Below are 57,671 nucleotides of genomic sequence, written 5' to 3' on the forward strand. Positions count from 1 at the left end.
CGGACCATTCGATGAGGGCGGCCGCCTCGCCCGGCGCTACACCGGGCCGCTGTCCACCTCGGCGCCCCAGATCGAGCCGTACCCCGGTCTGCGCCTGACCGCGCGGGCGCCGTTATGACGTACGTCTCCGGCACGCCCGCCCGGTCCCTCTACGGCGGCCACGTCGCCCGCTAGGCCGAGCTGGCCCTGGACCTGACGCCGGCGGGCAAGCACCTGCTCATCGGCGCGGCCGCCGAGGGCGCCCGCCTGGCGCTGACCGGGCACGGCCCCCGCCAACGTTTCGGCCCGGCCCTCTACGTGGACTTCGCCGCCACCGAGGAGGACTGGCGGGAGTACTTGACATCCTCCCCCTCGTAAACGAGGGGGATTCCCACGGTCACCCGTGAGGGTTCCTGCTTCACTGCCGGTCGCCCGCCAGGAAGGACTTCCCTTGAGGTCTTACACCAGCTCCACAGGCGTTTCAGCTCTCCGCCAGCCCGGCGGCGAGGGTGTTTCTGATCATTCGGCAGGTGGCTTAGTTGTCGCCACCGTCGAACACAATACCGAACCGTGCGGTGTCGTGCGGCGTTTCGACGGCGGTCCGCCTGGCGGCGGATCGCCTGCTCCTGCCCTGCTCCGCAGAGTCCGATTCCTCCCCCGCCTGGAGGCGGGGGTTCCCTCGGAGGTATCCGATGACCGGCTGGATGGCCGTAGACTCGTGACAGCCCATTCGCCCAGGCTGTTGATTTGAGGAGCCGCCTGGGTTATTGGTAATCTGTTCAACTGCGTGTGTGGCGCGCCCTCTCTCGAGCCCGCGCGCCCCATCCATCACTCAGACTTTCACCGAGGCTTCTTCGTGGCGAACATCAAGTCCCAGATCAAGCGCAACAAGCAGAACGAGAAGGCTCGTCTGCGCAACAAGGCGGTCAAGTCCTCTCTGAAGACGGCCGTCCGCAAGTTCCGCGAGGCCGCCGAGCAGGGCGACGCGGCACAGGCCGCCGCGCTGCAGCAGGCCGCCGCCCGCCAGCTCGACAAGGCTGTCAGCAAGGGCGTCATCCACAAGAACCAGGCCGCCAACCGCAAGTCGGCCATCGCCAAGCAGGCCGCCGCGCTGGCCGCCAAGTAAGGCCAAGGCCCGGCGGCACGCCGGGCCTGTCATTGCGGACGCCGCTCCCCTAGGGGGCGGCGTTCTCGTTTTCTCCACGGTTTCGTCACGGTTTCGATATCACACCGCCGTATCGGGTGAGTCACCGTTCCAAAGATCACCTTGATTGCGTCCGGCCCCTCCCCGAAGGTGCACTCAACGGACAAGAGGGGGATCGGATGCGGGGGCCGCTGGTCGTCAAGCGGGCGTTCAGCGAGCCGCTGCTCCTGCTGGCCGCGTTCGGGGCGATCCTGCTGGCCACCACCACGCTGGTGGCGCTGACGATGTACGCCTCCTCCATCGCCGACGCGGGCGTCCGCCGGACGATGGAGACCGCCTCGTTCCGCCAGACCGCCGCCGTCATCAGCGCGCCCGTCACCGCCGAGACCTTCCCCAGGTACGACCGCGCGGTCCGCGACGAGCTCACCCGCGCCTACGGCGCCGCCCCGGCGATCGGCACCAGCTTCCGCTCCGACTCCTACGTGATGCCGGGCCAGGAGGGCGAGCCGCAGCCCGAGCTGCTCAGGTTCGGCAGCTACGACGGGCTCGACCGGCACGCCAGGCTCGTCTCGGGGAGCTGGCCGCGGCCCGGCGGCCCGGCCGTCGAGGCGGCGCTGTCGCTGCCCGCCGCCTCCGCCGCCGGCCTGGAGGTGGGCCGCGAGTTCACCACGAAGGGCCGGCTCGACCCGCGCCCGGTCACCGTGCGCGTGGTGGGCGTCTTCCAGCTCACCGACCCCGCGGGCGAGCGCTGGGCGAACGAGCCGCTGCTCACGCGGGGCGTCGAGCGCGGCGACTTCACCACGTACGGTCCGCTGATGATCCCCCGCGGGACCTTCCTGGCCCGCTTCGCCACCAGCGTCAACGCCACCTGGACGGCCGAGCCCGACCTCGGCGCGCTCACGCCCGAGCGGCTGCGCCCGCTGGCGGCGGCGCTCGGCCAGGTGGGCGAGCGGCTCAAGGAGGGCGGCTGCCCGAGCTGCGTGGCGTCGGGGCGGCTGCCCGAGATCCTCACCCAGCTCGACACGGCGTCCCTGGTGGCGCGCTCGACGATGCTGATCCCGGTGCTGCAGCTGCTGTTGCTGGCCGCGTACGCGCTGATGCTCACCGCCCGGCTGCTGGCCGAGCACCGGCGCATGGAGGTGGCGCTGCTGCGCTCGCGCGGGGCGGGCACCGGCCGGCTGGCCGCGCTGGCCGGGGGCGAGGCGCTGCTGGTGGCGCTGCCCTGCGCGATCGTCGCGCCGTTCCTCGGCCCGCCGCTGCTGGCGCTGGTCGGCGAGCTGCCGTGGATCAGGTCCACGGGCGTGCGGCTCGCGCCGTCTCCCGATCTCGGCACGTTCCTGGTCTCCTCGGCGGTGGCGCTGGCCGCGGCCGTGCTGCTGGCGCTGCCGGCGCTGGCGGGGGCGCGGCGCACGTACGTGGAGGAGCAGTCGGCGCGCGGGCGCGGCGGCGGGCGCGGGCTGGTCGAGCGGGCGGGCGCGGACCTCGCGCTGCTGGCGGTGGCCGGGCTCGCGATCTGGCAGCTGCGCCGCTACGGCGCGCCGGTCACCACGACGGCCGGCGGCGGGCTCGGCATCGACCCGCTGATCATCTCCGGGCCCGCGCTGGCCCTGCTCACCGGCGGCATGCTGGGCCTGCGGCTGGTGCCGCGGGTGTCGAGGCTGGCGGCGCGGCTCACCGCCCGGCGGCGGACGCTGGCCCCCGCGCTGGGGGCCTGGCAGGTGAGCCGGCGGCCGCTCACGTACGCGGGGCCGGCGCTGCTGCTGACCATGGCGATCGCCATCGGCGTGGTCTCCCTGGCCACGGCGGCGACCTGGCGCGCTTCGCAGCTCGACCAGGCCCGGCACCAGGCGGGGGCGGACCTGCGGCTGTCCGGGCCGCCCGACGGGCCGGAGCTGGGCGCGCTCGGCCGCGGCACGGCGTTCACCGCGCTGCCCGGCGTCACCGCCCACTCCCCCGCCTTCCGGGGACAGAGCGAGGTCAGCGGCGAGAGCGCGCTGCTGCTCGGCCTGGACGCGGCCCGGCTCGGCGAGCTGTTCCACCTGCGGGCCGACCTGTCGGAGCAGAGCGTCGCGCAGTTGTCCCGCGCCCTCGCGGGGAGTCGGGCGGGCGGGCTGGCGCTGCCCGGCGAGCCGGCCACGCTGACCGTACGGGCCGAGGCGGACGCCGCGCTGCCGGCCAGGCTGGTGCTCTCCGACGCGCTCGGCGTGTGGCGGGACCTGCCGCTCGGCCCGCTGCGTACCGGTGACAACCAGGTGGAGCTCGACCTGAAGGAGCTGGCCGGGCGGTCAGGGAAGATCAGCTATCCGCTGACGCTGCGCGGCCTGATCGCGGGCGCGTCCCGTGCGGAGGCCACGGTGAAGGTGACCGGGATCAGCGCCGACGGGCGCGAGGTGCCCGCCGCCGCGCTGTCGGTGACGGCGGCCGACCGGCCGGCCGCCGCGGTGTACGGGCCCGGCGCCGCCCCCGGGCCGTTGCCGGTGGTGCTCACCGCGAACCTCGCCGCCGCGCTCAAGCTGGACGCCGGGCAGACCGGACCGGTCAGCATCGACCGGCGGGTGCTCCAGGTGACCGTGGTGGGCGTGGTGGACAGCATGCCGACGGCCGTGGCCGGGCAGCAGGCGCTGCTGGTGGACTGGGGGACGTTGCAGGCGTACGAGCTGGGAGCGGCGCAGCCGCCGAGGCCGGCCACCGAGTGGTGGCTGGCCGCCGCCGACCCCGCCCCCGCCCGCGCCGCGCTGCGCGAGCAGCCCGGCTGGGACGTCAGCGTCGTCGACGAGCGCGAGCTCGCGGCGAGGCTGCGCGACGACCCGCTGGCGAGCGGGCTCCAGGGGGCGCTGATGCTGGGCTTCGGTGCGGCGCTGGTGTTCGCCGGGCTCGGCTTCCTGGTGAACGCGGCCGTCGCGGCGCGTGAGCGGCGGGCCGAGTTCGCGGTGCTGCGGGCGCTCGGCACGAGCGCGCGGCAGATGTTCGGGCTGCTGGCGGTCGAGCAGGCGTTCGTCGTCGGGCTGTCGCTGGTGGCCGGTACGGGGCTCGCCGTGGCCGTCGGAGCGCTGGTGGTGCCGCACATCGTGCTGACCGGGCAGGCGTCGGCCGTCACGCCAGGCGTGCTGCTGGAGATCCCGTGGGGCGCCACGGGCCTGATGCTGGCGCTGGTGGCGGCGGTGCTGTTCGCCATCGTCGCCGGGCTGGCGCGGCGCCTGCGGCGCGGGCAGATCCTGGAGGACCGGTGAGGATCCCGCTGCTGGCCCGGGCGCACGCGGGCGCGCTGATCGTGCTCTTCGTGCTGACCGCGCTCGCCTGCCTGCTGGTCTCGGGGCTGCCCCGGGCCACGCAGGCGGCCTTCGACCGGGCGCTGCAACGCGCGCTGACCGACGCGCCCGCGGTGCGTACGGACCTGACCGTCGCGGGCGAGTCCCGCTCCCCCCGCGACGACCTGCACGAGCCCGCCGCCTTCGCCGAGCGCGAGCGGCGCCTGCGGGCGCTGCTGCCCGCCACGCTGCGCCCGCTGGTCGCCCCCGACGGGCACATGAGCGCCAAGACCACCCTCACGCCCGTCACCGGGACCGGCGGGAACACCTACATCAACCTGGGCTGGCTGTCCGACGCCGACCGGCGGGTGGACTGGGTGGCGGGCCGCGCGCCCGGCGCGCCCTCCACCACGCGCTTCCAGGGGCAGCAGATCCCGTTGTTCGAGGTGGGGGTCGTCGAGGAGGCCCTCGGCCAGATGAACCTCCGCCTCGGCGACACGCGGACGCTCGGCGAGAGCGACTTCGCGGCCGTGCGCATCGTCGGCGTCTTCCGCGCCAAGGACCCCGCCGACCGCTACTGGACCCACAACAACGACATCCTGCACGTCACCAAGCTGCAGCCGCCCGGCAAGCTGGACTTCGAGCTCCACACCACGACCCTCATCCCGGACGCCGGCCTCGCCGCGCTGAGCGGCGAGTCCCGCAACCTGACCTACCGCTGGGTGCTGCCGCTGAACGGGCGGGCCGCGAGCGCGCTCGCCGTGCCCGGCGTCGAGGCGGGGGTCGCCGAGCTCGAACGGGTGCTGACCCTCCAGGCCACGACGTCCGCCCCCTACCGGCTGGAGACCGGGCTGCCCAAGGTGCTCGGCGACTTCACGGCGGCGCTGGCCACCGCGCAGACCGTCATGTACCTGCTGCTCGCCGGGCTGCTCGCGGTCGCGCTCGGCGTGATCGGGCTCGGCGTACGGCTGCTCACCGACCGCCTGGACCGGGCGCTCGCGCTCGCCCGCGCCCGTGGCGGCTCGCTGCGGCAGGTGGCCGGGACGGGCGCGGCGCTCACCGCGGCGGCGGTCGTCCCCGCCGCGCTGGCCGGGTACGCCCTCGCCTTCCTCGTCCCCGGCCCCGTGCTGCCGCTCGCGCATCTCGGACCGGCGTTCGTGCTGGTGGCGGGCGTCGGGTTCGGGGCGGCGCGGGTGGCGCTCGCGCACCGGACGCCGCTGCACGAGCGGCGCGACGACGTGGCCGCGGCCCGGCCGACGGCGCGGCGGATCACGGTGGAGGCGCTGGTCGTGGTGCTCGCGCTGACGGGGGCCTACCTGCTGCGGGCGCGCGGGCTGTCGGCGCAGGCGGGGCTGGATCCGTTCCTGCTGCTGGTGCCGATCGCGCTGACGCTGGCGGCGGCGCTGGTCACGGTGCGGTGCTACCCGTACCCGCTGCGGCTGCTCGTCCGGCTCGCCGCGCGCGGGCGGACGGCGGTGCCGTTCCTGGGGCTGACCAGGGCGGCGCGGGCCCGCGCGGCCGGCGGGCTGCCGGTGCTGATCCTGCTGCCCGCGCTGTCCGTGTCGGTGTTCGCGGCGGTGATCTCGGACGGCATCACCGGTACGCAGCGGCTGGCGTCCTGGCAGCAGGTGGGCGCGCCCATCAAGATCACCTCGACGATCGAGATCCCGGCCGCGACGATCGACAGGATCCGCGCGACGCCGGGCGTCGAACAGGTGGTGACCGCCCAGACCGCGCGGGTGCAGCTCGGCTACACCAGCGAACGCGCCGAGGCCATCGCCGTGGACGTCGCCCAGTGGCGGCGGCTGCTCGCCGGGGCGCCCATCGACCTGCCCGAGCTGCCCGGCGGCCCGTCCGCGCTGGTCTCGCCCGAGCTGCGGGAGCGCGGGACGCTCGACGTCGGCTGGCAGTCGCGGATCAAGGCCACGGTGGCCGGCGCCGTCGACGCGGTGCCCGGCTTCTACCGCACCGGGAAGTTCCTCGTCCTGCCCCTGGACACGTTGACCCGGCCGGCCGTCAACACGCTGCTGATCAAGGGCGACGTCGCGCCGGGCGAGCTGGCGCGGCTGGTCCCGTCGGCCGCCGTCGAGTCCCAGGAGGGGGCGCTGGCCGCCATCCAGGGCGATCCGCTCACCGGCGCGGTCCTGACGACGCTGGTCGTGGTGACCGCGGCGCTGGCGCTCTACGCGCTGGTGGCGGTGATCCTGTCTCTGGTCGTGGGGGCCGCCGACCGGGCCAGGGCGGTGGCGTTCCTGCGTACGCTCGGGCTGTCGGACCGGCAGGCGCAGCGGCTCACCATGCTGGAGGTGCTGCCGATGGTGCTGGTGACGGCGCTCGTCGGGTTCGGGCTGGGGCTGGCGCTGCCGGCCGCGCTCGGCCCCGGCGTCGACCTGTCCGCGTACGCCGGAGACCTGCCCGTCGGCGGCTACTCCCCCGATCTGCTCACGCCGGGCGCTCTGGCGGCCGGGCTGGCCCTGGTCGCGGTGCTCGGCGCGTACGCGCACACCGCGCTCGACCGGCGGCGCGGCCTCGGCGCCGCGCTGCGCGCGGGAGACCTCTCATGAACGCGTTCCTGCCGGAGGACTCACGATGAATCCCACCCTGTCCGAGCTGGAGGCCAAGGCCACGCGCGGGAAGGCGGCCTTCGGCGGCGACGCGCACATCGTCTGCGACAACCTCGTCCGCATCTACAAGACCGAAGGCGTCGAGGTCGTCGCGTTGCAGGGACTCGACCTGGTGATCGACGAAGGCGAGCTGGTCGCCATCGTCGGCGCGTCGGGATCGGGCAAGTCGACGCTGCTCAACGTGCTGTCCGGGCTCGACGTGCCGACCGCCGGGGTGGCCAGGGTGGCGGGCATGGACCTGCTGTCCATGACGCCCAAGGACCGGCTGCGTTACCGGCGGTCGGTGGTCGGGTTCATCTGGCAGCAGACGGCCCGCAACCTGCTGCCCTACCTGAACGCCAAGGAGAACGTCGAGCTGCCGATGAAGCTCGCCGGCGTGCCGCGCAAGGATCGCGGCCGGGCGATGGAGCTGCTGGAGCTGCTCGGCGTGGCCTCCTGCGCCGGGCGGAAGATCCCCGAGATGTCGGGCGGCGAGCAGCAGCGGGTGGCCATCGCCGTCGCCCTGGCCAACTCCCCGCAGCTCATCCTCGCCGACGAGCCCACGGGCGAGCTCGACAGCGAGACCTCGGGGCAGGTCTTCGACGCGCTGCGCACCGCGAACCGGCAGCTCGGCGTGACCGTCGTCATCGTCACCCACGATCCCATGGTGGCCGGGCAGGTGGACCGGACGATCGGCATCCGCGACGGGCGTACCAGCAGCGAGACGCTGCGCCGCGAGGGCGCCGAGGGCGAGATCGTCGCCGAGGAGTACGCCGTGCTCGACCGCGTGGGGCGGCTGCAGCTCCCCCGCGACTTCATGAACGCCCTGAACATGGAGCGCCGGGTGCGCCTCGAGCTGGAGAGCGACCACATCGGCGTGTGGCCCGCACGGGAGGAGCCCTCTGATGAGCGATGAACCGTTGGTCGTGGTGGAGGGGCTGCGCAAGGTCTACCGCAGCGGCCCCAAGGAGGTCGTGGCGCTGCGGGAGGTGTCGTTCGTCGTGCGTCCCGGGGAGCTGGTCGCCGTACGCGGCCGCTCCGGCTCCGGCAAGACCACCCTGCTCAACCAGATCGGCGGCCTGGACCGGCCGGACGCGGGCCGGGTGCTGATCTCCGGCCAGGACGTCACGGCGATGTCCGAGGACGCGCTGCTGGAGCTGCGCAGGGACGTGGTCGGCTTCGTGTTCCAGTCGTTCGGGCTGATCCCTGTGCTGTCGGCGGCCGAGAACGTCGGGGTGCCGATGCGGCTGGCCCGGATGCCGGTCGAGGAGCGCGAGGCCCGCGTCCGGATGCTGCTCGCCCTGGTGGGCCTGGAGCAGCACGCCAACCAGCGGCCGTTCGAGCTGTCCGGCGGCCAGCGGCAGCGGGTGGCGATCGCCAGGTCCCTGGCGAACCGGCCCCGCCTCCTCGTGGCCGACGAGCCGACGGGGCAGCTCGACTCGCAGACGGGGCGGCAGATCATGGAGCTGCTGCGGGCGCTCGTGCGCAGCGAGGGCGTCACGGCGCTGGTCGCCACCCACGATCCCAGCCTGATCACGCTCGCGGACCGGGTCCTGGAGATCAGCGACGGCGTCGTCCACGAGGCCGACCTGGCCGCGCCAGCCGGCTGATCGAGGCTTACGTCCGAAAGTTCACGGCTCGTCTACTCTTTACATAGGGTTCTGGTGGTTTGTCGGTTTACGCTCGCCGACATGCATGCAAAGTCCCGGGTCCCGGTGATCCTCTTAGCGGCCGGCGCCCTCGCCGCCACGTTCGCCGCCCTGCCCGCAACCTCCGCGTCCGCGGCTCCCGCGAACGTGGTCATCAGCCAGGTCTACGGCGGAGGCGGCAACTCCGGCGCCCCCTTCACCAACGACTACGTGGAGCTGTTCAACCGCAGCGCCGCCCCCGTGCCGCTGGACGGCTGGTCGGTGCAGTACACCAGCGCCACCGGCACCGGGAACTTCGCCGCCAACACGGCCGCGCTCTCCGGCACCCTCGCCCCCGGCCAGTACCACCTGGTGCAGCTCGCGGCGGGCACCACCCCGAGCGGCGCGCTCCCCCAGCCCGACAGCACCGGCTCGATCAACATGAGCGGCAGCGCGGGCAAGGTCGCACTGGTCCGCTCCGCCTCCGGCCTGGCCTGCAACGGCTCCACCGCGCCCTGCTCCGACGAGCAGCTCGCGCTGCTCGCCGACCTGGTCGGGTACGGCAGCGCGAACTTCTCCGAAGGCGCCCCGGCTCCCGCACTCACCAACGCGACCGCCGCCTTCCGCAGGAGCGGCGGCTGCGCCGACACCGACGACAACGGCGCCGACTTCGAATCCGCGGCCCCCGCGCCGCGCAACTCCGCCACCGCCCCGGCCCCCTGCGGCGCCGACCCGTCCCCCTCCCCCACAGTGACTCCCACGGCTACGCCCACGGTGACGCCGACCTCCACTCCTTCCGAGACCTGCGACACCCCGGCCACGCACCCGATCTCCCAGGTGCAGGGCAACGGCGAGACCAGTCCGCTCGCCGGGCAGAACGTACGGGTGGAAGGCGTCGTCACCGGCTCCTTCCAGGGCTCCGGCGGGCTCGGCGGCTTCTACCTGCAGTCCCTCACCCCGGACGCCGACCCGGCGACCTCCGAGGGCCTGTTCGCCTTCTCGTCCTCGCCGGTCAAGCCCGGCGACCGGGTGCTCGTCTCCGGCAAGGCCGTCGAGTTCAACGGCCTCACCGAGCTCTCGCCGGTCACGTCGGTGAACGTCTGCGGCACCGGCACGGTCAAGCCCGTCAAGGTGAAGCTGCCGCTCCCCAAGGACGTCACCTTCGAACGGTACGAGAACATGCTCATGACCTTCCCCGACGACCTCGCCGCCTCCGAGGTCTACAACCTCGGCCGGTTCGGTGAGATCACCCTCGCCGAGGACGAGCGGCTGTGGCAGCCGACCGACCGCAAGGGCGTGGACGCCGCGAAGGACGCGCGGCGTACGATCCTGCTGGACGACGGCTCCAACGCGCAGAACCCGGCGACGCTGCCGTACCACACCGAGGGCGCGGCGAGCGTACGGCTCGGCGACGAGGTCGAGGACCTGACCGGCGTCCTCAGCTACGGCTTCGACCGCTACCGCGTGCAGCCGACCAAGCCCGTCGTCTTCACCGCCGAGAACCCGCGCCCCGCCCGCCCCGAGAAGGTCGGCGGCGACGTACGGGTGGCGAGCCTCAACACCCTCAACTGGTTCACCACGCTCGGCTCCCGTGGCGCGACCAACGCCGCCGAGCGGGACCGCCAGCTCGCCAAGCTGGTCGCCACCATCACCACGCTCGACCCGGACGTGGCCGGCCTGATGGAGGTCGAGCGCAACGGCGACGTGGCGCTGAACGCCCTGGTCGACGCCCTCAACGCCAAGGCCGGCGCGGGCACCTACAAGGGCATCACCCACCCGAACCCGGGCACCGACCTCATCCAGACCGCACTGATCTACAAGCCGGGCAAGGTGACCCCGATCGGCGCGGCCCGGTCCTCGGCCGACCCGATCTTCAACCGCCCGCCGCTCGCGCAGACCTTCGGGCCCGCCCACGGCAAGGGCAAGACCTTCACCGTGCTGGTGAACCACTTCAAGTCCAAGGGCTGCACCGACGGCGACGAGACCGCGAGCGGCGCCGATGCTGACCAGGGCGACGGGCAGAGCTGCTACAACGCCAAGCGCGTCAAGCAGGCCCAGGCGGTACTGGCCCTGATCGACGACCTGCGGCTGCCGAACGCGCTCGTCCTCGGCGACCTCAACGCCTACGGCGAGGAGGACCCGATCCACGTCCTCGAGGACGCCGGGCTCACCAGCCTGAGCAAGAAGCACGTCAAGAAGGACGACCGCTACAGCTACGTCTTCGAGGGCCTGTCCGGCGAGCTCGACCACGTGCTCGCCGACAAGGGGGCACGCAAGCTCGTGACCGGCGCCACGATCTGGCACATCAACGCCGACGAGGGCCGGTTCATGGACTACAACACCGAGTTCAACCCGCCCTACCTGTACGCCCCCGACCCGTTCCGCTCCTCCGACCACGACCCGCTCCTGGTGGGCCTACGCCTCTGACCTGAGGCCTGTCCACCTGCCGCCCCTTTGCGCCGACTACCCTCTCCGGCGCAAAGGGGCTCCCCGCCCTGGACACGCAAACAACTCCCCACCAGCCCGGCCCACACTCCAGCAGCATCAGCCACAGCCGACGAGGCCACAGAACCTACAGCAGCGCCAGCGACGGCAACGGCAACGGCAACGGCAACGGCAACGGCGGAAGAAGCAGCGACAACGACGGCAGCAGCACCGAAGGTCACCTACGGTCGCGGCTCGCTGCAATCACCCGCCGGTCCGCCGCCATCCCCAGCCACCTGCCGGTACGGCCCCATCCGCTCACCCGCCGGCGCGCCGCCATCCCCAGCCACCTGCCGGCACAGCTCCATCCGCTCACCTACCGGCGCGGGCCCATCCAGCCACCTGCCGGTACGGCCCCATCCGCTCACCCGCCGGTCCGCCGCCATCCCCAGCCACCTGCCGGCACAGCTCCATCCGCTCACCTACCGGCGCGGGCCCATCCAGCCACCTGCCGGTACGGCCCCATCCGCTCACCCGCCGGTCCGCCGCCATCCCCAGCCACCTGCCGGCACAGCTCCATCCGCTCACCTACCGGCGCGGGCCCATCCAGCCACCTGCCGGTGGGGCTCCACGCGCTCACCTACCGGTGCGGCTCGCCACGATGACCTGCACTGTGTGCTCCAGCGCGTACGCCGGATCCGCTCCCCCGCCCTTGACCTGCTCATCCGCGTCGGCCACCGCCTGGATGGCCCTCGACAACCCGTCCGGCCCCCACCCGTTGAGCTGCCGCTTCACCCGGTCCACCTTCCAGGGCGGCATGCCGAGCTGACCGGCGAGCTGCGCCCCACGCGCGTTGCGCGGCGCCCCGGCGACCTTGGCCAGCGAACGCAACCCGTTGGCCAGCGCGCTCACCAGCAGCACTGGCGCCACTCCCGTGCCGAGCGCCCACCGAAGCTGCTCCAGCGCCTCCGCCAGCCGCCCCTCGATGGCCGAGTCGGCCACGTTGAACCCGCTGACCTCCGCCCGCCCCTTGTGGTAGCGGGCCACGGAAGCCGTACCGATCGTCTTGTCATCGGTGTCGAACGCCAGCTGGCTGCACGCGGCCGCCAGCTCCCGCAGGTCATTGCCCACCGCGTCGAGCAGCGCCTGCGCCGCGTCCGGCGCGATCCCTCGCCCCACCCGCTTGAACTCCCCCTTGATGAAGTCCAGGCGCTCGCCCGCCTTGGTGACCTTGCTGATTGTGATCACCGCGGCCTTGGCCTTCTTCACCCCGTCGACCAGCGCCTTCCCCTTGACCCCGCCGGGGTGCGCCAGCACGAGCACAGTGTCGTCGGACGGCTGCTTGGCGTACGTCACGATCTCCGTGATCACGTCCTTGGGCAGATCCTGCGCGTTCCGGATCACCACCACCGACCGATCCCCGAACAACGACGGCGAGGTCAGCTGGGTCAGCTCCCCCGTCGTCACCTTGCCGCCGACGAGGTCGTGCACCTCGGCACTCGGATCGACGGCCCGCGCCGCCGCGACCACGCCACTCACCGCCCGCTCGGCCAGCAGTTCCTCATCGCCGAGGACCAGGGTCACAGGTGCTGGATCGGTTGCCGCCATGCCAGGCAGCATGCCATGCACCGCCGACAACCCGGTACTCGAACCCCACACCCCACGCCCCTCACTTGGCCGTCGAAGCGAGCCGTCCGGGCGAGGCGGCCGGCACAAGAACCGCTGAGAGATCCGCCGCGGACGTGCCACCCATGCCGACAGCCCTCTGCCAGACTCGCGATCACGGCTTGCGTCTTCTGCAATCTCATCCGCGAGGACTCGGCGATCACCAGCTAGTTGAGGCCACTTGTTCCTCGAAGGCGTGTGCGTCGGAAGGCGAGCCGTCTCCTCAAGGCGCGGCTGTGCCCCAGCTCATCCCCAGGCAGCCTTTCTCCCTGATGCTCGTGGTCCCCGTGGCCGCCGTGGTCCCCGTGGCCGCCGTGATCCCCGTAGCCGCCGTGGCCGCCGTGGCCGCCGTGGCCGCCGTGGCCGCCGTGGTCCCCTTGGTCGCCGCGGTCGCCGCGGCGTGGGCCGTACGCCTTCGGTGCCCTGGGATCACCCCGCGCCACGATCGCCAGGCCGCCGTCGCGCTCCACCACGGCCAGGTCGCCTGATCGGTCAGTCCGGTAGGGCGTGGCACCGATGCGTTGCAACAAAGCGAGCGTGGACGGGGCAGGGTGGCCGTAGTCGTTGTCGGCTCCCACACTGATCAGCGCCGCCCGTGCTCCCAGCGAGGCGAGGAAGGCCGGTGACTGACGGTTCGACCCATGGTGGGGCGTCTTGAGGATGTCGGCGCGTACGGGATGCCGGCGTAATAGCTCGTCCTGGGCCTCGGTCTCCAGGTCGCCGCCGAAGAGCATCGACCCCGCCCGCCAACGGACCCACAGCACCACGCTCGCGTTGTTGATCGTGCTTCCCTCCCCCTGCCCGTGCGCAGGGCCGCCGCCGGCCTCGGGCGCGATGACGCTCACCTCCGACGGCCCGAACCGCCAACCGGTCCCCGGCGCCACCGCCCATTCGGGGATGCGGCGGCGTGCCAGGTCGGCCGAGATGCGGGTGCTCGCCTGCGGATTCGTAGGACGGGAGCTGATGACCACCGCCCCGACTCGCCGGTTCCTCAACACCCCAGGTAGGCCGTTGACGTGGTCGGCGTGCGGGTGAGTGAGCACAAGCAGCGGTACGTCCTTGATGCCGGCTCTTCGCAGGCATTTGTCCATGAGGACCGGGTCCGGTCCGGTGTCCACCACTACGCCCTGCCCGGCTCCGGCCGCGATCACCATGCCGTCGCCCTGGCCCACGTCGCACATGATCACGAGCCATCGGTCCGGCGGCCATGACCCCACGAGCGGGCGGACGACCAGCACCGCCACCAGCGCCGTTCCCGCGAGGGTCAACGCCAGCACGCGCCAAGCCCGACGGCGAAGCACGATCATCACCACGGCCACGGTGACAGCCAGCAGGCCGAGTCCCGCGAGCCCGCTCGGCCACGGGACCGTGGCGAACGGCAGATCGACGGCCCAACCGGCGACCGTGATGATCCAGCCGACGGCGTACCCGGCGGGGATGACCAGCAGCGCGGCGGCGTCCGGCCAGAGCGGCGCGACGAGCGCCGCCCCGAACCCCAGCAACGTCGCCGGCGCCACCGCCGGGGCGACGAGCAGGTTCGCGAGCAATGCCACAGGTGTCACCTGACCCGACATCAGCACGAGGACAGGCGTCACGGCCACCTGCGCCGCCGCAGGCACGGCCACCGCCTCCGCCAGCCAGCGCGGCAGCAGGAGACGGCCGCCTCCCGGTCGCGCATCCTGGTGCTCGGCGGCGTCTTCCTTGTTCGCGGTCGTCCGTGACCAGCGGTCGCGCCAGCGTGGGGCGATGAGCAGGATGCCGGCGGTGGCCGCCACCGACAGGGCGAAGCCGTAGGAGCGGGCCAGCTCGGGAGCGAACAACGTCAACAGCAGAACGGTCGCCGAGAGCGCCGCGAACCCGTCCTTAGCACGGCCCGTGGCCAGGGCTACGCAGGCGGCCAACCCCATGAGGAGCGCTCGCAGGACGCTCGGCGACGGACGTGCCACCACGGCGAAGCAGAGCATGGCAAGGGCGGCGAAGCCGGCTCTCGTGGTGAGGGAGAGCCTGAGCAGGCGGGACAGCGCGAGCGTAGCGCCCGCGACGATGGCGAGGTTGGCGCCGCTCACCGCGTTCAAGTGGTTCAGGCCGGTCTCCTTGAGGTCGGCCGACACCTGGGGGTCCATGCGGGAGACGTCGCCCACCACGAGGCCGGGCAGGAGGCCGCGCTGGTCCGGAGGCAACGCGTCGGCGGCGGTACGCAGGCCCGCTCGCAGACTGCCGGCCACGGTTTGGAGGGGTGACGGGGCCGTCAGTACGCGTGGTGGTCCGCGTACGAGGAGGATCGCCGCCTCCAGGTCGCCAGGGGTGGGTCTGGCGAGGCGGCCGGTGACCTCAACCTGCTGGCTCGGCAGCAGGGCACCCCATGTGCGGCCGCTGGCGAAGACGGTGATGGGGACGTTGACTGACTGGTGGCCGGTGGTCGTGGTGGCGTGCGACTGGATGGTCTTCAGGGTGGCCGGGACGACGTACCTGTCCTGGATGAACTGTTGTGGGCCTTGGTAGTGGTGCTGGGGTCTGCGTCTCGGATCGTCGGTGATCGCGATCTGGGCGGTGATGGTCGCGTTCCTGGCCGCCAGATCGGCTACTGGTCCGGTGGTGAGGGCGTGTACTCGGAGTGCGACAGAGGCTGAGGACGCGGCTGCGGCGATCAGTGAGGCTAGGACGATGTTGCGCCATCTGTGCTGCTCGGTAGTGGCATCTATCCCCGCTTGGCCTGCTTGCGGTTGTCGGGACGTGGAGGGGCGTGTGGCGTCCTGATTCCCCCAGCGGGGGCGGCGGCGGGTGTGCCAGGCGGTTGTTCCGGCGGCCACGGCTGCGATGGCAGCGACGAGCATGCCCACGGTGGCGGAGCAGCTCAGGAGAACCAAGGCGCTGGCCCAGGCGGCCAGGGCAGGCAGCATGAGGGGCCAGGAAGGCTTGTGCTCGCTGTCCGGTGCGTGCTCGCCGTTGGAGGCGTTCGGTGAGTCCTGTTGTGACGTGGGCTTGTGTACTGATGCTGCTGCCGTGCTGATGGCGGTTGTGTGGGGATCGGACTCGGTTCGTCGGGGCGCGGTTGGCTGCGCACCTGGTGGCTGTGAGCTTGGCGGAGGGCCTTTGCGCCTGGTCATGTCAGATGCGGACCTTCGGCTTGATCTCCGCGTACTTGCGTGGGCCTATGCCGGAGACCTCGCGTAGTTGCTCGACGCTGGTGAAGCCGCCGTGGGAGTCGCGGAACTCGGCGATGCGGGCGGCGAGGACTTCGCCGACGCCTGGGAGTTGTTCGAGCTGGTCGGGGGTCGCGGTGTTCAGGTCGAGGACGGCGTCCGCCGGGCTCGCCCCGGGGACGGCAGCGGATGTTCCTGGGGCTCCTACGACGATCTGCTCGCCGTCGATCAGGCGTCTGGCGAGGTTGAGGGAGCCCGTCGCGCTGGTACGGGAGGGGCCGCCGGCGGCTGTCACTGCGTCTGCCACTCGGGTGCCTGCGGGAAGGAGATAGACGCCTGGTTTGCGGACCTTGCCGGTGACGTGGACGGTCAATCTGATCGTGGCGGCGGCGGTGGGTGTCACGAGGGCGGTCGGGGTGGGGGGCGGCAGCGGTTGCGGGGTTGGCTGTGATTGCCAGACGAAGTAGACGGCGGCCGCTACCGCGACTGCTCCGATGGCGAGCAGCACGCGGAGGCCCGGCCTGCCGGGATCGAGGGTTGGGGCCCGGGAGGTCAGGGCGGCGCGAAATGCCTGGAAGGAGGGAGAGATGAGGGCGGCGGCGGTGTCGGGATGGCGCGGCGGTGGTTCGAAGGGCTGGTGGCCGCTGTCCGGCGAAGGGAAGGCGTGCTGGTCGAAGTCGTCGGTGACAGGTGGGGATCCGGCGGCTTCTGAGGTGAGGTCGTGGTCCTGGGGACTCGTGAGTTCAGGGCCGGAGTGGAAGGAGCCGGCATCGCGGATGGCGAGGAAGTCGTCGAGGTCGTGGGTGGGGCGGAAAGTGCCGGGGTTCGGGGTGGCGGCGTAGGGAGTGCTGTCAAGAGTGGCGGTGCCGTCGCGGGAACGGCGGAAGGGGGGAGATGGGTCGGTGGGGTGGAGGGGTGCACTGTCCTGGTGGCGGTGAGTGCCGGGTATGCGGTTCTTGGCGAGCTCCTGGCCTCGGGTGGTGAGGGTTGTGAGCTTGTGCGGGGCGTGGCTGGGCGTGCGACGGTAGGGCAAGAGACGGCGGGGGCGGCGTGGAGGGTTGATGAGCGACCGTAGCCGGGATTCGGCTATGGCCCGCTCTGTGGTCGGATCGGGAGTTCGCACGGCAGAGACAGTAGGGCGGTTGCGGACGAGGCGAAGGGCCGAACGGGGTTCTGGGGATAGCGGTGACGATGGGCGTAGAGCCTGTGGATAGCGGCGCTGCACAGGCGGTTACGAGGGCTGACGGGGTCCGAACGATCCAGAGGGGTGTAGAGGTACCGAGGACGCAGTGCGATTGGGACGGAGGCTCAGAGGGCGCGAGGGCGCAGGAGAGGTGGCAGCTCAGGCTCGACTAGGGCTAAGGAGGGGTGACGGCTCAGGAGGGGTGACGGCTCAGGAGGGGTGGCGGCTCAGGAGGGGTGGCGGCTCAGGAGGCGCGCTCGGGCCCAAGAAGTGCGGCCGCTCAGGAAGCGCCAGGGCCCCAGGCGGTGCGCCGGTTCAAAGGCGCCAAGGCCCAGGAAGTGGGGCCGCTCACGAGGCGCTCGGGCCCAGGAAGTGCGGCCGCTCATGAGGAGGCGCTAGGGCCCAGGAAGTGTGGCGGCTCAAGAGGTGTGGGGGGTGATGGTGAGGCCGAGCATGCCAGGGCCAACGTGTACGCCGATGACCGGACCGACCTCGACCACCTGAAGGTCGGCGAGGGCGGGGAGGCGTTTACGGAGGCGTTCCGCCAGGGCTTCGGCTCGGGGGCGGGCGGCCAGGTGCTGGACTGCCAGTTCCACGGGACCGTCGCCGGCCGCTTGCACCGCCAGATCCTCCAGGCGGGCGATGGCGCGCGTGGCGGTGCGGACCTTCTCCAGAAGGGAGATCTGGCCGTCCACGATGTGGAGCAGAGGCTTGATCATGAGGGCCGAGCCGAGGAGGCGGGCGGCGGCGCCGATGCGGCCGCTGCGGCGCAGGTTGTCCAGGGTGTCGACGTAGAAGTACGTCCGCGTGGACGTGGCGCAGCGGCGGGCGGCCGATGTCACCGTCTCCAATGACGCGCCTGCGGCGGCGGCGCGGGCGGCGGCCAGGACCGGGTAGCCGAGGCCCATCCCTATGGACCGGCTGTCGATCACCTCGACCGGGATGGCCGCGTCGCGGGCAGCCGCTCGTGCGGAGTCCACGGTGCCCGACATTTCGGCTGATAAGTGGATTGAGGCCACTGCAGTGACGCCTGATTCCGCGAGCGCCGCATAGCAGGCGGCGAAGCGGGCGGGCGAGGGACGGGAGGTGGAGGCCGAGCCCGAACCAGAGCCGGAGCCCAAAGCTGTGGGGCCGAAGGAGGCCGGAGGGGCCTGGTTCGGGTGGGGGATGGGGTCCTCGTGGGGCGTGGGGTCGTCGTGGGGGGTGGGGTCGTCGTGGGGGGTGCCGCTGACGATCATGGTGATCGGGACCACCGTCACCCCGTCCACCTCGTCAACCAGGCAGGCAGTCGAGTCGGTCACGACGGCGATTCGGGGCAAAGACGGCATACCCCGAGACTAACTACTGAACGGGCGTCCCACCCCGCCACACCCGGCGCGGCTTGAGGCCGAAGGACCAGGCGAAGGCGCCCTCGTGGTCGGCGTCCCACTGGACGATGTCGGCGAGACGGCCGGGCGCGAGGACGCCGCGGTCGGGCGCCCCGAGCACGGTCGCGCCGCCCAGCGTGGCGGCCCGCAGCGCGTCGTTGACGCTCATCCCGAACGCCGACACCGCCATCGCGATGACCAGCGACATCGAGGTGATGCCGCAGTAGCCGGGGTTGTGGTCGCTGCCGAGCGCGATCTGCACGCCGTGCTTGATCATCTGGCGGACCGGCGGGAGGTGGCCGCGCTGGAGGGCGGTGGCCGGGCAGACCACGGCGGGCACGCCGTAGCGGGACATGATGGCGATGTCCTCGTCGGACATGTGGTGCAGCCCGTCGGCGGAGGCGCAGCCGAGCTCGGCGGCGAGCTGGACGGCGCCGCGGCGGGCGAAGAGGCCGGCGTGGATGCGCGGCAGCAGGCCGACGTTGCGGCCGGAGGCGAGGACCCAGCGGGATTCCTCGGTGGTGAAGTGGCCCTCGTCGCAGTAGACGTCGACGCTGTCGGCGCCGGCCGCGGCCGCGTCGGCGCACCAGGCGCCCACGGCCTCGACGTATTCGCGCTGACGGCCGAAGTATTCCGGAGGCACGACGTGCGCCGCGAGGAACGTGACGTGCACGCGCGGCATCATCGGCTCCTTCTCCAGCTCACGCAGGAGCCGCACGTCGGCGAGCTCGCCGTCGCGCGTGAGGTGGTAGCCGGTCTTGGCCTCGACGGTGGTGGTGCCGCTGAGCAGCCAGCTGCGCAGCCGCTCGCGTACGCCGTTGCACAGGGTCCACGGGTCGGTGCCGCGGGTCACGGTGACGGTCGAGCCGACGCCGCCGCCCGCCGCGGTGATCGAGGCGGCGCTGGAGCCGCCGGTGCGGATGGCCAGCTCGGCGTAGCGGTTGCCGGCGTAGACGGGGTGCGTGTGGGCGTCGATGAGGCCGGGCGTGACCAGCGCGCCGCCGAGGTTCTCCACGTGGTCGACGTCGACGATGTCGTCGACGACCCCGGGCACGCTCTGCGGCAGGTCGGGCGCCCGCCCGACCCACGCGATGCGGTCGTTGTGCACGAGGATGGCCGCGTTGCTGAGGACCTCGTTGCCGGTCCAGAGGCGGCCGATGTTGGTCAGGAGCCGAACGGTCACCGCATCACCGCCCTGCGCGAGCCCCCGCGCGAGCGCATGGCCCAGCGCACGGCCTGTGCCGCGCCCACTGAGTCCGCTCCGGGTCCGGACGACATGGGGGGTCTCCTGCTCTCATCCGCGTCTGTTGTGCGGTGACCGTATCGCCAGAGTCATGATCCGGCGATTTCAGTTCAGTTACGTTATTTCACATATCGGGCCGGTGTACAGGGTTATTCGGAAGAAAGACCAGTCATCCCCACCGTCACCCAGCCCCACCTCGTTCACGCGGCCCCCGCTGATGACTTTGACACCTAAGTCATCATCCGAAACCCGGAAGCCGAACCTCAGCCAAGACAGCCAGACCTACGTCAGGTCTGGCCAATCGTAGCAATACCAGGGCTTCAGGGACCACTGCCGCTTTTGGGCAAGTCTGCACGCTTTGCGGCAAGACCTCCCCAGCCCTGCCGTGACGTGCCCGACAATCGGACCGCCCCACCGTACCGCAGTACGGCGGGGCGCCCCGGGTGAATCGTGAAAGTGCTTCTACGAAACGCGCTCCACCGGCTTGCCCACCCGCTCCAGCTCCTGGAACAGGCTGGGCAGCACGCGGGCGTGCAGGACCGTGCCGTCCTCGACGTGGTCCACGGAGAGCACCTCGCCCTCCTTGTGGGCCCGCGAGACCAGGTCGCCCCGCTCGTACGGCACCAGCAGGTGCACCTCGTGGTCGAGCCGCGGCAGCTCCCGCTCGATGAGCTCCATGAGCTCGGGGATGCCCTTGCCGGTGCGCGCCGAGACCACGATGCTGCGCCGCTCGCGCCGCGTGATGCGGTCGAGGACCTCCTGGTCGGCCGCGTCGGCCTTGTTGACCACGACGATCTCGGGGATGCCCGAGACGCCGTCGAGGTCGGCCAGCACCTCGCGCACGGCGGCGAGCTGGCCTTCGGGGTCGGGGTGCGAGCCGTCGACCACGTGCAGGATCAGGTCGGCGTCGGCGACCTCCTCCAGCGTGGAGCGGAACGCCTCGACGAGCTGGTGCGGCAGGTGGCGGACGAAGCCGACGGTGTCGGCGATCGTGAACAGCCTGCCTTCGGGCGTGCGCGCGCGGCGCACGGTCGGGTCGAGGGTGGCGAACAGCGCGTCCTCCACCAGCACACCCGCGCCGGTGACGCGGTTGAGCAGCGAGGACTTGCCGGCGTTGGTGTAGCCGGCGATGGCCACGGCCGGGACCTCGCGCTGCTGGCGCGCTTGACGCTTGGTGTCGCGCGCGGTGGACATGCCGCCGATCTGCCGGCGGAGCTTGGCCATCCGCTCGCGGATGCGGCGGCGGTCCAGCTCGATCTTGGTCTCACCGGGGCCGCGGCCGCCGATGCCGACGCCGCCCGCCGCCCGTCCGCCGACCTGGCGGGACAGGTTGCCACCCCAGCCGCGCAGCCGCGGCAGCAGGTATTGGAGCTGCGCCAGCTCGACCTGGGCCTTGCCCTCGCGGCTCTTGGCGTGCTGGGCGAAGATGTCGAGGATCAGCGCCGTGCGGTCGATGACCTTGACCTTGACGGTGTCTTCGAGCTGGCGGAGCTGGCCGGGGGTCAGCTCACCGTCGCAGATCACGGTGTCGGCGCCGGTCGACTCCACGATGTCGCGCAGCTCAAGGGCCTTGCCCGAGCCGATGTAGGTCGCGGGGTCGGGCTTCTGGCGCCGCTGGATGAGGCCGTCGAGCACCTGGGAGCCGGCCGTCTCCGCGAGAAGCTTGAGCTCCAGCAAGGAGTTGTCTGCGTCCTCGGCGGTGCCGGAGGTCCAGACGCCGACGAGAACGACCCGTTCAAGCCGCAGCTGCCGGTACTCGACCTCGGAGACGTCCTGGAGCTCGGTGGAGAGGCCCGCCACGCGCCGCAGCGCCTGACGCTCCTCAAGATCGAATTCCCCGGTGTCGAAGCCTGTGGTCTCGAACTCGTCGAGTGCGGTGTTTTTGTGCATTCGTGTCATCTCTATGAGGGAAACGTCTGGACACCTCGATGTCTTCCCCGATGGTGGCACGACATCCCCCGCGTAAGCACCTGGTTATCGCGCTGACACGCTGATGTTGCCCGACCCGGTGCTGACGGAGATCTTGTTCGGGGAGGAGCGGTCGTTCTTCACCGAGACCTCCACGTCGCCCGAGCCCACGTCGGTCGACACGTCGTAGGCGCCGTCGGGGACGAACAGGGAGACGTCCCCCGAACCGGCCTTGAGCCGGGCGCTGGTGGGGGCGGTGGCGTACTTGAGCTCGACGTTGCCGGAGCCGGAGTCGGCCACGACGTTCTTGCCGCTCAGGTCGGCGGCGTCCACGTCGCCGGAGGCCACGTGGACGCGTACGTCCCCGCTGAGGGCGCGCAGCGTGATGTCACCCGACCCGGTCTCCAGGTCGACGGCGAGCCCCTTGGGGACCTCGATCCTGTAGTCGACGCCGCAGGTGCCCAGGCTGGACGGGCAGGAGTAGAAGAGGGCAAGCGTGCCGCCCTCGACCTTGTGCTCGGGCGTGGGCCTTGAGTCGCCGCTCCAGCGCAGGGTCTCGGTGACGCGGACGGCCGTGCCGCCGGTCTCGGTGATCACGGCATCGCCGGAGGCGCCGTCGAGCCGCAGCTCGGTCACCCGGTCGGTCACCTCGTAGGACTTGGTGTCCTTGTTGGTGGGGCCGGCGATGGCGTCCAGTCCGCAGCCCGTCAGCAGCGCGGCCCCGGCCAGCAGGCCACCCGCGATCGCGATCGTTCTCATGGATCGATCTTCCCCCCGGCGAGCCGCCCGCGCCCATCGGGGATGTCCCCTAAGACGACCCGGGGGACCCCCGGTCTTTGACCCGGAAGGCCGGGCAGAGTAGCGTCACTTCCACAATCCAGAATCCATTTTCCACAGAGCGGAAAAGAGGCCCGTATGGAGATCACCGGCCCGAGGCTCGACCGGTTCGACGAGATCCTCACCCCGCAGGCGCTCGACTTCGTGGCGGCGCTCCACCGGGAGTTCGACTCCAGGCGGCTGGAGCTGCTGGAGGCCCGGCAGGCGCGGCAGGCGGAGCTGTCGGCGGGCGGCACCCTCGACTTCCTGCCGGAGACGAAGGAGATCAGGGAGGGCGACTGGCAGGTCGCGTCCCCGGCGCCCGGCCTGGAGGACCGGCGCGTCGAGATCACCGGACCGGTCGACAAGAAGATGACCATCAACGCGCTCAACTCCGGCGCGAAGGTGTGGCTGGCCGACTTCGAGGACGCCAACTCGCCGCTCTGGGAGAACTGCGTGGCCGGCCAGCTCAACCTGCGCGACGCGCTCGACCGCGCGATCGACTTCGAGACCGGCGGCAAGTCCTACGCGCTGCGCCCGGACGACGAGCTGGCCACGATCGTGGTCCGGCCGCGCGGCTGGCACCTGGGCGAGAAGCACGCGAACGTCGACGGGCGGCCGGTGTCGGCCTCGCTGTTCGACTTCGGCCTCTACTTCTTCCACTGCGCGCAGCGGCAGCTCGACAAGGGCAAGGGCCCGTACTTCTATCTGCCGAAGATGGAGTCGCACCTGGAGGCGCGGCTCTGGAACGACGTCTTCACCCGTGCGCAGGAGCTGCTCGGCATCCCGCACGGCACCATCAGGGCCACCGTGCTCATCGAGACCTACCCGGCCGCGTTCGAGATGGAGGAGATCCTCTACGAGCTGCGCGAGCACTCGGCGGGGCTCAACGCGGGCCGCTGGGACTACCTGTTCAGCGTGATCAAGAAGTTCCGCACCCGTGGGCGGGAGTTCCTGCTGCCGGAGCGGAACGCGGTGACGATGACGGCGCCGTTCATGCGCGCGTACACCGAGCTGCTGGTGCGCACCTGCCACAAGCGCGGCGCGCACGCGATCGGCGGGATGGCGGCGTTCATCCCCTCGCGCCGCGACCCCGAGGTCAACGCGGTGGCGCTGGAGAAGGTGCGGGCCGACAAGACGCGCGAGTCGGGCGACGGGTTCGACGGCTCGTGGGTGGCGCACCCGGACCTGGTGCCGATCTGCAGGGAGGTCTTCGACGGGGTGCTCGGCGAGCGGCCCAACCAGCTCGACCGGCTGCGTGAGGACGTCGCCGTCTCGGCCGCCGACCTGCTGTCGGTCTCCGAGACGCCGGGCGACATCACCGAGGCCGGGCTGCGCAGCAACGTGGACGTGGCGCTGCGCTACCTGGCCGCGTGGATGGGCGGCTCCGGCGCGGTGGCCATCCACAACCTCATGGAGGACGCCGCCACGGCCGAGATCTCGCGCTCGCAGATCTGGCAGTGGATCCACAACGACATCACGCTGGCCGACACGGGCGAGCGGGTGACGAAGGAGCTGGTCGAGCGGATCATCGCGGAGGAGCTGGAGCAGGCGGCCAAGGAGCCGGGGTACGACGAGAAGCTGTTCGGCCAGGCCACGGCGCTGTTCAAGGAAGTGGCGCTCGACGACGACTTCGCCGAGTTCCTGACCCTCCCCGCCTACGCCCGGATGCCGTAGAAAAGGCGTGATGGAGACACTGACGACGGCGTTGCTCTCGGTGCTGCCCCGCGATTCGGTCATCACCGATCCGGTGCGCCTGCGCACCTACGAGTGCGACGGCCTCACCTACCACCGGGCGACCCCGGGCGTGGTCGTGCTGCCGGCCACGGCCGAGCAGGTCGCCCGGGTGGTACGCCTCTGCAACGACTTCGGCGTGCCCTTCGTGGCCAGGGGCGCGGGCACCGGCCTGTCCGGCGGCGCGCTCCCCCGCGAGGACGGCGTGCTCATCGTGACCTCGAAGATGCGCGCCGTCCTGGAGATCGACCTGCCGGGCCGGCGGGCCGTGGTGGAGCCGGGCGTGACGAACCTCGCCATCACCGAGGCCGTGCGCGAACAGGGCTACTACTACGCGCCCGACCCCTCCAGCCAGCAGGTCTGCTCGATCGGCGGCAACGTGGCGGAGAACTCGGGCGGCGCCCACTGCCTCAAGTACGGCTTCACCGTCAACCACGTCGAGGCGTGCGAGATCGTCACCCCTGACGGCGACCTGGTCACGCTGGACCGGATGGACCCCGGCTACGACCTGCTGGGCGCGTTCATCGGCTCGGAGGGCACGCTCGGCATCGCCACCAAGATCACCGTACGGCTCAGCCGGGCGCCGGAGGCCGTCACCACGGTGCTGGCCGCGTACGAGAGCATCGAGCAGGGCGGCCAGGCGGTCTCGGAGATCATCGGGGCGGGCATCGTGCCGGCCGCGATCGAGATGATGGACGCGCTCGCCATCGAGGCGGCCGAGGCCGCCGTGGCCTGCTCCTACCCCGAGGGCGCCGGGGCGGTGCTGATCGTGGAGCTGGACGGGCCGGCGGCGGAGGTGGAGCGGCAGTTCGCGCGGCTCAGTGAGATCTGCGCGGGCGCGTTCGAGCTGCGCGTGGCGGCGGACGCGGCCGAGCGGGCGGCGATCTGGAAGGGCCGCAAGTCGGCGTTCGCGGCGGTGGGCCGCATCAGCCCGGCCTACATCGTCCAGGACGGCGTGGTGCCGCGCACGGCGCTGCCCGGCGTGCTGGCCGCCATCGACCGGATCTCGGCCGAGCACGACATCAGGGTGGCGAACGTCTTCCACGCGGGAGACGGCAACCTGCATCCGCTGGTGCTGTTCGACGACGCCGAGCCGGGCGCGGGCGAGCGGGCCGAGGTGGTGTCGGGCGCGATCCTCGACCTGTGCGTCGAGCACGGCGGCTCGATCACCGGGGAGCACGGCGTCGGCGTGGACAAGGCGCGCTACATGCCGCGGATGTTCAGCGCGACCGATCTCGACACCATGCAGCTCGTCCGGTGCGCGTTCGACCCGGAGGGCCTGGCCAATCCGGGCAAGGTGTTCCCCACGCCGCGCCTGTGCGGCGAGGTGCCGGGCGTGCGCAAGGGCGTCCATCCGCTGGTCGAGTCGGGGAAGGCGGAGCAGTTTTGATCGAGGGTGTGACGGTCGGGCAGGCGGGCCCCGGGGACGCCGTCGGCGGCGTGCTCCCCCGGTGGGTCGCGCTGCCCGAGAACGTCGAGGAGGTCGCGGCGGTGCTGCGGGCCTGCGCCGAACGGGACCTCGCGGTGGTGCCCGCGGGCGGCGGCACGAAGCTGCACTGGGGGGCGCCCCCGGAGCGCTGCGACGTGCGGCTCGACCTGAGCCGTCTCGACAAGGTCCTGGAGCACGCGGCGGGCGACCTGGTGGTCCGCGCGCAGGCGGGGGTGACGATGGGCGCCCTGGCCGCCGCGCTCGCGGACGAGGGCCAGGAGCTGGCGGTCGACGCGCCCGAGGACGCGACGGTGGGCGGCACGCTGGCCACCGGGGCCGCCGGCCCGCGCGCCTTCCGCTACGGCACCCCGCGCGACCTGCTCATCGGCGTCACGGTGGTGCTGGCGGACGGCACGATCGCCCGCTCGGGCGGCAAGGTCGTCAAGAACGTCGCGGGCTACGACCTCGGCAAGCTCTTCACCGGCTCCTACGGCACGCTCGGCGTCATCGCCGAGGCCACGTTCCGGCTGCACCCGCTGCCCGCCGCGCGGCGCTGGGTGTGTGCCGAGGTCGAGGCGGCGGACCTGCCGGGGATCGCGGCGGCGCTGGCCGCCTCGCAGGCCGAGCCGAGCGCCGCCGAGGTGGAGCGGCCGGAGCCGGACGCGCGCCCGGTGCTCGCGGTGCTGGCCGAGGGTGCGGCGGCGGAGAGCCGGGCGGCGGCGCTGCGCGAGCTGGTGGGCGGCGGCGAGATCTCCGACGCGCCGCCCCCGTGGTGGGGGCTGGTCCCCCGGGACGAGACGCTGGTCGAGGCGCGGTTCCCCGCCACGGGCCTGGCGGCCGTGCTGGAGGCGGCCGAGCGGGCCGGGCTGGCGCTGCGCGGGTCGGTGCTGTCCGGGCGGGTGCTGCTGGTGCCGGCTGAACCTGTGGAAGCCGAGGTCCTGGCCGGGTTGCGGCGACGGGTGGAGGCCGGGGGCGGGCGGGTGAACGTGCTGGCCGCGCCGCGCGCCGGGCTCGACCGGTGGGGGCAGGTGAGCGCGCTGCCGCTGATGCGGCGCGTCAAGGAACGGTTCGATCCCGGGCGCAGGATGTCTCCCGGCCGGTTCGTGGGAGGCATCTGAGCATGGACCCCAAACTGATCAACGACTGCGTGCACTGCGGGTTCTGCCTGCCGACATGCCCGACGTACGTGCTGTGGGGCGAGGAGATGGACTCGCCGCGCGGGCGCATCCACCTGATGAAGCAGCACGTCGAGGGCACGCCGGTGACGCCCGAGATGGCCGGGCACTTCGACGCCTGCCTCGGCTGTATGGCCTGCGTGACCGCCTGCCCGTCGGGCGTGCGCTACGACCGGCTGATCGAGCTGACCCGGGTGGAGGTGGAGCGGCGGCACGAGCGCGACCCCCAGGAGCGGGCGGTGCGGGGCATCGTGTTCAGCCTCTTCCCCTATCCGCGCCGGCTGCGGCTGACGCGGCCGGTGACGCCGCTCGCCCGGCGCATGGCCGGCTACGTCGGCAGGGCCAACCCGAGCCTCGGCGCGATGGCCGCGCTCGCGCCCCGCGTCGAGCGGCGCGAGCGGCTGCCGCGCGTGGTGCGGGCCAGGGGCGAGCGCCGGGCCGTGGTCGGCATGCTGCTCGGCTGCGTGCAGCGCGAGTTCTTCCCGCAGGTCAACGCGGCCACGGCGCGGGTGCTGTCGATGGAGGGCTGCGACGTGGTGATCCCGCCCCGTCAGGGCTGCTGCGGCGCGCTCAGCGTGCACGCCGGGCGCGAGGAGCAGGCCAGGCGGCTGGCCCGGCGCACGGTCCGGGCCTTCGAGCGGGCCGGGGTGAGCACGGTCGTGGTCAACTCGGCGGGCTGCGGCTCCTCGATGAAGGAGTACGGCGAGCTGCTGGGCGAGGAGCCCCGGTTCGAGGTGCGCGACCTGTCGGAGTTCCTGGCCGAGCTGGGGCCGGTCGCCGAGCGGCATCCGCTGCCGCTCACCGTCGCCTACCACGACGCCTGCCACCTGGCCCACGCCCAGGGCGTGCGCTCGCAGCCACGCGAGCTGCTGGCCGGCATCCCCGGGCTGGAGGTGCGCGAGATCCCCGAGTCGGCCATCTGCTGCGGCTCGGCCGGCACGTACAACATCTTCCGCCCCGAGGCCGCCCGCGAGCTCGGCGACCGCAAGGCTAAGGCGGTCGGCTCGACCGGCGCGGAGCTGCTGGTGTCGGCCAACCCGGGGTGCACGATGCAGATCGCGGCCGCGATGCGGCGGGCGGGCGACGACATCCGGGTGGCGCACACGGCCGAGGTCCTCGACGCCTCCCTGCGCGGGGTGAGCCTGTGAGCGTCCAGTCGGTGGAGCGGGCGCTCGACGTGCTGGAGGCGCTGGCCGAGCACGGGGGCGAGGCGGGGCTGTCGGAGATCGCGGCACGCACGGGGCTGCCGTACGGCACGATCCACCGGCTGCTGCAGACGCTGGTCGCCCGCGGCTACGTGCGCCAGGAGGCCGACCGGCGCTACGCGCTCGGGGGCGGGCTGGTGCGGCTCGGCGGAGTCGCGGAGGGCATGGTCGGGGTGCGGGCGCAGCCGTACCTCGAGAAGATGGTGGAGCTGTCCGGCGAGACGGCGAACCTGGCCGTGCTCGAAGGCGACTTCATCGTCTACGTGGCACAGGCGTCCTCGCCGCGCCGGCTGCGGATGTTCGCCGAGGTGGGGCGGCGGGTGCTGCCGCACAGCACGGCGGTGGGCAAGGTGCTGCTGGCGGGGCGGCCCCCGCAGGAGGCGGTCGCGGTGTTCGAGCGCACCGGCATGCCCCGCCGCACCCCCAACACCATCACCGAGATCGACGCCATGCTCGCCGAGCTGGCGGCGGTGCACGAGCGCGGCTACGCCATGGACCTCGGCGAGGAGGAGCTGGGCGTGCACTGCATGGCGGTGCCGGTACGCGACGGCGAGCGGGTGGTGGCGGCCATGTCGGTGTCGGGGCCGGCCGAGCGGATCGACGCGCTGGACCGGACGGAGCTGGCCGAGGGGCTGGGGAAGATCGCTCTCGACTTCGGCAGGGAGTTCGGCCCGCACTCCTAGTAACCTGTTGCGCCATGAGCAACAGCACGACGGTCCAGTCGGTCGACCGGGCCATCGCGATCCTGGAGATCCTCGCCCGCGAGGGCGCCACCCGGGTGACCGACCTCGCGGCGGAGCTCGACGTGCACAAGTCCACCGCGTTCCGGCTGCTCGCGGCGCTGGAGCAGGGCGGGCTGGTGGAGCAGAGCGGCGACCGGGGCCGTTACCGGCTCGGGTTCGGGGTGATCAGGCTGGCCGGCGCGGCCAGCGCGCAGCTCGACCTGGCCCGCGAGAGCCGGCCCGTGTGCCTGCGCCTCGCCGCCGCGGTCGGCGAGACCGTCAACGTCGCGGTGGCGCAGGACGGCGCCACGGTCAACATCAGCCAGGTGCGCGGCCCGGCCGCGATCAGCGGCCACAACTGGGTGGGCCAGCGCACCCCCTCCCACGCCACCTCCAGCGGCAAGGTGCTGCTCGCCTTCGGCGCGCTACGGCTGCCCGGCGGCGAGCTGGAGCGCTACACCCCGCGTACGATCACCGCGCCGGACGCGCTCGGGCTCGCGGAGATCAGGGAGCGCGGCTGGGCGGTCACCGTGGAGGAGCTGGAGGTCGGGCTCAACGCCGTGGCCGCGCCGGTGCGCGGCGGCGACGGGACCGTGGTGGCCGCGGTCAGCGCGTCAGGGCCGTCCTACCGGCTGACGCCCGAGCGGCTGCCCGAGGTGGGCGAGCTGCTGGCCCGGGGCGCCCAGGAGATAAGCGAGCGCATCGGCTATTACGGTTGAGTCATGTGCAGGAGCATCAAGACCCTCCGTCCTCCTTACGTCGAGAGCGTCAGCGAGGACGACGTGCGCGCCGCGGCGCTGCAGTACGTCAGGAAGATCTCCGGATTCCGCGCGCCGGCCGCGCACAACGCCGAGGCGTTCGACCGTGCGGTCGAGGCCGTCACCAGGGCGTCCGAGGAGCTGCTCGGCGCGCTCGAGGTGCGCGGGAGCCGCTGACGGCTCCCGCGCGGACGTCAGCAGGGCGTCTCGACGAAGACCGGGACGCCGCGGGTGCCCCACATGGAGCGGTTGCCGGCGCAGTCCTCGTAGAGCTCCCCGACGACGGTCGTGTACGTGCCGTCGGAGTAGAACGTGGTCACGCAGGTGTGGTCGATCCTGCATGCGCGGGCCTGGGCCGGGGACGCGGTGGCGGCCGTGACGGCGGCGGCGGGCGTGGCGGCGGCGCGTACGGTGGCGGTGGCGAGCGCGGCGGCCACGTCCTCCTCGGACAGGACGTGCCCCGAGGCGCCGGTGACCCCGGTGCCGACGAGCCCGAGCACGGCCAGGGAGGTCCCGGTCGCGACGACGGCGGTGGCGGCCCATGCCAGCAGGTATCTCTTCATCCCCGCCAGCTTCCCCCACGTCGGGCTAAGACCGGGTTAAAGGGAGGCTAAGGCGTCCCAAGCCAGGGTCAGTGAGCGGCTACGTTCGTGCTATGGCCGACATTCTGCTCATCGAGGACGACGTGGCGATCCGCACGGCGCTCAGCCGGGGGCTGCGGGAGCTGGGGCACGCGGTGTCCTCCTCGCCGACCGCCCTCGACGGGCTCAAACTGGCCGTGCAGGACCGGCCCGACCTCATCGTGCTCGACCTGGGACTGCCCGACCTGGACGGGGTGGAGCTGCTGCGGATGCTCCGGGCGGTCAGCCGGGTGCCGGTCATCGTGGCGACCGCCCGCGACGGGGACGCCGAGATGGTGCCCGTGCTGGACGCGGGGGCCGACGACTACGTGGTCAAGCCGTACAGCGCGGCGCAGCTCGACGCCCGGGTGCGGGCGGCTGCGGCGGGCGGGCGGGTCGGCGCCCGAGCCGCTGGCGGTCGGGGAGCTGCGGGTGGATCCGCGGGCGCGTACCGCGACGCTGGACGGCACGCAGCTCGACCTGACGCCGCGCGAGTTCGACGTGCTGCACTACCTGGCGGCGCGGCCCGGCGAGGTGGTGACCAAGCGGGAGCTGCTGACCGAGGTGTGGCAGCTCCCGTACGGGGGCGCCGACAAGACCGTGGACGTGCACCTGTCCTGGCTGCGCAGGAAGCTCGGCGAGACCGCGGCCGAGCCCCGCTACCTGCACACCGTGCGCGGGGTCGGCGTCAAGCTGGTCGAGCCGGCATGAGGCGCTGGCTGGCGCTGCTGGTGGCGGCCACCACGTCGCTGGTGCTGATCGCGCTGCTGGTGCCGATGGCGGTGCTCATCAGGTCCGTGGCCGAGAACGGCGCCATGGACCGGGCGCTCACCACGGCCGGGTCCGTGGCGGTCGCCGTCGGCACGCCGGACCTGCCGCTCGCGGTGGAGCAGGTGGCGCGGCCGGTGACGGTGTTCCTGCCGGACGGCACCACCCTCGGCGCGCGGGCCGAGCGCTCGGCCGCGGTGCGGCTGGCCGCCACCGGGCGCAGCGTGACCGCCGAGGCCGACGACGGCAGGGAGGTGCTGGTCTCCGCCCAGTCGCCCGAGGGCACGGCGGTGATCAGGGTGTTCGTGCCGGAGTCCGAGCTCATGCGGGGCGTACGCGAGGCGTGGGCCGCGCTGCTCGCGCTGGGGCTGGGGCTGGTGGTGCTCGGGATCGTCCTGGCCGACCGGCTGGCGCAGGCCGTGACCCGGCCGGTGGACGGCCTCGCCCGCGTCTCGCACCGGCTGGCCGGCGGCGACCTCGCCGCGCGGGCCGAGCCGGGCGGGCCGCCCGAGGTGCGCTCGGTGGCGCTGGCGCTCAACCACCTGGCAGGACGGATCGACGAGCTGCTGGTCGCCGAACGGGAGTCGGTCGCGGACCTGTCGCACCGGCTGCGTACGCCGCTGACCGGCCTCCGGCTCGACGTCGAGTCGCTGCGCGACCCCGAGGAGGCGGCCCGGCTGCAGGCCCGGGTGGACGCGCTGGAACGGGCGGTGAGCGCGCTCATCGCGGAGGCGCGCAACCGCACGGCCGACCGGGAGTCGTGCGAGGCGGGCGCCGTGGTGCGCGAACGGGTGCGGTTCTGGTCGGTGCTGGCCGAGGACCAGGGGCGCGAGGTCGAGGTGACGCTGCCCGGCGAACCGCTGAGCGTCGCCGTACGGGCCCAGGAGCTGGCGGCGTGCGTGGACGCGCTGCTGGGCAACGTCTTCGCGCACACGCCCGAGGGCGCCGCGTTGTCGGTACGACTGACCGGGCACCCGGACGGCGCGCTGCTGACCGTGGAGGACGCCGGGCCGGGGTTCGATCCCGCGCTGCTGGAGCGCGGCATCAGCGGCGGCGGCTCGACCGGGCTGGGGCTGGACATCGTCCGGCGTACGGCCGAGTCGTCCGGCGGCCGGCTGGCCGTCTCCTCGCCGTCCGGGGGCGGGGCGCGTGTTGAGGTGGTTTTAGGAGCCGCTTAGCGCGCGGTTATCGGCGTTCGCGATGTCCTTGGGTCATGCGAAACACGAAGAAGTTCATCGTCATCGGTGCCGGGGCCGTCACGCTGCTGGCGGGTGGCGGAGCCGCCGCCTACGCCGCGACCGCCGCGCCCACCGCCCCCAAGATCACCGCCGAGAAGGCCATCGAGCTGGCCCACCAGCAGGTCCAGGGCGCCTGGGTGAGCGAGGTGGACCACGACGACTCGGGCAAGTGGGAGCTGGAGCTCGTCAAGGGCGACCAGGTGCACGAGGTCGACGTGGACGCCACCAGCGGCAAGGTGACCGCGCACGCCCCCAAGGCGGCCGACAAGGACGACGACGGCAACGGTGACGACAACGGCGGCGACCGCGACGACGACTGACCCTGCCCGGCTGAGATCCCCTTGTGGAACGTCCCGCCCGCCTCCCCCGCTCACGGGGGCGGCGGGCGGTCCCGTTTCCGGAAGGGTCAGCGCGTGAGGCGGTTCAGGTAGGCGTAGCAGGGGTCGCGGCGGAAGTCGTGGAAGGTCGCGCAGGGGTCGATCGGGGTCCCGGGATGCGCGGGGCGCGGCTCCTCGCGCGGGGCCTCCGGGGGAGGCTGCGGCGTGGGAGAGCCCGTACGGCGGGGGCCCGGCGGCGGGGCGGCGGGCTCGGGGCCCGGCGGCCGGGCAGGCTCGGCGCCACGGGGGCGAGGCTCCGTCAGCGAACGCGGCTCTGCCGGCGGTCTGGGCTCTGCCGGCGGTCTGGGCTCCGTCGGCCGCCTGGGCGCCGCCGGTGGCCCCGGCTCCGCCGGCCGGAGCGCGGAAGGGGCGGGCAGCGCTCCCGGTGAAGGCCGCGCGCCCGGGACGGACCGCACTGACGCGAGGTCCGGGAAGGGCGGGGTGTCCGCCGGCGCTCCCGGGGAGGGCACGGCGCGTACCCAGGGAGCCGGAACCGGCGTTCTCACCGCGAATTGGAGCGTTCCATCATCATCCGTTGGAGATGCGATCAATGTCATACGAGTGACGCGCGGAGTGCTGTCCGATGAATTCGATCTTGTGGAAATCGGCGTTTCCCCTTGGTTTTCCGGCGTACTTCGGGGGGCCGGACCAGGTGCGCCGCTGAATGCCAGGAATATGCCGACAACCGCGGTGGCGAGGACTCCGGCCGCTCCGGCGACCGACCCGAGGCGACCCCGGCTACCAGCAGAAATGGATCTAAGGGGGGACAAGTCGTGATTCCTTTGTGATTGGTGTGCGAGCATTCCGCCGATGCGGCTAGTGTGGTCCATCACCCGCGGAAGCCGGCGAGCTTTCCCCGATACGACCGCGAGGAGCTGCACCCTCATGCAAGATCCGACCGCACCGGATCACCACGAGATCCTGACCGGGCCGGGCGATTCACGCCCGGCGAAGAACAATCGCGGCGCCGCCCGCCAGAAGAGGACCAAGAAGACCGCCGCCATCGCGGCCGGAGTGCTCGTCGCGCTGATCGCGGCGGGCGGCGCGGGCTACGTGGTGGCCTCCGGCGACTCCACCCCCGGCACCCAGCAGGAGGCCGGGCCGTCACAGGGCACCGGCGGCGACGACAGCGCCCAGGACGGCCTCCAGGACGACCTTCAGGACGACGCCGCCGACGACGCCACCATGGGCGACGCCCGCACCGACGCCCCCGACGACGGCCTGCCCGACGACGGCAGCATGGGCGACGCCGCCACCGACCCGGGCCGCGCGGCCGACACGGGTTCGACCGGCACGGGCACCTCCACGAGCCGCGACTCCGCCAGCGGCGCCGGCGCGAAGCAGACCGGTGACGGCAAGAAGGCCACCACCTCGCCCACCAAGGCACCGCAGCCCTCGGAGGCCGACAACCCGGCGGACGGCCCCGGGGGCCTGGTCTCCGGCCAGTGCGCCACCAGCGGCTGCTGAACCGCCTCCGCTGACGCCGGAAGGCGGCAGGGGCGAAGTGGTCCGGAGGTTATGGCCATCATTGGACCTTCGAGACAGGCCACCTCGCGCCTAGGGTCAGGGGCATGACGACGATCGACGACGCCGGTGTCCTCCGTGGGCTGCATGTGCCCGGAACGCCCGTGATCCTGCCCAACGTCTGGGACGCCGCCTCCGCGCGCGCCGTCCAGGAGGCCGGCTTCCCCGCCGTGGCGACCGGCAGCGCCGCCGTCGCCCGGGTCCTCGGCCACGAGGACGGCGAGCGCGTCCCGGTGGACGAGATGATGTCCGCCGTGGCCCGCATCGCCCGCGCGGTGGACGTGCCGGTCACCGCCGACGTCGAGCGCGGCTACGGTCTCAAGCCCGCCGAGCTGGCCGAACGCCTCCTGGCGGCCGGCGCGGCCGGCTGCAACCTGGAGGACAGCGACCCGCGCACCGGCGAGCTGATCGACCCGGGCGAGCAGGCGGACTTCCTGGCCGAGGTGCGGGCGGCGGCCGGCCAGGCACTGGTGATCAACGCGCGCGTGGACACCTACCTGCACGGCTCGACCTCACGGAAGCAGGCGCTCGCGCGGGCGGAGCGCTACCTGGAGGCGGGGGCCGACTGCGTCTACCCCATCATGCTCGCCGACGAGGACGAGATCCGCGCCCTGGTGACCGCGCTCGGCGGCCGGCCGGTGAACGTGCTGTTCCGGCCGGGCGCGCCGAGCCTCGCGCGGCTGGCCGAGCTGGGCGTGGCGCGCGTCAGCTTCGGGGCCGGCCTGCACCGGCTCGCCCACGCCCACACCGTGGCGCTGCTGGCCAAGGTCAAGGCGGGCGACAGCCCCTTCTGAGCGGCCCTCGCGAACGGCGGGCGGTGACGGGCCGCGTACGCTTGCGCTCGTGCTTGCCGCCGCGGCCGTCTGCCCGCAAACCCCGCTGATCGTGACCGGGATGCCCCGGCTCCGCGCCGCCTGCGACGCCGCCGTCCAGGGCGTGCTCGCCGCCCGTCCCGACGTGCTGATCGTGGTGGGCGGGGCCGCGGACAGCGAGGCGTACGCGGGCGGCGCGGCGGGCAGCCTGCGCCCCTGGGGCCTGGACGCCGGCGCGGGCACGGGCGAGCCCGTCCTGCCGCTGTCGCTGACCGTGGGCCGCTGCCTCCTGGACGGGCGCGTGCCCCACGCCTGCCAGGCCGTGGGCTTCGACGCCGCGCCGGCCGAGTGCCTGGCGCTCGGCGAGAAGCTGGCCGCGTCCGGCGAACGGGTGGGGCTGCTGGTGCTCGCCGACGGCTCGGCCTGCCTGACGCCGAAGGCGCCCGGCAGGTACGACGAGGCCGCCGGCCCGTTCGACGACCGGGTGGCGCGGGCGCTCGACGCCGCCGACCCGGCCGCGCTCGCCGCACTCGACCCGGCGGAGGCCGACCGGCTGTGGGCCACCGGCCGCGCCGCCCTCCAGGTGCTCGCCGGGGCCGCCACCGGCGCCGCGCCGCGCGGCAGGCTGCTGGCGCGCGACGCCCCCTACGGCGTCGGCTACTTCGCCGCGCTGTGGGACTGACGCCGCGGCACCGGCACCTTCATGAGGTCGCGGGCCAGCACGACCTCCCCGTCATAGCTGCGCCGCACCTCGGCGACGAACGCGGGCTCGTCGTCGAAGCCGTACCGTTCGGAGAAGTGCGTGAGCACCAGCCGCCGCACGCCCGCGTCGGCCGCCACGAGGCCCGCCTCGTACGCCGTCAGGTGCCCGTACTCCTTGGCGAGCGCGCTCTCCCCCGACAGGAACGTGGCCTCGATGACCAGCAGGTCGGCCCCGTTGGCCAGCTCGAAGACGGTGTCGCAGAGCCGGGTGTCCATGACGAAGGCGACGGCCTGCCCCGGCCGGGGCTCGCTGCACTCCTCCAGCGTGACGCCGCGTACGGAGCCCTTGCGCTGCAGCTCGCCGACCTCGGGGCCGCGGATGCCGTGGGCGGCGAGCCTGGCGGGCAGCATGCGGCGGCCGGGCGGCTCCTGGACGCGGTAGCCGTACGACTCCACGGGGTGGGACAGGCGGCGCGCGGTCAGCGGCCCGATCGCGGCCAGCGGGCCGGAGACGGGATGCTCGGAGATCACGTCGGTGTCGGCGAAGGCGGCGGCGTGCCGCAGTCGCCGCCAGTACGTCGTCCCGGAGGCCGGGAACACCGCCCGCACCGGATGCCGCACCCGGTCACGGGCGATGCGCTGCACGACGCCGGGGACGCCGAGGCAGTGGTCGCCGTGGAAGTGCGTGACGCAGAGCCAGTGCACGTCGTTCGCGCGCGCCCCGGCGTGCACCATCTGCCGCTGCGTGCCCTCGCCGGGGTCGAAGAGGAAACCCTGACCGTCCCAGCGCAGGAGGTAGCCGTTGTGGTTACGGTGTCGGGTGGGAACGGCGCTGGAGGTGCCGAGCACCACGAGCTCACGAGAGGACATGATGACCATCACTGAGACCGGCGCGGCGGGCACGGTGGCGCTGGCCGAGGTGCCGACGCCGGTGGGCGCGTTCACGCTGGCCGTCACGGAGACGGGGCTCGTGGCGTCGGGCTGGGGCTCCGGCGCGGGCCTGGCGGAGCGGCTCGGGCTGGTCGAGGTGCATGATCCGGATCGTACGGCCTCGGCCGTCGCCGAGCTCGACGCGTATTTCGCCGGGGAGCTGCGCGCCTTCCGCACGCCGATCGACTGGCGGCTGATGGCGGGGTCGCGGCGGCGGGTGCTCCAGGCGCTGCACGCGGTCCCGTACGGGTCCGCCGTAACCTACGGCGAGCTGGCGAAGCTCAGCGGCACGAGCGTGCCCGCCCGGGGCATCGGCTCCATCATGGGCTCCAACCCGATCCCGATCTTCGTGCCCTGCCACCGGGTGATCGCGGGCACCGGGCTCGGCGGGTTCAGCGGCGGCGTGGGCGTGGAGACCAAGCGGTGGCTGCTCACCCACGAGGGCTACCTGCAGCCGACCCTGCTGGATCTCTGAGCGGCTCGGACACCCCCCGGCCTCCGACAGACTGGTGCGTGTGCGCCAGCAGCCTGTCATCGCCGTCGTCGGCCCCACCGCGGCCGGGAAGTCCGACCTCGCCGTGGAGCTCGCCCTCCGTCTCGGTGGCGAGTGCGTCAACGCCGACTCCATGCAGCTCTACCGGGGCATGGACATCGGCACCGCGAAGCTGACGCCCGCCGAGATGCGCGGCGTGCCGCACCACCTGCTGGACATCTGGGACGTCACGGTCACCGCGAGCGTGGCCGAGTACCAACGGCTGGCGCGCGAGGTGTTCGACAAGGTCGCGACGCCGGTGCTGGTCGGCGGCAGCGGCCTGTACGTCCGGGCGGCGCTCGACGACCTGGAGTTCCCCGGCACCGACCCCGAGATCCGGGCCCGGCTGGAGGCCGAGCTTGCCGAGCGCGGCCCGGCCCCGCTGTACGAGCGGCTGCGCGGCCTCGACCCGGCCGCCGCCTCGGCGATCCTGCCCGGCAACGGCCGCCGCATCGTGCGGGCGCTGGAGGTGATCGAGCACTCGGGCCGGCCGTTCTCGGCCACGATGCCGTCGTACGACGCGCTCTACCCGAGCGTCCAGATCGGCCTGGACGTGCCGCGCCCCGTGCTGGACGAGCGGATCGAGCTCCGGGTGGACCGGATGTGGGCGGCGGGCCTGGTGGAGGAGGTGCGCGCGCTGCTCGGTCAGGGCCTGGCCGAGGGCCGTACGGCCGGCCGCGCGCTCGGCTACGCGCAGGTGATCCGTTTCCTGAACGGCGAGTGGAGCGAGGAGCAGGCCCGGGCCGAGACGGTGCGGGCGACCAGGCGTTTCGCCCGCCGCCAGGAGTCGTGGTTCAGGCGCGATCCGCGGGTGCGGTGGCTGCCGTACGACGCCCCTGATCTTGTCGAGCGCTCCCTCGCCGAGATCCCCGGACACCCCGCACCCTAAACTTGCAATATGCGCTTCCTGAAGGGTCACGGCACCGAGAACGACTTCGTCATCCTGCCCGATCACGACGGCGAGCTGGACGTGACGGCCGCGCTCGTCGCCAGGATCTGCGACAGGAGGGCGGGACTCGGGGCCGACGGCGTGCTCCGGGTGGTGCGCACCAAGCGGAGCCACGAGGTGGCCGGGCAGGCGTCCGCCGCGGAGTGGTTCATGGACTACCGCAACGCCGACGGCAGCATGGCCGAGATGTGCGGCAACGGCGTGCGCGTCTTCGCCCGCTACCTCATCGACGCGGGACTCGCCGACTCCTCCGGGTTCGCCGTCGCCACGCGGGGCGGCCTGCGCCAGGTGCACCTGGAGCCGAACGGCGACGTCACGGTCGACATGGGCAAGCCGAACGTGCTCGGCGAGAGCACGGCCCACGTGGGCGGCATCGACTATCCCGGCATGCGGATCGACATGGGCAACCCGCACCTGGCCTGCCCCATCGGCGATCCGGTCGCCCAGCTCGACCTCACGCACCAGCCCGGCTTCGACACCGGCGTCTTCCCGAGCGGCGTCAACATCGAGCTGTTCAACCCGGTGGGCGTCAGCCGCGCGGTGATGCGCGTCTTCGAGCGCGGCTCGGGAGAGACCCGCGCGTGCGGCACGGGCGCGGTGGCGACGGCGGTCGCGGCGGCGGCCCTGTCGGGCGACACCACCGGCACCTGGACGGTGGAGGTGCTCGGCGGCACGCTCACCGTCATCCTCGAAGAGGAGACGAGCTACCTGTCCGGGCCGGCGGTGATCGTGGCCAGCGGCGAGCTCATGCTTGCAGAATGATGTTCTGCTGAGGCATGCTGGGTTTGATTCCCGAACCGAGAGGTGGGGCATGGCAGACCCGCGCACGACCGCAGTCCAGGTGAAAGCGCCCATCGGGCAGCTCGGCGGCGGCTTCATGGTCTCCCGGGAGGCCAAGGCCGCCTGCGAGGAGCACGGCCTCGGCCCCCGCGAGCTCTACTTCCGCGGCCGCTGCGGCGTGCTCGGCGAGTGCGACGCCGACGTGGTCCACTCCGTCGCCGTCTTCTTCCCGCGCGAGCACGTCGAGGAGAGCTGGAACGGCGGCCGCAAGCTCGCCGCCGACCGCGCCGTCGAGGTCTACGCCGAGGTGTGCCGCGCCTGGGGCCGGCGCAAGCTGGGCGGATACGAGGGCTGCGCCAGGATCGCCGAGCTGCTGGAGCCGGTGGTCGCCGCGGCGTCGTCCGTGGGCGCGCCGCTGTTCGCCGGCTGGCGGGCGGTGCCGCTCGCCGACGACCCGCCGGCCCGCGCCGTCCAGCTCATGCACTGCGTACGCGAGCTGCGCGGCGGCCTGCACGCCAACGTCGTGCTCGCCGCCGGGCTGCACCCGCTGGAGGCCACGCTCGCCGCCGAGCACGACACGACCCCGTTCGGACAGGCCACCGGCACCCGGATCGCCCAGTTCTTCTCCTGGCCGGAGCCCTACCCCGAGCCGACTCCTGAGCTCATGGCCCGCCGGGCCGAGGCCGAGGAGCGCACCGACGATCTCATGGCGCCGGTCTTCTCCGTGCTCGGCGACAGCGAAACGGACGAGCTGATCGGCCTTCTGCGTTTTGGGCACGCTCGTTGACCTGGCAGACTGACTGCCCATGGACGTGGACATCTGGGCCTGGGTCGGCGACACCCAGCAGCAGCTTTCCGAGGCGGGCAACGTTGGCCTCGCCATGGCGCTGGGAGACCTTCCCGCACAGGCCTATGAGGGCCGATACCCGCAGCTCGACGTCATGGCCCCCGCCATCGCGCAGCAGGCCGAGACCCTTGAGCTGCCCTGGCTGGAGTTCTACGCCCGCTACTGGCACCTCGTCGGCCGCATCGGCGACCGCGCCCAGGGCGCGGTCGCGCTCGACGACGCGCGGCAGCTGCTGGCGTTCGCCCAGCGCGAAGACGTGCGCGAGTGCCCGTCCGCCCCGGCGGCGGTCGAGGCCCTCGCCATCGCCCTGGCCAACACCGACGGCCCCGGCTACGCCACCGAGCGCCTGGAGACGCTGGGCGCCCACCTGGAGGCCCTGAGCCCCGAGCGGCCCGCCTTCACCGGCCTCGTCACCCAATACGTCGCCGCGCTGATCGACGCCGGCAAGGCGGACGAGGCCGTCAGCTACGCCGAGTCCGCCACCGAGCGGCTGCGCACCGCCGGCCGCGCGCCGAGCTGGGAGCTCGGCGCCGAGCACGCCCGCGCGCTGCTGGCCGCGGGCCGCGCCGAGGCCGCGCTCGACGCCCTGCAGGCCGCCTCCGGCCACCAGCCCGACGACCCGGTGGCCAAGGAGCACCGCGACGGCGTGCGCCGGGCGCTGATCCTCGCCACGCTCGGCCGGGTCGCCGAGGCCGTCGACGCGCTGCCCGACCTCGACGTGGTCGGCGAGCACCCGCGCGTGTTCGTCGAGTGGTCGCGCGCGGTCGCCCTGATGGCCGGCTCCGCGCAGATCACCAACACCTGGCAGCTCGGCCGGGTGCTGCGCCAGTGGATCGACTACTTCGGCATGATGGGCGGCTACCGCGCCCGGGTCGAGCTCGCGCTGATCGCCGGCGACCTCGCCGTCGGCCGCAAGGGCGTCTGGCAGGCCAGGCTGCTGGCCGACGTCGCCGAGTCCGGCACCGCCGAGCTGCGCGCGGGCGACGACCTCGCCGAGCGCATCGCCGCGCTGCGGGCCGCCGCCGACGCCACCGCCGAGCACGAGGCCCCCGGCACGCTGGAGGAGCGGGTGGGCCTGTTCGACGCGGCCGACGGCTTCAACGCCGACCCCGAGAAGTGGGTGGGCTGGCTGGCGCCGCTGTCCGGCGACGACATCGAGGCGACCCGCCGCCACACCACCACGCTGGGCTTCCTCGGCTACCCCGCGGCCGGCGCCGACATCTACTGGAAGACCCTCGTCGACACCGGCAAGATCGGCGAGGCCGACGCCGACGACGTCGCCTACCTCACCACCCTGCTCATCGAGGCCCGCCAGGACGAGCGGCTGGAGCAGATGGCCGCGCTGCTGCCGCACGCCGCGCAGCAGGTCGCGCTCGCCCGCCTGCACAGCGCCCGCGAGCGCTGGCCGGAGGCGCTCGACGCCGCCGAGCACGCCGTCGCGGCCGGGGCCGGCATCGACGCCCGCCGCCTGCTGTCCGGCGCCGCCCAGCAGCTCGACCAGAACGCCAGGGCCGCCCAGGTGCTGGTGGAGGTCCTCGACGAGCTGGCCGACGAGGACGTCTGGCGCATGATCGTCATGGCCACCTCCGCCGAGGACTGGGACATCGTCCGCAAGGGCGCCGCCAAGATCGGCATGCCGGTCAAGTCCAAGGAGGGCCCGATCGAGGAGGAGATGGGCCTCATCCGGGTCATCCTCCCCGCGCCCGACGGCGGCCAGCGCCAGGTGCTGTCCATCCGCACCGGCCCCGCCACCGCCCGGCTGGCCCTGCCGCAGCCCCGCGGCATGGACTACAACGCCGGCGACCTGGTCGTCTTCGACCCGCAGCTGCTGGAGCCGGTGCCCGACGACCCGCAGGAGCAGCAGAACTTCGTGCCGCCGTTCGCGGCCGTACGCATCCTGCGCCCCGGCGGCTACACCAGCTACTTCTTCGACGGCGCCGCGCCGAGCGAGTCCGACTGGGCCGAGTTCACCGAGGTCATGGCCGAGCGGGGCTGGCCGATGTGGGTCTACAGCGACGAGAACTACAAGGTCACCCACCCCACCTCGGGCGAGCCGCTGCCGGGCGTGTTCGGCTGGGTCGCGGTGCCGCCGGACGTCAGCCCGCAGGAGGTCGACGCCCTGCTCGACGACGCCACCGAGCGGTGGGTGCACCCGCTGGCCTGGCTCGACCTCGCCCGCGAGATCGACGTCGAGGTCGGCCGGCACGAGCGCATCGTCAAGGAATACGGCCTGTAGGCAAAAACGGAGAAGGGCGGCGCGGGTGCTGGAGCGGTTCCGTCTGGACGGGAAGGTGGCGATCGTCACCGGAGCCTCGTCCGGGCTCGGGGTGGCCTTCGCCCGCGGCCTGGCCGAGGCGGGCGCCGACGTCGTGATCGGCGCCCGGCGCGCCGACCGCCTGGAGAAGACGCGGCGGCTGGTCGAGGAGACCGGCCGCCGGTGCCTGGTCGTGCCCGCCGACGTGGCGAAGCCCGAGGACTGCGAGGCGCTCGCCGCCGCCGCGGTCGAGGGCCTCGGCGGCGTCGACGTGTTAGTCAACAACGCCGGGCTCGGCACCGCCGTCCCCGCGCTGAAGGAGACGCCCGCCGAGTTCCGCCAGGTGGTCGAGGTCAACCTGATGGGCGCCTACTGGATGGCGCAGGCGTGCGCGCGGGTGATGCGGCCGGGCTCGTCGATCGTCAACATCGGCAGCGTGCTGGCCGAGAGCACCGCCGGGCTGCCGCAGGCCGCCTACACCGCCTCCAAGGCGGCGCTGGCCGGGCTCACCCGCGACCTCGCGCAGCAGTGGACGGGGCGGCGCGGCATCCGGGTCAACTGCCTGGAGCCGGGGTTCTTCGCCTCCGAGATGACCGACCAATACCGGCCCGGCTACCTCGAGCAGATGGTGGACGCGCGGGTGGTCATGCGGCGGCCGGGCGACCCCGCCGAGCTGGTGGCCGCCGCCGTGTTCCTGGCGAGCGAGGCGTCCTCCTACGTCACCGGCGTCGTCCTCCCGGTGGACGGCGGCTTCCTGCTCACGTAGGCGTGCTGCTCGTTCATTCGGACAGCAGGTCGTGTTGGGCGGCGAGGACGCCGGCGTGGAAGCGGGTGCGGGCGCCGAGGCGTTCGCAGAGCACCTGGACGCGGCGTTGCACCGTGCGCGGGCTGAGGCCGAGCTGGCGGGCGATGGCGTCGTCCTTCATGCCGCCGGCGAGCAGGGCGAGCACCTCGGCGTCGGGGGCGCGGGGCCGGCCGTCGGGCTGGAGGCGGTCCTCGGACAGGCGCAGCGGCACGGCGGCCCGCCACAGCGTCTCGAAGAGCCCGACCAGGGCGTCCAGCAGCGCTGACGGGTGCACGACGAGCGCGCTCTCGACGGCCAGGTCCTCGTCCGAGGCCAGCGGCAGGATGGCGGTGCGGGCGTCGGCGACGGCCAGCTTGACCGGCACCTGGCCGAGCCTGGCCTGCTCGCCGTCGGCGACGGCGCGGCGGGTGTGGGCGAGCATGCCGGGCTGCTCGAAGGCGAGCGGGCTGTAGATGCCGCGGACGACGGGCGCTCCCCTGCGGGCGGCGCGGCGCGAGGGCCGGTGGCCGTCGCCGATGTCCACCGCGTACGGCGGATGCACCAGCACCAGCAGCTCCCGGGTGGCGTCGCGTTCGAGCTGGAGGTAGCGGCGGGCGACGGCGTCGCGCCCGGTCACCACCTCCAGCACCTCCTCAGGCTGCGGCCCGCCGCGCCCGGCGGCCTCGGTGGCCAGCAGCGCGGCGGCGGCGCGGCTGTGGGTCAGCTCCTCCTGGCGGCGGGCGACGAGGATGTCGACGGCGATGTCCGGCGGGGTGGCGACGAGCCGGAGCGGCCGGCCGGCGACGCGGGAGGTGAGCCCGAGGTCCTCGAGGCGGGGCAGCACGCGGCGGACGGCGGCGGCCGAGGAGCCGGTCTCGGCGGCCAGCTCGCCGAGGGTCGCGGGGCCGTGCCGGAGCAGGGCGCGGTAGGCCGTCTCCTCGGCGACGGTGACCCCCAGCCCTTCCAGTAAGCGCCGCTGCGCCATGCCGACCTCTCTGAACAGGCCATGATCCATCACGAGCGTACGGCGGGCCGGCTCCGGCGGTCCACAGGCGGACGGAGGTCTTGTTCGAGGGGCGGGCGGCCATCTATGGTCGTTGCGTAGTCCGGTGCGTGTTGCGCATTAAGGAACAACCGGAGGCGCCATGAGTCGGCCCCGCTTGGTGATCATCGGCGCCGGGATCGTCGGGTGCGCCCTGGCCGACGAACTCACCGAACGCGGCTGGACCGACGTCACCGTGCTGGAGCAGGGGCCGCTGTTCGCGGCGGGCGGATCCAGCTCGCACGCGCCCGGCCTGGTCTTCCAGACCAACCCCGCCAAGACGATGACCGAGTTCGCCGCCTACACCGTGCGCAAGTACACGGCGCTCGGCGAGCACTGCTTCCGCCAGGTGGGCGGCCTGGAGGTGGCCACCACCCCCGAACGCTGGGCCGACCTGCACCGCAAGCTCGGCTGGGCCGAGTCGTGGGGCGTCGAGGGCCGGCTGCTCGACGCCGACGCCTGCGTGGAGCTGTGGCCGCTGCTGGACCGTACGAAGGTGTTCGGGGGCTTCCACGTGCCCACGGACGGGCTCGCCACGGCGGTCGCCTGCGGCGAGACGCAGGCGGCGCGGGCGAGCGAGCGCGGCGCGCGCTTCCTGGAACGGCACACGGTCGTCGGCATCGAGCAGCACGGCGGCCGGGTCACCGGCGTGTCGGTGCTGACCGGCGGGGAGCACCGGACGATCCCCGCCGACGTGGTGGTGTGCGCGGCCGGCTTCTGGGGGCCGTCGATCGGCAAGCTGGCCGGCCTGACGGTGCCGCTGCTGCCACTCGCCCACCAGTACGCCAGATCGGGCCCGCTCGACCTGGGCCGCCCCGGCCCCATCCTCCGCCACCAGGACCGCGACCTGTACTTCCGGCAGCACGGCGACCGCATCGGCATCGGCTCCTACGCCCACCACCCCATGCCGGTCACCCAGGAGGAGATCCCGGCCAAGGGCACCGTGATGCCGTCGGTGCAGGCGTTCACCGAGGAGGACTTCGAGCCGGCCTGGCGGGACGCCGTCGAGCTGCTGCCCGCCCTCGGCGGCTCCGCGTACGAGGACGGCATCAACGGCGTCTTCTCCTTCACCCCCGACGGCTTCCCGCTGATCGGCGAGGCGCCGCACCTCGACGGCTTCTGGCTGGCCGAGGCCGTGTGGGTGACGCACTCGGCGGGGGTCGCGCGGGCGGTGGCCGAGCTGCTGGTGGACGGGACGTCCGGGTTCGACCTGCACGAGTGCGACCTGGCCAGGTTCGAGCAGGCGCAGCTCTCGCCCGCTTTCGTCGAGGAGCGCGGCAAGCAGAACTTCGTCGAGGTCTACGACGTCATCCATCCGCTGCAGCCGATGGAGTCGCCGCGGCCGCTGCGTACCAGCCCGTTCCACGTGCGGCAGCGGGAGCTGGGGGCGTACTTCCTGGAGGGGTCCGGCTGGGAGCGGCCGCAGTGGTTCGAGGCGAACGCGCCGCTGCTGGAGAGCCTCTCGGACGAGGGCGCGGCGCAGCGGGACGCCTGGGCGGGCCGCTACTGGTCGCCGATCGCGGCCGCCGAGTCGCACGCGACCAGGGAGCGCGTGGCGCTCTACGACATGACCCCGCTCAAGCGGATCGAGGTGAGCGGCCCGGGCTCGGCGGCGTTCCTGCAGCGCATGACCACGAACAACGTGGACAGGAAGCCCGGCTCGGTCACCTACACCCTGCTGCTGGACGCCAGGGGCGGCATCCGCTCGGACCTGACCGTCGCCCGCCTGGCCGAGGAGCGCTTCCAGATCGGCGCGAACGGCAACCTCGACCTCGACTGGCTCTCCCGGCACGCGCCGGGCGGCGTGCGGGTGAGCGACATCACGCCCGGCACCTGCTGCGTCGGGGTGTGGGGGCCGCGGGCGAGAGAGCTGGTGCAGCCGCTGACGGACCTGGACCTGTCGAACGAGGGCTTCCGCTACTTCACCTGCAAGTCCGGATATGTCGGGCACGTTCCGGTGCTGGCCCTGCGGGTGTCGTACGTCGGCGAGCTGGGCTGGGAGCTCTACACCACCGCCGACATGGGGCTCAAGCTGTGGGACACCCTCTGGGCCAGGGGCCTCGCGGTGGCCGGCGGGCGGGCCGCGTTCAACAGCCTGCGGGTGGAGAAGGGCTACCGTCTGTGGGGGGTGGACATGACGAGCGAGCACAACCCGTACGAGGCCGGGCTCGCCTTCGCCGTCCGCGACGACAAGGACTTCCTCGGCCGCGACGCGCTGCGCCGCGAGGTCACCCGCAAGCTGGTCCCGCTGCTCAGCGCCGAGGTGGTGATGGGCAAGGAGCCCGTACGGCACGGCGGCCGCATCGTCGGATACGTCACCAGCGCCGCCTACGGGCACACCGTCCAGCGCCCGATCGCCTACGCCTGGTTGCCGGCCGAGCTGGCCGTCCGCGGGACCAATGTCGATATTTCCTACTTCGGCCGCCGTGTCCCCGCGGAGGTCGCCGCCGAGCCGCTGTACGACCCCGGGATGGAGAAGATCAGGCGTTGACCCGGCCCACCACCCACCCCGACTTCCTCTGGCGCGACCCGGACCCGCGCCCGTCCTACGACGTGGTGATCGTCGGCGGCGGCGGCCACGGCCTGGCCACCGCCTACTACCTGGCCAGGAACCACGGCCTGACCAACGTAGCCGTCCTGGAGAAGGGCTGGCTGGCCGGCGGCAACATGGCCCGCAACACCACGATCATCCGCTCCAACTACCTGTGGGACGAGAGCGCCGCCATCTACGAGCACTCGCTCAAGCTGTGGGAGGGGCTGAGCGAGGAGCTGGACTACGACCTGCAGTTCAGCCAGCGCGGCGTGCTCAACCTGGCGCACAGCCTGGGCGACGTGCGCGAGGGCCGCCGCCGGGTCGAGGCCAACCGGCTCAACGGCGTGGACGCCGAGTGGCTGGACGCCGCCGAGGTGAAGAAGTTCTGCCCGATCATCGACGTCTCCGACCGGCCCAGGCACCCGGTCCTGGGCGCGACGCTGCAGCGGCGCGGCGGCATCGCCAAGCACGACCACGTGGCGTGGGCGCTGGCCCGGCAGGCGGACGCGTACGGGATCGACCTCGTCCAGGGCTGCGAGGTCACCGGCTTCGAGATCACCGGCGGCCGGGTCGCGGCCGTGCGCACCTCGCGCGGCCGGATCGCGGCGGGCAAGGTGGCGCTGGCCGCCGCCGGGCACACGTCGGTGCTGGCGGAGCTGGCCGGGTTCCGGCTGCCGCTGCAGTCGCACCCGTTGCAGGCGCTGGTGTCGGAGCTGCTGGAGCCGGTGCTGGACTGCGTGGTGATGTCGAACGCCGTCCACGTCTACGTGAGCCAGGCGCACAAGGGCGAGCTGGTCATGGGGGCGGGCATCGACGCGTACAACTCCTACGGCCAGCGCGGCGGCGTGCACGTGATCGAGGCGCAGATGGCGGCGGCGCTGGAGCTGTTCCCGATCTTCAGCCGGGTGCGCGTGCTGCGCACCTGGGCCGGCATCGTGGACGTCTCCCCCGACGCCTCCCCGATCATCGGCCGCACGCCGGTCGAGAACCTTTTCATCAACGCGGGCTGGGGCACCGGCGGCTTCAAGGCCACCCCGGGCTCCGGCTGGGTGTACGCCGACACGATCGCGCACGGCCGCCCGCACCCGCTCGCCGAGCCGTTCGCGCTGGAGAGGTTCACCACGGGGGCGCTCATCGACGAGCACGGCGCGGCGGCGGTGGCGCACTGATGCTGCTCATCCCCTGCCCCTTCTGCGGCCCGCGCGACGAGACCGAGTTCCGCTACGGCGGCCAGGCCGGCATCGCCTACCCGGACGGCGAGACCACGGACGCCGAGTGGGCCGAGTACGTCTTCATGCGCGACAACCCCAAGGGCTGGTTCCACGAGCGCTGGTTCCACGCGCACGGCTGCCGCACCTGGTTCACCGTCGAGCGGCACACGGTCACGCAGGAGATCAGATGAGATTCACCTTCGACGGCCGCGCCTACCGGGGCGAGCCGGGTGACACGCTGGCCGCCGCGCTGCTCCGCAACCGGGTGCGCGTGGTCGGCCGCAGCGTGGAGCTGGGCCGCCCGCGCGGCGTCTTCACCGCCGGCCCCGAGGAGCCGAACGCGCTGGTCCGCGTGGGCGCCGACCCCATGCTCGCGGCCACCACGGTCGAGCTGCACGACGGGCTGGAGGCGTGGAGCCTGCGCGGCAAGGGCCGCGTCGACCCCGACGCGCGGGACGAGCGCCGCTGCGACAAGGGCTACCTGCACTGCGACGTGCTCGTGGTCGGCGGCGGCCCGGCCGGGCTCGCGGCCACGGCGGCCGCCGGGCGGGCGGGGGCGCGGGTGATCCTCGTGGACGACCAGCCGCGGCTCGGCGGCGACCTGCTGAACAGCCGGGTCACGCTGGACGGCCGGCCCGCCCTGGAGTGGGTGGCCGGCCTGGAGCTGCCCGCCCGCGTGCTGACCAGGACCACCGCCGTCGGCTACTACGACCACAACTACGTGGTCGCCGTGGAGCGGCGGCCGCGCGGCGAGCGGCTGTGGCACATCAGGGCGCGGCACGTGGTGCTGGCCACGGGAGCGCACGAGCGCTCGCTCGCCTTCCCCGGCAACGACCGGCCCGGGGTGATGCTCGCCTCGGCCGCCCGCGCGTACGCCAACCGGTACGGCGTGCGGGCCGGACGGCGGGCGGTGGTGTTCGCCTGCGCCGACTCCGGCTACGAGGCCGCCCGGGACCTGGCGGACGCCGGGGTGGAGGTGCTGGCGATCGTGGACCCGCGGCCCGGCCCGCCGCCCGCCGAGGGGGTGGAGGTGCTGGCCGGGCAGGTCGTGACGGGCACCTCCGGCGACGCCGAGGGCGTGCTGACCGGCGTACGGGCGGGCGACCGGGAGTTCGCGTGCGACCTGCTGGCCGTCGCGGGCGGCTGGAACCCGGCGGTGCAGCTGTTCAGCCAGTCCCAGGGCCGGCTCCGCAACGACGAGGAGCTGCTGGCCTTCGTGCCGGGCACGTCCGCGCAGGCCGAGCGGTCGGCCGGGGCCTGCCGCGGGCTCTACGGCACGAGCGAGGCCATCGCCGACGGGTACGCCGCCGGGGCCGAGGCGGCCGGGAACTCCTGGGACGGGTCAGGCGTCCCCGAGGACGACCGGCGGCCCGAACGCCCGCCGGCGGCCGTCTGGTCCGTGGCCGGTCCTTCGCCGGAGCCCGAGCCCGCCTTCGCCGACCTGCACCGGGACGTGACCGTGGCCGACCTGGCCAGGGCCACCGGGGCCGGGCTGCGTTCGGTGGAGCACGTCAAGCGCTACACGACCGCGGGCACCGGCGCCGACCAGGGCAAGACGTCGAGCGCGGTGGTCGTGGGCGTGATGGCCGCCCTGCTGGGAGCGGCGCCTGGGCAGGTGGGGACGACGACGTTCCGGCCGCCGTACACGCCGGTGTCCTTCGCCACGCTGGCCGGGCGCGACCGGGGCGAGCTGTCCGACCCGGTGAGGACCACGGCCATGCACGACGCGCACGTCGCGCTCGGGGCCGTGTTCGAGGACGTCGGCCAGTGGAAGCGCCCCTGGTACTTCCCGCGCGCGGGCGAGACGATGGCGGCGGCCGTGCGGCGCGAGTGCGAGGCCGCGCGCACCGGCGTCGCCGCCATGGACGCCTCCACGCTCGGCAAGATCGACGTCCGGGGCGCGGACGCGGGCGCCTTCCTCGACCGGATCTACACGAACCTCTACTCCACGCTGCCCGTCGGCGCCTGCCGCTACGGGCTGATGTGCGGCGCGGACGGCATGGTGTTCGACGACGGCACGACGACCCGGCTGGCCGAGACGCACTACCTCATGACCACGACCACCGGCAACGCCGCCGCCGTGCTCGACTGGCTGGAGGAGTGGCACCAGACCGAGTGGCCGGAGCTGGAGGTGTCGTTCACCTCGGTGACCGACCACTGGGCGACGGTCGCGGTGGCCGGGCCGCGGGCCCGCGAGGTGATCGCCGCCGTCGCGCCCGGCGCGGTGGACCTGGCGTTCATGCGCTACGCGGAGACCGAGGTGCTCGGGGTGACCGGGCGGGTGTTCAGGATCAGTTTCTCGGGCGAGCTGGCGTACGAGGTGAACGTGCCCTGGCGGCACGGCCGGGCGCTGTGGGAGGCGGTGCTCGACCTGGGCGCGGTGCCGTACGGGACCGAGACCATGCACGTGCTGCGCGCCGAGAAGGGCTTCGCCATCGTCGGCCAGGACACCGACGGCACCGTGACGCCGCAGGACCTCGGCATGTCGTGGATCGTCTCCTCCCGCAAGCCCGACTTCGTCGGCAAGCGCTCCCACGCCCGCCCGGACACCGCCCGCCCCGGCCGCAAACGCCTGGTCGGTTTGCTGCCCGACGACCCGGCGACGGTCGTGCCCGAGGGCGCGCAACTCGTCCGCACGCCGGCGCCCGCCGACGGCGGGACGCTCGGGCAGCTCACCCCCGGCAACGGCACACTCCCGCTCGGGCAGGTCGCCTCCGGAGACGGCACGCCGTCGCTGGGGCACGTCACCTCCGGCTACGCGAGCGCGGCGCTCGGCCGTGGCTTCGCGCTCGCCCTGGTCAGGGACGTCGAGCCGGGCGACCGGCTCACCGCCGTGTGCGACGGCGCGGCCCACCCCGTCACCGTCTGCTCCCCCGTCTTCCTCGATCCTGGCAACGACCGCCGCGACGGCCTCCCGCTGACCGTGGAAGTGGGCCCCTACCAGGGGGAGCCGCGGCCCGCCGAGAGCCCGGCCGCCGCGTTCGCCGCCCGCTTCCAGGCGGCGAGCACCCCGGCCGCGCGGCTGCGCGAGATCGCCTTCGAGCCCATGTGGGAGGTCCGGGGGGCAGACCCCGGGATGGGCCTCGCGCTGGGCCCGTCCTGGTGGCTCGTCACGGGGAACGTCGCTCCCGGCCCGGAATGGGTGGACGTGTCGGACCAGCGGACGATCCTGGAGCTGTCCGGCCCCGCGGCCGACGACGTCCTGATCACCGGCTGCCCGCTCGACCTGCATCCGTCGGTGTTCCCCGGCCACGCCCAGACCTTCCTGGGGCAGGCGTCGGTGCTGCTGGAGCGGCGGGCCGCGGACACGTACCGGATCCATGTGCGGTCGTCGTTCACCCGTTATCTCGCGGAATGGCTACTCGACGCTCTTGAGGGCATTTATCCCTAAGCTTTACGAAAACCTTGAGTTTCGGGAGTTCGACGTGCGCGTACGGGCGTTGGTGGCGGGTCTGTCCACGGTGGCGGTGCTGGCGACAGGGTGCGGCGAGCTGGACGCCCAGCTCTCCACCGGTGACTCCTCCGGCAAGGCGTCCAAGCCCGACTCGGCCTCGATCTCCGACGCCCGCAAGAAGCTCGCCAAGCTCCAGGTCAAGGGCCGCGCCCCGCGCACCGGCTTCGACCGCGACAAGTTCGGCCCCTCCTGGGCCGACGTCGACCGCAACGGCTGCGACACCCGCAACGACATTCTCAAGCGCGACCTGGAGGACGAGACCTTCAAGTCCGGCACGCACGACTGCATCGTGCTCACCGGCACGCTGAAGGACCCCTACAGCGGCAAGACGATCAAGTTCAAGCGCGGCCAGGACACCAGCACGGCCGTCCAGATCGACCACCTCATCCCGCTCTCGGACGCCTGGCAGAAGGGCGCCCAGCAGTGGTCGGCCACCAAGCGCAAGGAGTTCGCCAACGACCCGCTGAACCTCCAGGCCACGGACGGCCCGCTGAACGGCCAGAAGAGCGATTCCGACGCCGCCACCTGGCTGCCGCCGCTCAAGTCCTACCGCTGCACGTACATCGCCCGCCAGATCGACGTCAAGGCGAAGTACGACGTCTGGGTCACCGCCGCCGAGAAGTCGGCCATGGAGACCATCCTCGACGGCTGCTGACCGGGAAGGAGGCGGGCGGCCGGTCTCATGGCCGCCCGCCGCCCGATCACCTGACGGTCACCGCGCGCCAGTCGCTCCAGGCGTCAGCGCCGCCCGTGCCGGTGACACGGAAGCGCCACCTGAGCTCCTGTCCGGCCCGCAGCCGGCTCTTCGGAATCCGCACGGTCACGAGGGAGTCGCCCGCGGCGGCCGTGGCCCGGCCGGACCAGATCGCCCGCTCGGTTCTGGCCTTGCCGCCCTGCTCGCCGGCCATGGGCGCCCGGGCGAGCTGCACCTCGACCGTCGCCTCGCCGGAACGGCCAGGCGCGAGCCAGGTGGTCACGTGCGGGACGCCGGTCGCGGTCAGCTTGCCGACGCTCTTGTCGGTGGCGGGCGCGCTCATCCCCCGCGCCGCCGCCGCGGTCCGCGCCGGGGCGCCGATCGCGGTGTTCATGTCGGACTGGATCTCGGCCGCGGTCTGGGGACGGTTGTAGACGCGGACCTCGTCGATGAGGCCCTTGAAGTACTCGCCCCAGAGGTTGTTGCCGCCGATGCGCACGTCGCCGCCGTCGTCGATGATGTGACCGCCGAGGGCGGACTGGGCCACCTGGACGCCGTTCACGTACAGGCGGTTGACCTGGCCGTCATAGGTCGAGGCCAGGTGGCTCCACTGGTTCAGTGGCAGTGTGGTGGTCCTGACGGCGCCACCCTCGCCCGCCTCGGTCATGACCCAGCCCGAGGGGCCGGTGGTGGTGGAGGCGTACAGGCCGTAGGAGCCGCCGAACTCGTGCTCCTTCAGCAGCACCGTGCGCCAGGAGCCGCCCGAGGTTGTGGGCCGGACCCATGCCGAGACCGTCACGCCCGAGCTCATGGTCAGGGACGTGGAGTTCGGGACGGTGACCCAGCTGTAGGAGCCGTTGAAGGACAGGGCCCCGCCGTGCCGGCCGGTCGCCCAGGTGGTGTCCGCGGCCGCGCCGGTGTTGCCGTGGCCGGAGGAGTCGTTGACGGTGGTGCCGGAGCCCTCGTTCATCCCGTAGGCCGCCACGAGGCCGTCCGGCGTCGGGGTGGGGGTCGACGTGGGGCTGACGGTCGGGGTCGGCGTGTCCGACGGTGTCACCGTCGGGGTCGGCGTGTCCGACGGCGTGGGGGTTGGGGTGTCCGTCGGTGTCACCGTCGGGGTCGGGGTGTCCGTCGGTGTCACTGTCGGAGTCGGTGTATCGGTCGGGGTGGGGGTCGGAGTCTGCGTCGGGGTGGGGGTCGGGGCCGCCGTGATCGGCGTGGCCATGTCGCTCTGGATCTCGCTCGCGCTCTGCGCGCGGTTGTAGATCCGCACCTCGTCGATCAGGCCCTTGAAGAACTCGCCCCAGACGTTGTTCCCGCCGATCCGCAGGGCGCCGCCGTCGTCGGCGATGGTGCCGCTCAGCGGGGTCTGGGTGACCTGCCGGCCGTTGACGAACAGCCGCAGCGCGGCGTTGTCGTAGGTGACCGCGAGATGGCTCCAGGTGTTCACCGCCAGCGGAGACGTGCCGTCGGCGGTGGTCCAGCTGTCGGCGGAGGTCTGCGCCCAGCCGGTCGGGACCGACCCGTCGGTGGAGGCGTACAGGCCGTAGGACAGCCCCTCGCCGCCCAGTTCCTTGGCGGCCACGCTCCGCCAGGCGGCCACGGTGGACGGCCTGACCCAGGCCGACAGCGTCATGCCGGTCGTCAGGCGCAGCGAGGCGGCGTGCGGGACGGCGACCCAGCTGAAGGTGCCGTTGAAGGACAGCGCCTGGCCGTACTTGCCGCCGGCCCAGGTCGTGCTCTCCGCCTCGCCTGTGTTGCCCAGGCCCGAGGAGTCGGACACCGTCGTGCCCGTCCCCTCGTTCATTCCGTACGCGGCCACGAGCCCCGTCGTGTCCGCCTGCGACGTCGTGCTCGCCGCCGAGGACATGGGGGTGAAGATCGATTGTGCGGCCGCGGTGGCGGCCATGAGCGAAAGCGGCAGCGCCAGCGCGCTGACGAGAGCGATGCGCCGCCGCGTCCGGGGGTCCTCCCCCGGGAGTAATCGTCGTGTAGTCACTCCGGCCCTTTCGAAAATCGCGGGCAAAACCCAGCGATCATCACATAGGCCGGACTGACAGTAAAGATCGTTTTCAGTAAGGGGAAAGCTCGGCTCCGTTAGCGAACGCGCCGGTCAGAGCGGTCAGGTGAGGGAGCAGCCGCTCGCCGCCGGGGCGGGAGCGGGAGCCGGGCGGCCGATGGTCGGCATGCCGAGCATCACGCCGGGAGTGGCCCCCGATCCGCCCTGCCGGGCCTCCCAGGCGTCGCCGGCGCGGGTGCGGCGCAGCGCGCGCACCGGGCCGTCGGCCACCAGGTGATGCGGCGCCGCGTACGTCACCTCGACCGTCACCAGGTCGCCCGGCCGCGGCGTCTCGTCGCCGGCGGCGAAGTGGACCAGGCGGTTGTCGGGGGCGCGGCCGGACAGGCGGCGCGTGGCGTCGTCCTTGCGGCCCTCGCCCTCGGCGACCAGCACGTCGAGGGTGCGGCCGACCTGCTTCTTGTTCTCCTCCCAGGAGATCTCCTCCTGCAGCGCGACCAGCCGCTCGTAGCGCTCCTGGACGACCTCCTTCGGCACCTGGTCGGGCATGGTGGCCGCCGGGGTGCCGGGGCGGATGGAGTACTGGAAGGTGAAGGCGTTGGCGAAGCGGCTCTGCCGCACCACGTCGAGCGTGCCCTGGAAGTCCTCCTCGGTCTCGCCGGGGAAGCCCACGATGATGTCGGTGGAGATCGCCGCGTCGGGCATGGCGGCGCGCACCCGCTCGATGATGCCGAGGTAGCGCTCGGCGCGGTAGGAGCGGCGCATGGCCTTCAGCACCCGGTCGGAGCCCGACTGGAGCGGCATGTGGAGCTGGTGCATGACGTTGGGCGTCTCGGCCATGGCGGCGATCACGTCGTCGGTGAACGCGGCCGGGTGCGGCGAGGTGAAGCGCACCCGCTCCAGGCCCTCGACGTCGCCGCAGGCGCGCAGCAGCTTGCCGAAGGCGAGCCGGTCGCCGAACTCGACGCCGTAGGTGTTGACGTTCTGGCCCAGCAGCGTGACCTCGAGGACGCCCTGCTCGACCAGCGTGCGCACCTCGGCCAGGATGTCGCCCGGCCGGCGGTCCTTCTCCTTGCCGCGCAGCGACGGCACGATGCAGAACGTGCAGGTGTTGTTGCAGCCGACCGAGATCGCGACCCAGGCGGCGTAGGCGGACTCGCGCCTGGTGGGCAGCGTGGAGGGGAAGGTCTCCAGCGACTCCTTCAGCTCGACCTGCGCCTCGCCCTCGACGCGGGCCCGCTCCAGCAGCACCGGCAGCGAGCCGATGTTGTGGGTGCCGAACACCACGTCCACCCAGGGCGCCTTGCGGACGATCTCGCCCTGGTCCTTCTGCGCCAGGCAGCCGCCCACCGCGATCTGCATGCGCGGGTTGCGTACCTTGGCGGGGCGGAGGTGGCCGAGGTTGCCGTAGAGGCGGTTGTCGGCGTTCTCCCGCACGGCGCACGTGTTGAACACGACCACGTCGGCGGTCTCGCCGCCGGACGCGGGCACGTAGCCGGCCTCCTCCAGCAGGCCGGAAAGCCGCTCGGAGTCGTGGACGTTCATCTGGCACCCGTATGTGCGCACTTCGTACGTGCGGGCGCCCTCCTGGGTCACAGTCATGGCACATTCCAGGGTAGTCGTTGTCCGGCTCCCGACGGTCCGTACCGATCTAAAAGGCCAGCTTGACGGCCGGATGTGATCGGATCGGTACCGCTCGGTTAGTGACCAGCGTCCTGGAGGCCCGTACGGTTCTACCCATGACGGACAACGGTGACGGCGCTCCACTCGTACGGTTGGAGAACGTCAACAAGCACTTCGGGGCGCTGCACGTCCTGAAGGACATCAACTTGACCGTCTTCCGGGGCGAGGTCCTGGTCGTCATCGGCCCCTCGGGGGGCGGGAAGTCGACCCTCTGCCGGACCGTCAACCGGCTGGAGACGATCGACGGAGGCCGCATCGTCTTCGACGGTCAGCCTCTTCCCGAGGAGGGCAAGGGGCTGGCCAGGCTGCGTTCGGAAGTCGGCATGGTCTTTCAGTCCTTCAACCTGTTCGCGCACAAGACGATCCTGGAGAACGTCACGCTCGGCCCGATCAAGGTGCGCGGCCAGAGCCGCGAGGCCGCCGAGCGGCGGGCCATGGAGCTGCTGGAGCGGGTCGGCATCGCCGCGCAGGCGCAGAAGTACCCCGCGCAGCTCTCCGGCGGCCAGCAGCAGCGGGTGGCGATCGCGCGGGCGCTCGCCATGGAGCCGAAGATGATCCTCTTCGACGAGCCGACGTCCGCGCTGGACCCCGAGATGGTGCAGGAAGTCCTGGATGTCATGGTGAGCCTGGCCCGCGATGGGATGACCATGATGGTGGTCACCCACGAGATGGGCTTCGCCCGCCGGGCGGCGAACCGGGTGGTGTTCATGGCCGACGGCCAGATCGTCGAGGAGAACACCCCCGACGCCTTCTTCGGCTCGCCCCAGACCGACCGGGCCAAGGATTTCCTTTCCAAGATTCTGACGCATTGAGAGAGCCGAGGTAGGACATGCAGTTCCGACGGGTGGGTGTTGCCCTGGCCGCGGCCGGCGCCATGATCGCCGGTCTCACCGCCTGCGGCGGCGGCGAGGCCACCACCGTGTTGCAGAAGGCCAAGGACGAGAAGAAGCTCGTCATCGGCGTGAAGTACGACCAGCCCGGGCTCGGGCTGAAGAAGCCTGACGGCACGGTCGAGGGCTTCGACGTCGATGTGGCCAAGTACATCGCCGGCAAGCTCGGCGTTCCTGAGAGCGGGATCGAGTTCAAGGAGGCCCGCTCGGCCAACCGTGAGAGCTTCCTGAAGCAGGGCCAGGTCGACATGGTGATCGCGACCTACTCGATCACCGAGGCCCGCAAGCCCCAGGTGACCTTCTCCGGGCCCTACTACCTGGCGCACCAGGACTCCCTGATCCGGGCCGACGACTCCTCGATCACCAGCCTGGAGACGCTGAAGGGCAAGAAGGTCTGCCAGGTCAGCGGCTCCAACTCGTGGAAGAACATCACCGAGGGCACCAACAAGCAGAACCTCAAGGTCGAGGCCACCCTCGTCCCCGCGGGCGGTTACGACGAGTGCATCGCCAAGCTCAAGAGCAGCGCCGTCGACGTGGTGACGACCGACGACACGATCCTCGCCGGCTTCGCCAAGCGCGAAGGCTCCAGCGTGAAGGTCGCGGGCGCCCCGTTCACGGACGAGAAGTACGGCGTCGGCCTGAAGAAGGGCGACCTCGAGACCTGCAACGAGATCAACAAGATCATCGGTGAGATGTGGTCCGACGGCACGGCCGCCAAGCTCCTGGCGAAGCACTTCGACGGCACCGGACTGAAGATGGAGACCGCGGCGCCCCCCGCCGAGGGCTGCGCCTGATCCCCGTCCAAGACCCGGTCACTCACCGGCGGGCGCGTCTGAGTGCCCGCCGGTGAGCTCCCCTGACGAGGAAAGTCATGGACACCTCCGCCCTTTTTGATTTCTCGCCGCTCGTCCAGGAGCTCGACAAGATCCTCCTCGGGTTCTGGGCGACCATCAGGCTCACCCTCACCAGCGCCGTCATCGCGCTCATTCTCGGCACGGTCCTGGTGGCCATGCGGGTCGCGCCGACGCCCGTCCTGCGCTGGGCCGGCGCGGCGTACGTCAACGTGGTGCGCAACACCCCGCTCACCCTCGTGCTGATCCTGTGCGCGCTCGGGCTGAGCGACACGATGCAGCTCACCTTCTCCGGCGACCCCACCACCAACTACTTCTGGTGGGCGGTGGCCGGTCTGTCCGCCTACACCGCGACGTTCGTCTGCGAGGCGCTGCGCTCGGGCATCAACACCGTGTCCATGGGGCAGGCGGAAGCGGCCCGCGCGATCGGCCTGACGTTCACGCAGACGCTGCGGCTCGTGGTGCTGCCCCAGGCGTTCCGTTCGGTCATCTCGCCGCTCGGAAGCATCCTGATCGCGCTCGCCAAGAACACCACGATCGTCATCGTGGCGAGCTACCTCGACGCCGCGGCGCAGATGAAGCAGATGTTCGACGACTACGGCGGCACCATCCCCATCTTCCTGGGCTTCGCCTTCGGTTACATGGTCCTGACCCTTCCCACCGGCTTCCTGTTCGGCTGGCTGGCCAAGCGCATGGCGGTGGCGCGATGAGCACGAACGTCCTGTTCGACGCCCCCGGGCCGCGTGCCCGGCTGCGCAACAACGCGCTCACGCTGCTGTCGGCCGCCGTGCTGCTGTTCATCGCC

46 protein-coding genes and 1 pseudogene (2 of these 47 only partly in view) are annotated in these 57,671 nt (G+C 72.7%); 35 read left to right on the top strand and 12 right to left on the bottom strand.

From position 1 onward, the window contains the following. The 7 genes from ACBR40_RS31900 to ACBR40_RS31930 all read left to right on the top strand — a co-directional run. Nucleotides 1-118 carry the 3' end of a hypothetical protein gene (locus ACBR40_RS31900; RefSeq protein ID WP_344204896.1) on the top strand. 260 nt of this gene lie to the left of the window's left edge, so 118 of the gene's 378 nt are visible here — the last part of the coding sequence; its start codon lies beyond the left edge, outside the window; its stop codon occupies nt 116-118. 717 nt (nt 119-835) lie between these two features. After that, nucleotides 836-1,105, top strand: a complete 270-nt coding sequence (gene rpsT / locus ACBR40_RS31905; protein ID WP_344204897.1) for a 30S ribosomal protein S20 — start codon at nt 836-838, stop codon at nt 1,103-1,105. A 197-nt stretch (nt 1,106-1,302) separates the two neighbouring features. Then, complete coding sequence (locus tag ACBR40_RS31910) at nt 1,303-4,353, top strand: FtsX-like permease family protein (protein WP_371251147.1); 3,051 nt, start codon at nt 1,303-1,305, stop codon at nt 4,351-4,353. Beyond that, a complete protein-coding gene (locus ACBR40_RS31915) occupies nt 4,350-6,935 on the top strand; it encodes an FtsX-like permease family protein (protein ID WP_371251148.1) in 2,586 nt (861 codons plus the stop codon). The genes ACBR40_RS31910 and ACBR40_RS31915 overlap by 4 nt, the downstream gene beginning before the upstream one ends. 25 nt (nt 6,936-6,960) lie before the next feature. Next, on the top strand, nt 6,961-7,890 hold the full coding sequence (locus ACBR40_RS31920; protein WP_371251149.1) for an ABC transporter ATP-binding protein: 930 nt from the start codon (nt 6,961-6,963) through the stop codon (nt 7,888-7,890). Next, nucleotides 7,880-8,584, top strand: coding sequence for an ABC transporter ATP-binding protein (locus tag ACBR40_RS31925; RefSeq protein ID WP_329582946.1), 705 nt, complete (start codon nt 7,880-7,882; stop codon nt 8,582-8,584). The genes ACBR40_RS31920 and ACBR40_RS31925 overlap by 11 nt, the downstream gene beginning before the upstream one ends. An 81-nt stretch (nt 8,585-8,665) precedes the next feature. Further along, nucleotides 8,666-11,029 (top strand): ExeM/NucH family extracellular endonuclease, encoded by a 2,364-nt coding sequence (locus ACBR40_RS31930; protein ID WP_371251150.1) that lies wholly within the window; start codon nt 8,666-8,668, stop codon nt 11,027-11,029. A 633-nt stretch (nt 11,030-11,662) separates the two neighbouring features. Here the strand turns inward: ACBR40_RS31930 and holA are convergent. From holA to ACBR40_RS31965, 7 genes are all read right to left on the bottom strand, one after another. Beyond that, entirely contained in the window at nt 11,663-12,634 is a 972-nt protein-coding gene (gene holA / locus ACBR40_RS31935) for a DNA polymerase III subunit delta (RefSeq protein ID WP_371251151.1), read from the bottom strand. A gap of 224 nt (nt 12,635-12,858) precedes the next feature. Further along, the gene (locus ACBR40_RS31940) at nt 12,859-14,916 is read right to left on the bottom strand and encodes a ComEC/Rec2 family competence protein (protein WP_371251152.1); all 2,058 of its coding nucleotides are present in this window, start codon (nt 14,914-14,916) and stop codon (nt 12,859-12,861) included. 883 nt (nt 14,917-15,799) lie between these two features. Then, the gene (locus ACBR40_RS31945; protein WP_371251153.1) at nt 15,800-16,867 is read right to left on the bottom strand and encodes a helix-hairpin-helix domain-containing protein; all 1,068 of its coding nucleotides are present in this window, start codon (nt 16,865-16,867) and stop codon (nt 15,800-15,802) included. Between the two features lie 569 nt (nt 16,868-17,436). Then, the gene (locus ACBR40_RS31950; RefSeq protein WP_371251154.1) at nt 17,437-18,318 is read right to left on the bottom strand and encodes a DegV family protein; all 882 of its coding nucleotides are present in this window, start codon (nt 18,316-18,318) and stop codon (nt 17,437-17,439) included. Nucleotides 18,319-18,358: 40 nt separating this feature from the next. After that, nucleotides 18,359-19,567 (bottom strand): imidazolonepropionase, encoded by a 1,209-nt coding sequence (gene hutI, locus ACBR40_RS31955; RefSeq protein ID WP_344204908.1) that lies wholly within the window; start codon nt 19,565-19,567, stop codon nt 18,359-18,361. A 522-nt stretch (nt 19,568-20,089) separates the two neighbouring features. Then, complete coding sequence (hflX, locus tag ACBR40_RS31960) at nt 20,090-21,517, bottom strand: GTPase HflX (protein WP_344204909.1); 1,428 nt, start codon at nt 21,515-21,517, stop codon at nt 20,090-20,092. 84 nt (nt 21,518-21,601) lie between these two features. Beyond that, nucleotides 21,602-22,294: a DUF4097 family beta strand repeat-containing protein gene (locus ACBR40_RS31965; RefSeq protein WP_344204910.1), complete on the bottom strand. Its 693-nt coding sequence runs from the start codon at nt 22,292-22,294 to the stop codon at nt 21,602-21,604. Nucleotides 22,295-22,450: 156 nt separating this feature from the next. On the opposite strand from ACBR40_RS31965, the gene aceB reads away from it, so the two are divergent. From aceB to ACBR40_RS32000, 7 genes are read left to right on the top strand one after another with little or no spacing between them, the layout of a single operon-like run. After that, entirely contained in the window at nt 22,451-24,028 is a 1,578-nt protein-coding gene (gene aceB, locus ACBR40_RS31970; RefSeq protein ID WP_371251155.1) for a malate synthase A, read from the top strand. Between the two features lie 10 nt (nt 24,029-24,038). Further along, nucleotides 24,039-25,475: an FAD-linked oxidase C-terminal domain-containing protein gene (locus ACBR40_RS31975; protein ID WP_371251156.1), complete on the top strand. Its 1,437-nt coding sequence runs from the start codon at nt 24,039-24,041 to the stop codon at nt 25,473-25,475. Beyond that, nucleotides 25,472-26,632 (top strand): FAD-binding oxidoreductase, encoded by a 1,161-nt coding sequence (locus ACBR40_RS31980; protein WP_371251157.1) that lies wholly within the window; start codon nt 25,472-25,474, stop codon nt 26,630-26,632. Before ACBR40_RS31975 ends, ACBR40_RS31980 begins: the two co-directional genes overlap by 4 nt. 2 nt (nt 26,633-26,634) lie before the next feature. Beyond that, a complete protein-coding gene (locus ACBR40_RS31985) occupies nt 26,635-27,837 on the top strand; it encodes a (Fe-S)-binding protein (protein ID WP_371251158.1) in 1,203 nt (400 codons plus the stop codon). Further along, nucleotides 27,834-28,577, top strand: a complete 744-nt coding sequence (locus ACBR40_RS31990; RefSeq protein WP_344204916.1) for an IclR family transcriptional regulator — start codon at nt 27,834-27,836, stop codon at nt 28,575-28,577. Before ACBR40_RS31985 ends, ACBR40_RS31990 begins: the two co-directional genes overlap by 4 nt. Before the next feature lie 14 nt (nt 28,578-28,591). Then, a complete protein-coding gene (locus ACBR40_RS31995) occupies nt 28,592-29,335 on the top strand; it encodes an IclR family transcriptional regulator (RefSeq protein ID WP_344204918.1) in 744 nt (247 codons plus the stop codon). Nucleotides 29,336-29,338: 3 nt separating this feature from the next. Further along, nucleotides 29,339-29,551: a DUF2277 domain-containing protein gene (locus ACBR40_RS32000; protein ID WP_344204919.1), complete on the top strand. Its 213-nt coding sequence runs from the start codon at nt 29,339-29,341 to the stop codon at nt 29,549-29,551. A gap of 17 nt (nt 29,552-29,568) precedes the next feature. Here the strand turns inward: ACBR40_RS32000 and ACBR40_RS32005 are convergent, their stop codons facing one another. Next, complete coding sequence (locus tag ACBR40_RS32005; RefSeq protein ID WP_371251159.1) at nt 29,569-29,937, bottom strand: DUF6289 family protein; 369 nt, start codon at nt 29,935-29,937, stop codon at nt 29,569-29,571. Between the two features lie 92 nt (nt 29,938-30,029). On the opposite strand from ACBR40_RS32005, the pseudogene ACBR40_RS32010 reads away from it, so the two are divergent. The 6 genes and pseudogenes from ACBR40_RS32010 (at nt 30,030) to ACBR40_RS32035 (ending at nt 35,395) form a co-directional block, all read left to right on the top strand. After that, nucleotides 30,030-30,705, top strand: a pseudogene (locus tag ACBR40_RS32010) (response regulator transcription factor). Further along, nucleotides 30,702-31,940, top strand: coding sequence for an ATP-binding protein (locus ACBR40_RS32015; RefSeq protein ID WP_371251160.1), 1,239 nt, complete (start codon nt 30,702-30,704; stop codon nt 31,938-31,940). Before ACBR40_RS32010 ends, ACBR40_RS32015 begins: the two are co-directional and overlap by 4 nt. 35 nt (nt 31,941-31,975) lie before the next feature. Beyond that, nucleotides 31,976-32,320: a PepSY domain-containing protein gene (locus ACBR40_RS32020; RefSeq protein ID WP_344204925.1), complete on the top strand. Its 345-nt coding sequence runs from the start codon at nt 31,976-31,978 to the stop codon at nt 32,318-32,320. Between the two features lie 942 nt (nt 32,321-33,262). Further along, the gene (locus tag ACBR40_RS32025; protein WP_371251161.1) at nt 33,263-33,844 is read left to right on the top strand and encodes a hypothetical protein; all 582 of its coding nucleotides are present in this window, start codon (nt 33,263-33,265) and stop codon (nt 33,842-33,844) included. A 104-nt stretch (nt 33,845-33,948) separates the two neighbouring features. After that, nucleotides 33,949-34,695, top strand: a complete 747-nt coding sequence (locus tag ACBR40_RS32030) for an isocitrate lyase/phosphoenolpyruvate mutase family protein (protein ID WP_371251162.1) — start codon at nt 33,949-33,951, stop codon at nt 34,693-34,695. Nucleotides 34,696-34,744: 49 nt separating this feature from the next. Next, nucleotides 34,745-35,395 carry a hypothetical protein gene (locus ACBR40_RS32035; protein WP_344204929.1) on the top strand — a complete coding sequence of 217 codons (651 nt, stop codon included), beginning with the start codon at nt 34,745-34,747 and terminating at the stop codon, nt 35,393-35,395. Here the strand turns inward: ACBR40_RS32035 and ACBR40_RS32040 are convergent. After that, the gene (locus ACBR40_RS32040) at nt 35,371-36,285 is read right to left on the bottom strand and encodes a ribonuclease Z (RefSeq protein ID WP_344204942.1); all 915 of its coding nucleotides are present in this window, start codon (nt 36,283-36,285) and stop codon (nt 35,371-35,373) included. The genes ACBR40_RS32035 and ACBR40_RS32040 overlap by 25 nt on opposite strands. Here ACBR40_RS32040 and ACBR40_RS32045 point away from each other — a divergent pair. Genes ACBR40_RS32045 through ACBR40_RS32070 form a run of 6 tightly spaced genes read left to right on the top strand, consistent with a single transcriptional unit; the run spans nt 36,284 to nt 42,473 of the window. Next, on the top strand, nt 36,284-36,820 hold the full coding sequence (locus ACBR40_RS32045; protein WP_344204944.1) for a methylated-DNA--[protein]-cysteine S-methyltransferase: 537 nt from the start codon (nt 36,284-36,286) through the stop codon (nt 36,818-36,820). The genes ACBR40_RS32040 and ACBR40_RS32045 overlap by 2 nt on opposite strands. Nucleotides 36,821-36,860: 40 nt before the next feature. Next, nucleotides 36,861-37,766: a tRNA (adenosine(37)-N6)-dimethylallyltransferase MiaA gene (miaA, locus tag ACBR40_RS32050; protein WP_344204946.1), complete on the top strand. Its 906-nt coding sequence runs from the start codon at nt 36,861-36,863 to the stop codon at nt 37,764-37,766. Nucleotides 37,767-37,775: 9 nt separating this feature from the next. After that, complete coding sequence (gene dapF / locus ACBR40_RS32055) at nt 37,776-38,588, top strand: diaminopimelate epimerase (protein ID WP_344204947.1); 813 nt, start codon at nt 37,776-37,778, stop codon at nt 38,586-38,588. 49 nt (nt 38,589-38,637) lie between these two features. After that, nucleotides 38,638-39,393, top strand: coding sequence for a hypothetical protein (locus tag ACBR40_RS32060; RefSeq protein WP_371251163.1), 756 nt, complete (start codon nt 38,638-38,640; stop codon nt 39,391-39,393). A 19-nt stretch (nt 39,394-39,412) separates the two neighbouring features. Then, nucleotides 39,413-41,689, top strand: a complete 2,277-nt coding sequence (locus ACBR40_RS32065) for a tetratricopeptide repeat protein (RefSeq protein WP_364451049.1) — start codon at nt 39,413-39,415, stop codon at nt 41,687-41,689. Between the two features lie 25 nt (nt 41,690-41,714). Further along, nucleotides 41,715-42,473, top strand: a complete 759-nt coding sequence (locus tag ACBR40_RS32070) for an SDR family oxidoreductase (protein ID WP_364451047.1) — start codon at nt 41,715-41,717, stop codon at nt 42,471-42,473. A gap of 13 nt (nt 42,474-42,486) precedes the next feature. Here ACBR40_RS32070 and ACBR40_RS32075 read toward each other — a convergent pair whose 3' ends face one another. Beyond that, the gene (locus ACBR40_RS32075; RefSeq protein WP_371251164.1) at nt 42,487-43,506 is read right to left on the bottom strand and encodes a helix-turn-helix domain-containing protein; all 1,020 of its coding nucleotides are present in this window, start codon (nt 43,504-43,506) and stop codon (nt 42,487-42,489) included. 130 nt (nt 43,507-43,636) lie between these two features. Here ACBR40_RS32075 and ACBR40_RS32080 point away from each other — a divergent pair, with 130 nt between their 5' ends. The 5 genes from ACBR40_RS32080 to ACBR40_RS32100 are packed head-to-tail and all read left to right on the top strand — an operon-like array spanning nt 43,637 to nt 51,386. Next, nucleotides 43,637-46,024, top strand: coding sequence for an FAD-dependent oxidoreductase (locus ACBR40_RS32080; RefSeq protein ID WP_371251165.1), 2,388 nt, complete (start codon nt 43,637-43,639; stop codon nt 46,022-46,024). Beyond that, complete coding sequence (locus tag ACBR40_RS32085; protein WP_371251166.1) at nt 46,021-47,235, top strand: sarcosine oxidase subunit beta family protein; 1,215 nt, start codon at nt 46,021-46,023, stop codon at nt 47,233-47,235. The genes ACBR40_RS32080 and ACBR40_RS32085 overlap by 4 nt, the downstream gene beginning before the upstream one ends. Beyond that, a complete protein-coding gene (locus tag ACBR40_RS32090; RefSeq protein WP_344204955.1) occupies nt 47,235-47,468 on the top strand; it encodes a sarcosine oxidase subunit delta in 234 nt (77 codons plus the stop codon). Before ACBR40_RS32085 ends, ACBR40_RS32090 begins: the two co-directional genes overlap by 1 nt. After that, a complete protein-coding gene (locus tag ACBR40_RS32095) occupies nt 47,465-50,668 on the top strand; it encodes a 2Fe-2S iron-sulfur cluster-binding protein (protein WP_371251167.1) in 3,204 nt (1,067 codons plus the stop codon). The genes ACBR40_RS32090 and ACBR40_RS32095 overlap by 4 nt, the downstream gene beginning before the upstream one ends. A gap of 34 nt (nt 50,669-50,702) precedes the next feature. Continuing rightward, nucleotides 50,703-51,386, top strand: coding sequence for an HNH endonuclease family protein (locus ACBR40_RS32100; protein WP_344204957.1), 684 nt, complete (start codon nt 50,703-50,705; stop codon nt 51,384-51,386). Nucleotides 51,387-51,432: 46 nt separating this feature from the next. Here ACBR40_RS32100 and ACBR40_RS32105 read toward each other — a convergent pair whose 3' ends face one another. Both ACBR40_RS32105 and miaB read right to left on the bottom strand, forming a co-directional pair. Continuing rightward, a complete protein-coding gene (locus ACBR40_RS32105; protein ID WP_371251168.1) occupies nt 51,433-53,424 on the bottom strand; it encodes a LamG domain-containing protein in 1,992 nt (663 codons plus the stop codon). Nucleotides 53,425-53,547: 123 nt separating this feature from the next. Beyond that, nucleotides 53,548-55,044: a tRNA (N6-isopentenyl adenosine(37)-C2)-methylthiotransferase MiaB gene (gene miaB / locus ACBR40_RS32110; RefSeq protein ID WP_371251169.1), complete on the bottom strand. Its 1,497-nt coding sequence runs from the start codon at nt 55,042-55,044 to the stop codon at nt 53,548-53,550. 137 nt (nt 55,045-55,181) lie between these two features. Between miaB and ACBR40_RS32115 the strand changes: the two genes are divergently transcribed. The 4 genes from ACBR40_RS32115 to ACBR40_RS32130 form a co-directional block, all read left to right on the top strand. Beyond that, nucleotides 55,182-55,937 carry an amino acid ABC transporter ATP-binding protein gene (locus ACBR40_RS32115; protein WP_344204963.1) on the top strand — a complete coding sequence of 252 codons (756 nt, stop codon included), beginning with the start codon at nt 55,182-55,184 and terminating at the stop codon, nt 55,935-55,937. A gap of 17 nt (nt 55,938-55,954) precedes the next feature. After that, nucleotides 55,955-56,809: a glutamate ABC transporter substrate-binding protein gene (locus tag ACBR40_RS32120; protein WP_344204965.1), complete on the top strand. Its 855-nt coding sequence runs from the start codon at nt 55,955-55,957 to the stop codon at nt 56,807-56,809. Between the two features lie 77 nt (nt 56,810-56,886). Next, nucleotides 56,887-57,576, top strand: coding sequence for an amino acid ABC transporter permease (locus tag ACBR40_RS32125; RefSeq protein ID WP_344204966.1), 690 nt, complete (start codon nt 56,887-56,889; stop codon nt 57,574-57,576). Next, nucleotides 57,573-57,671 carry the beginning of an amino acid ABC transporter permease gene (locus ACBR40_RS32130; protein WP_344204967.1) on the top strand. It continues 795 nt past the right edge of the window, so 99 of the gene's 894 nt are visible here — the first part of the coding sequence; the start codon lies at nt 57,573-57,575; its stop codon lies off the right edge, out of view. The genes ACBR40_RS32125 and ACBR40_RS32130 overlap by 4 nt, the downstream gene beginning before the upstream one ends.

Source organism: Nonomuraea sp. AD125B, assembly GCF_041402765.1.
GTDB lineage: Bacteria > Actinomycetota > Actinomycetes > Streptosporangiales > Streptosporangiaceae > Nonomuraea > Nonomuraea bangladeshensis.

What these genes read in the sequence shown, in the direction of transcription:
- ACBR40_RS32040 (WP_344204942.1), bottom strand. Translation starts at nt 36,285, where the DNA reads ATGTCCTCTCGTGAGCTCGTGGTGCTCGGCACCTCCAGCGCCGTTCCC.
- ACBR40_RS32090 (WP_344204955.1), top strand. Translation starts at nt 47,235, where the DNA reads ATGCTGCTCATCCCCTGCCCCTTCTGCGGCCCGCGCGACGAGACCGAG.
- ACBR40_RS32065 (WP_364451049.1), top strand. Translation starts at nt 39,413, where the DNA reads ATGGACGTGGACATCTGGGCCTGGGTCGGCGACACCCAGCAGCAGCTT.
- ACBR40_RS32095 (WP_371251167.1), top strand. Translation starts at nt 47,465, where the DNA reads ATGAGATTCACCTTCGACGGCCGCGCCTACCGGGGCGAGCCGGGTGAC.
- ACBR40_RS32005 (WP_371251159.1), bottom strand. Translation starts at nt 29,937, where the DNA reads ATGAAGAGATACCTGCTGGCATGGGCCGCCACCGCCGTCGTCGCGACC.
- ACBR40_RS32075 (WP_371251164.1), bottom strand. Translation starts at nt 43,506, where the DNA reads ATGGATCATGGCCTGTTCAGAGAGGTCGGCATGGCGCAGCGGCGCTTA.
- ACBR40_RS31985 (WP_371251158.1), top strand. Translation starts at nt 26,635, where the DNA reads ATGGACCCCAAACTGATCAACGACTGCGTGCACTGCGGGTTCTGCCTG.
- hflX (WP_344204909.1), bottom strand. Translation starts at nt 21,517, where the DNA reads ATGCACAAAAACACCGCACTCGACGAGTTCGAGACCACAGGCTTCGAC.
- ACBR40_RS32115 (WP_344204963.1), top strand. Translation starts at nt 55,182, where the DNA reads ATGACGGACAACGGTGACGGCGCTCCACTCGTACGGTTGGAGAACGTC.
- dapF (WP_344204947.1), top strand. Translation starts at nt 37,776, where the DNA reads ATGCGCTTCCTGAAGGGTCACGGCACCGAGAACGACTTCGTCATCCTG.
- ACBR40_RS31920 (WP_371251149.1), top strand. Translation starts at nt 6,961, where the DNA reads ATGAATCCCACCCTGTCCGAGCTGGAGGCCAAGGCCACGCGCGGGAAG.
- ACBR40_RS31965 (WP_344204910.1), bottom strand. Translation starts at nt 22,294, where the DNA reads ATGAGAACGATCGCGATCGCGGGTGGCCTGCTGGCCGGGGCCGCGCTG.
- miaB (WP_371251169.1), bottom strand. Translation starts at nt 55,044, where the DNA reads ATGACTGTGACCCAGGAGGGCGCCCGCACGTACGAAGTGCGCACATAC.
- ACBR40_RS31975 (WP_371251156.1), top strand. Translation starts at nt 24,039, where the DNA reads ATGGAGACACTGACGACGGCGTTGCTCTCGGTGCTGCCCCGCGATTCG.
- aceB (WP_371251155.1), top strand. Translation starts at nt 22,451, where the DNA reads ATGGAGATCACCGGCCCGAGGCTCGACCGGTTCGACGAGATCCTCACC.
- ACBR40_RS32015 (WP_371251160.1), top strand. Translation starts at nt 30,702, where the DNA reads ATGAGGCGCTGGCTGGCGCTGCTGGTGGCGGCCACCACGTCGCTGGTG.
- ACBR40_RS32020 (WP_344204925.1), top strand. Translation starts at nt 31,976, where the DNA reads ATGCGAAACACGAAGAAGTTCATCGTCATCGGTGCCGGGGCCGTCACG.
- ACBR40_RS32030 (WP_371251162.1), top strand. Translation starts at nt 33,949, where the DNA reads ATGACGACGATCGACGACGCCGGTGTCCTCCGTGGGCTGCATGTGCCC.
- ACBR40_RS31995 (WP_344204918.1), top strand. Translation starts at nt 28,592, where the DNA reads ATGAGCAACAGCACGACGGTCCAGTCGGTCGACCGGGCCATCGCGATC.
- ACBR40_RS32120 (WP_344204965.1), top strand. Translation starts at nt 55,955, where the DNA reads ATGCAGTTCCGACGGGTGGGTGTTGCCCTGGCCGCGGCCGGCGCCATG.
- ACBR40_RS32060 (WP_371251163.1), top strand. Translation starts at nt 38,638, where the DNA reads ATGGCAGACCCGCGCACGACCGCAGTCCAGGTGAAAGCGCCCATCGGG.
- holA (WP_371251151.1), bottom strand. Translation starts at nt 12,634, where the DNA reads ATGGCGGCAACCGATCCAGCACCTGTGACCCTGGTCCTCGGCGATGAG.
- ACBR40_RS32045 (WP_344204944.1), top strand. Translation starts at nt 36,284, where the DNA reads ATGATGACCATCACTGAGACCGGCGCGGCGGGCACGGTGGCGCTGGCC.
- ACBR40_RS32080 (WP_371251165.1), top strand. Translation starts at nt 43,637, where the DNA reads ATGAGTCGGCCCCGCTTGGTGATCATCGGCGCCGGGATCGTCGGGTGC.
- ACBR40_RS32025 (WP_371251161.1), top strand. Translation starts at nt 33,263, where the DNA reads ATGCAAGATCCGACCGCACCGGATCACCACGAGATCCTGACCGGGCCG.
- ACBR40_RS32125 (WP_344204966.1), top strand. Translation starts at nt 56,887, where the DNA reads ATGGACACCTCCGCCCTTTTTGATTTCTCGCCGCTCGTCCAGGAGCTC.
- ACBR40_RS31910 (WP_371251147.1), top strand. Translation starts at nt 1,303, where the DNA reads ATGCGGGGGCCGCTGGTCGTCAAGCGGGCGTTCAGCGAGCCGCTGCTC.
- ACBR40_RS31925 (WP_329582946.1), top strand. Translation starts at nt 7,880, where the DNA reads ATGAGCGATGAACCGTTGGTCGTGGTGGAGGGGCTGCGCAAGGTCTAC.
- ACBR40_RS32000 (WP_344204919.1), top strand. Translation starts at nt 29,339, where the DNA reads ATGTGCAGGAGCATCAAGACCCTCCGTCCTCCTTACGTCGAGAGCGTC.
- ACBR40_RS31930 (WP_371251150.1), top strand. Translation starts at nt 8,666, where the DNA reads ATGCATGCAAAGTCCCGGGTCCCGGTGATCCTCTTAGCGGCCGGCGCC.